Origin of the sequence: Priestia sp. YIM B13552, assembly GCF_042787775.1 — a bacterium.
In the GTDB taxonomy this organism is placed as follows: Bacteria; Bacillota; Bacilli; order Bacillales; family Bacillaceae_H; genus Priestia; species Priestia megaterium_E.
Genome location: NZ_JBHZOU010000004.1, coordinates 1 through 57,671 on the forward strand (window position 1 = coordinate 1; position 57,671 = coordinate 57,671).

The window sequence follows — 57,671 nt, forward strand, 5'->3', positions numbered from 1 at the left end:
TTGCATGTATTAGGCACGCCGCCAGCGTTCATCCTGAGCCAGGATCAAACTCTCCGAAGAAATGTTTGACTTGCTCATTTAAAAAATAAAAATTAACGTTGACGTTTACTATTTCGTTCAGTTTTCAAAGAACTCTTGTCTTAAAGCGACTCCTATATAATAACACTTTATAAGAATCGTTGTCAACACTTTTATATAACTTTTTTAAAACTACTAAAAAACTCATATATGTTTTGCTGACTTTTTATATATTACCAAAATCAAAAGCCTATGGCAAGGTTTTTTACATAAAAAAAGCCCCTGCTTTTTCAGGGGCTTTTTTTATTCTTCTGTTTCTTCAGCTTCAATTATTATATCTGTCTCTTCATGTTCATCTAATTCGTCTAAAACTTCGTCTTCATCTTCTGAAGTTTGTACTTTTGCAACCGTTGAAACAAACTCTTCGTCTCCTAAACGGATGACTTTGACACCTTGTGTGTTACGGCCCATCTGTGAAATATCTGAAACAGAAACACGGATAAGAACGCCGCTTACTGTGATAAGCATAATATCTTCTTCTTGAGATACGCATTTCAGTGCGACAACATCACCATTTTTATCAGTGATATTACATGTTCTTAAACCTTTACCGCCTCTTGTTTGTACACGATATTCTTCAATCGGCGTACGTTTTCCGTAACCATTTTTCGTAATGATCAAGACATCTGATTGTTCTTCGAGAATCTCCATACCGATTACTTCATCTTCTGAATCGAGAGTGATCCCTTTAACTCCAGTAGCTGTACGTCCCATTGAACGAACATCATTTTCATTAAAACGAATTAACATACCCTTTTTCGTTCCAATAACCATATCGCGCTTACCATCTGTCAATTTAACAGAAATCAATTCATCTTCTTCTCTTAAATTCAAGGCGATAAGTCCGCTATTTCGAATGTTTTCAAAAGAAGATAAAGGTGTACGCTTAGAAATTCCTTGTTTTGTAGTAAAGAATAGATACCAATCGTCTACAAATTCATCGACGCGAATGATGGCATTTACCCACTCACCTTTGTCTACTTCTAACAAGTTAATAATAGGTATCCCTTTAGCCGTTCTTCCGTACTCTGGAATTTCGTATCCTTTTGTCCGATAGACTTTTCCCTTATTTGTAAAGAAGAGAATCGTATCATGAGTAGAAGTTGTTAGAAGATGTTCAACGAAATCATCTTCGTTTGTATTCATTCCTTGAATACCTCTTCCGCCTCTTCGCTGACTCTTATACGTAGAAACAGGCAAACGTTTAATATAGCCGTTGTGCGTTAAGCTAATAACAATATCTTGGCGAGGAATCAGATCCTCGTCTTCAATAATTTCCGCTCCTCCGCTTACGATTTCTGTTCGACGTCCGTCATTGAATCTTTCTTTTACTTCTATTAGTTCTTCTCTAATAATTTCTAATACTTTTTCTTCATCTGCTAAAATAGCTTTTAATTCAGCAATTAGCGCTAATAGAGATTGATATTCCGCTTCAATCTTCTCTCGCTCTAATCCTGTTAAACGCTGTAGGCGCATATCCAAAATAGCTTGCGCTTGTTTTTCAGATAACGAAAACTGAGTCATTAATCCTTCACGTGCAATATCTGTTGTTTGAGAACCTCTAATTAAAGCAATAACAGCATCTAAATTATCAAGAGCAATCTTTAAACCTTCTAAAATATGCGCACGTGCTTCTGCTTTTCGAAGCTCAAATTCAGTACGACGACGAATAACCACTACCTGATGGTCTAAGTAGTACTGTAGACATTGCTTCAAGTTCAATACTTTTGGCTGTCCATCTACTAATGCAAGGGTGTTAATACCAAAACTTGTTTGAAGAGATGTCTGCTTATATAAGTTGTTTAATAAAACATTTGCATTTGCATCACGTCTTACTTCAATAACAATACGCATACCCGAACGGTCAGACTCATCTCGTAAATCCGTAATCCCATCAATCTTCTTATCACGAGCTAGCTCGGCAATTTTTTCAATTAGCTTTGCTTTATTTACTTGGTATGGTAGTTCATGAACAATAATAGTTTGTTTGCCATTGCTCTGTTCTTCAATTTCTACTTTTGCGCGAACAATAATAGAACCTTTTCCAGTTTCATAAGCTTTACGAATTCCGCTGCGGCCAAGAATTTGTCCTGCAGTTGGGAAATCCGGTCCTGGAATAATCTCCATTAACTCTGCAATTGTGATATCAGGGTCTTGGCTTACTGCTAAAACGCCGTCAATGACTTCGCCTAACTGATGCGGTGGAATATTTGTCGCCATACCTACCGCAATTCCGGCTGAACCGTTTACAAGTAAATTGGGAAATCTAGCAGGTAATACAATTGGTTCACGTTCAGAACCGTCATAGTTATCTTGGTAATCAATTGTGTCTTTATTGATGTCACGTAACAGTTCCATCGAAACTTTTGACATTCTTGCTTCTGTATAACGCATAGCTGCTGCTGCATCTCCATCAACAGATCCAAAGTTTCCATGACCATCAATTAGCATATAGCGATAGCTAAAATCTTGTGCCATACGAACCATTGTTTCATATACAGCTGAGTCACCGTGTGGGTGATACTTACCAATTACTTCTCCTACGATACGAGCTGATTTTTTATATGGCTTATCCGATCCCATACCTAAATCATTCATTGCATATAAAATACGACGGTGCACAGGCTTAAGTCCGTCTCTTACATCTGGTAAAGCACGCGATACAATTACGCTCATTGCATAATCTAAAAAAGATGCGCGCATTTCTTGACTAATATTTACTTCTCTTATTTGAGAGTTTGGTTTATCTGACATCGATAAGAACCTCCTTCGCGAAGTTCAGTATAGTAATTCATATATATGTAAACGCAGGATAGAACCTATCTCTATCCTGACGTTTATATACCCTTTATAAAAAATATAAAGGGTATTACCGTTCATTTAAATATCGAGATTTTTTACGTACTGAGCATTTTCTTCAATGAAATTACGGCGTGGTTCTACTTTGTCGCCCATTAAAATTTCAAATGTCTCATCAGCTTCAATTGCATCTTGCAAGTTTACTTGAAGAAGGGTACGGAACTCTGGATCCATTGTTGTTTCCCATAATTGTTCAGGATTCATCTCTCCTAAACCTTTGTAACGCTGAAGGTTTGGTTTTGCGCCTTCAGGGAAAGAAGCTAATACCTCGTCTAATTGACGATCGTTGTACGCGTACTCCACTTTTTTACCTTGTGAAACTTTGTAAAGAGGCGGCTGGGCAATGTAGACATATCCATGCTCAATAATCTGTCTCATGTAGCGATAGAAGAACGTTAGAAGAAGCGTACGAATATGCGCACCGTCTACGTCTGCATCTGTCATAATCACAATTTTATGGTAGCGTGCTTTCGAGATATCAAAATCGTCACCAATACCCGTTCCTAGAGCGGTAATGATTGTACGAATTTCATTATTAGATAAAATTTTATCTAAACGCGCTTTCTCTACGTTGATAATTTTACCACGTAAAGGCAAAATAGCTTGGAAATGACGGCTTCTTCCCTGCTTAGCTGAACCCCCGGCAGAGTCACCCTCTACTACATAGAGTTCGCTAATAGAAGGATCTTTTGATGAACAATCTGCTAATTTACCCGGTAAGTTTGAGATTTCAAGCGCGCTTTTACGTCTTGTAAGCTCACGAGCTTTTTTAGCTGCCATTCTTGCTCTTGCAGCCATTAAACCTTTTTCAATTACCTTTTTCGCCACAATAGGGTTCTCTAACAAGTACGTTTCTAAGTGTTCTGCAAACACAGAGTCAGTAATTGTTCTTGCTTCACTATTTCCCAGCTTTGTTTTTGTTTGTCCTTCGAACTGCGGATCTGGGTGCTTAATAGAGATGATAGCTGTAATTCCTTCACGAACATCTTCACCCGTTAGATTGGCGTCACTGTCTTTAAATACGCTGTTTTTACGTGCATAGTCGTTAATTACACGCGTTAACGCTGTTTTAAATCCTGCTTCGTGTGTTCCACCTTCATATGTGTGAATATTGTTTGCAAAAGAATATAAATTACTTGTATAGCTATCGTTATATTGAATAGCAATCTCTACAGAAATGTTGTCTCGATTACCTTCAATATAGATCGGCTCTTCGTGAATCACTTCTTTTGCACGGTTTAAGTGCTCAACGTAAGACTTAATTCCGCCTTCATAGTGATATTCACGTCTTTTATCTTCTTCACGTTTGTCTTCAATCGTAATTTTAATGCCGCGATTTAAGAAAGCTAACTCACGCAGACGATTAGCTAACGTATCAAAATCGTATTCAAGCGTTTCTGTGAAAATTTCACCGTCTGGACGGAATTGAATAACAGTACCTGTTTTATCTGTTTCTCCAACTACTTTTAAGTCAGCAGCCGGTACACCTCGTTCATATTTTTGATAATGAACTTTACCGTCACGATGTACGTGTACTTCCAAAGAAGTAGAAAGTGCGTTAACAACTGAGGCACCTACACCGTGTAATCCACCAGATACTTTATAGCCGCCGCCGCCAAATTTACCTCCGGCATGAAGAACCGTTAAGATAACTTCAACGGCAGGTCTGCCCATTTTTTCTTGAATACCAACTGGAATTCCACGACCGTTATCTTTGACTGTAATACTATTATCCTTTTCGATAATAACATTAATTTCATCGCAATAGCCGGCCAGCGCTTCATCAATACTATTATCTACAATTTCCCATACAAGATGATGTAAACCCTTTGCGCTCGTCGATCCAATATACATCCCCGGACGTTTACGAACAGCTTCTAATCCTTCTAATACTTGTATCTGATCAGCTTCATATGCTTGTACTTCTTTTTGTTCCATCGTCAAATGTATCACCTACACTTTTTTTTAACAGCAAACTGCTGTATTTATCATTTTGTATTATGTTTTTCGAATATTATGTGGAAATAATACGGAGCCTTTAATGTATTTGCAATTTGTTTACTTATGCACAAAATTTTCATAATCGAGGGTACGAGTTGAACTATATAGACTTAAAACTATAATGATATCATATTTCAGTTAGATTGCCTTGCGAAAAGTTTTTAGACAGATCAATTGCTATTTGACCTTTTGAATTTGGCCAGCTTCTACGTGATATGTAGCGGCTTTTTCTAAGGTCTCGTGATGAATTCCTTCAATGCTCGTTGTCGTTACAAACGTCTGAACTTTTCCTTGAATGGTATTTAGCAAGTGTGATTGACGAAAATCATCTAATTCAGACAATACGTCGTCTAAAAGCAAGATTGGATATTCACCTACTTCTTGATGAATTAACTCAATTTCAGCAAGCTTTAACGATAAAGCAGTCGTCCGCTGTTGCCCTTGTGAACCAAATGTTTGAACGTCTTTTTCATTAACGTAGAAAAGAAGATCATCACGGTGTGGTCCTGCTAAGGTGACACCTCTATCAATTTCTCTACTTTTTATTTTATCAAACTTTTGATGATATGCTTCTAACATTTTCGACAAATCTGCATCTTCTGATACATCAATTGAATTCTTATACTCAATTTTTAATGTTTCTAAGCCTCGACTGATCCCTTTATGAATAGGCTCTGCCCACTGTTGGAGTAACTGTAAAAACTCAAAACGTTTTTTTAAGATTTTCGCCGCCATTTCACTTAACTGTAACGTAAGTACGTCTAAAAGTGAAAGATCCGTTTGTTTTTTTGTCTGCAGCTGCTTCAAATATTGATTTCTTTGCTGCAAAATCTTTTGATACCTGCTTAAATCATGCATGTACACAGGCGAAACTTGACCAATTTCCATATCGATAAATTTGCGCCTTACTTGCGGACTCCCTTTAACTAGGTTCAAATCCTCCGGAGCAAACATGACAGTGTTAATTGATCCTATATATTGACTGAGTTTTTTCTGCTCAATGTGATTATATTTTGCTTTTTTCCCTTTTGTTGAGATGACTAAATCCAGCGTAACAGGCCCTCTATGCTTTTCTACAATGCCCGATAGCTTTGCATACTCACAGTCCCATTTAATTAATTCTTTATCGTTGGATGTACGATGAGATTTAGCCATAGATAATACGAAGATCGATTCCATCACGTTTGTTTTACCCTGTGCGTTTTCACCCAAAATGACGTTTACTTTATTTTCAAAAGGAATCGTTGTCTTCGTATAGTTTCGGTAATTTGTTAAAGTAATTTCTTTAATATACAAACGTTTCACCAACTTTAAGTAATAACAACAAATGATCCTGCAGCCGGTATATCCACTTCGTCATTTGCATATAATTTACGTCCGCGGCGCTCTTCTAGCTCCCCGTTCACATATACTTCGTGCTCACTTAAAAACCATTTTACCATTCCACCTGTTTGAATGACGTCTGCTAGTTTTAAAAACTGGCCAAGCGTAATGTATTCAGTTGAAATTTTAACTTCTGTTTTCATGCGACTCTCTCACTTTCTAATGATGTATCTCTATTTTACTAAATAATTCTCCTTGAGAAAAGAAAGCTACTAGTACGGCATGCTAGTAGCTTTCTGAGATTTAATATGTTCGCACTGGTAAAATCAGCTGCAGCATTGAATCATCCTCTAATGTTCGAATGACAAATGGACGCATCGCACCAGTGAAGTTAATTTTGATATCTGTTCCTTCGAGCGCTTTTAATGCGTCTAACATATATTTTGCGCTAAAAGAAATTTTTAATTCTTCTCCTGAGATAGACTGACTTTGTACCTCTTCAATTACTTTTCCGATTTCAGGAGAGTTAGAAGAAATTTCAACAATCCCTTCATCCAGCGTAGATAGTTTTACTACGTTGTTTCTTCCTTCACGAGCTAATAAAGAAGCGCGGTCAATCGATTGTAAGAATTCTTTTACGTTCAATATAACATCCGTTTTACTATCGGCTGGGATCAACCTTGAAGTATCAGGATAATTTCCGTCCAATAATCTTGAGAAGAACAGTAAGTGTTTTGTTTTGAATAATACTTGATTTTCCGTGATAACAATGTCTACTAATTCATGAGAATCATCAAGGATCTTACTGAATTCACTTAAACTTTTACCTGGAATAACCACATTATACGTTGCTTCATTTCCAGTTTCAATGGTCGCTTTTCGCAAAGCTAGACGGTGACTGTCAGTGGCAATACACGTTAATTCTTTGCCATCGACTTTCCAGTTTACACCTGTCAAGATAGGTCGTGTTTCTGAGGTGGACACTGCAAAGACAGTTTGTCGAATCATGTTTTTTAATAAGTCCGTCGGTAATCTAAACATGTTGTTTTCTTCGATCTGTGGCAAATGAGGATACTCTTCTGCATCTAAACCATTTAAGTTAAATTCAGCTTTTCCTGAACGAATGATTGTTAAAAAGTGACTTTGGACGTCTAATTCTACAATGTCTTTAGGAAGCTTTTTGACGATTTCACTAAAGAAACGAGCTGGGAGAACAACGCTTCCAGGTTTGTGGATATCAACAATCTCTTTTCCTTCTTCTTCGTTTGGAATAAACGATTCAATTGAAATATCCGAATCACTTCCGGTTAGGGTAACACCTTCTTCAGTCGCTACAATTTTAATCCCCGTTAAAATTGGAATTGTTGTTCTAGAAGATACAGCTTTCATAACATCTTGAACGCTTTGAACTAGATAGTCTTTCTGTATGATGAATTTCATAATAATTAATCCTCCTTAAAAGTAGGTTTAAAAGCTTATTATTTATTATATTTTAAGATAGTAGTAGTAATAGGGGCTGTGGAAATGTGGATAACCCCCAAAAACGTGAGAACACAGCCTATCCACATGTGGATAGACTGTGTACAATCCTAACTCACTTATACACAAAATACAAGTAAAAAAAGCCTATATTTTTAGTGATTCACTTATTTCTTTAATTTGTTTTTGTAGGTCAGTATCTGTTTGAACAAGTTTTGAGATTTTTTCATGAGCATGGATGACAGTAGTATGGTCTCGCCCGCCAAACTCTTCTCCAATTTTAGGCAGCGAAAAATCCGTTAATTCGCGAGAGAGGTACATGGCAATTTGTCTAGGAAACGCTACTGACTTTGTACGTTTCTTCGCTTTGAAATCATCTAATTTTATATTAAATTCTTGTCCAACAATCTGTTGGATGTCTTGAATCGTAATAACCCTAGGTTTTGAACTAGGAATGATATCTTTTAATGCTTCTGCTGCTAAATCAGCGTTTATATCTTTATTAATTAGTGAAGAATAAGCTACTACACGAATAAGTGCTCCTTCTAATTCTCTAATATTTGAATCAATCTGATTGGCGATATAAAGCATAACTTCATTTGGAATAACTAAGCCGTCCGCTTTGGCTTTTTTTCGTAAAATAGCAATTCGTGTTTCCAAATCTGGTGGTGTGATGTCTGTAATAAGGCCCCATTCAAAGCGAGAGCGAAGTCGGTCTTCAAGTGTAGGAATTTCTTTCGGCGGTCGGTCACTTGAGATGACAATCTGCTTGCTTTCTTCGTGAAGCGTATTAAACGTATGGAAAAATTCTTCTTGTGTTTGCTCTTTACCTGCTAAGAATTGAATATCATCAATTAGTAAAACATCTACATTACGGTATTTGTTACGGAATTCTACTGCTTTATTATCACGAATAGAGTTAATAAACTCATTTGTGAATTTTTCAGATGATAAGTACACGACTTTAGCGGCAGGATTATGATCTAACACATAGTGGCCTATGGCGTGCATTAAGTGTGTTTTGCCTAATCCTACTCCCCCGTAAATAAAAAGCGGATTATAGGCTTTAGCCGGCGCTTCTGCTACTGCTAAAGAAGCTGCATGCGCAAATCGATTTCCAGATCCGATAACAAATGTATCAAAGGTATACTTCGAATTTAGCATGCTTTGAGGAAATTCTGATCCTTCGTCTTTATTGACTTTCTTTTTAGGAGTTTGAATATCAAATTCTTCCTCGGCCTGGTTAGGAGGAATAATAAATTTCACATCTAACTCTTCCCCCGTAAGATCGTAAAGTGTTTCAGCAATTAAATTAGAATACCTAGATTCTAACCAGTCCCGTGCAAAATCATTAGGCGCAGTAATAATGAGCGTGTCTCCTTGTAAAGCATGAGCTTTTGTCGATTTGAGCCAGGTTTCAAAACTAGGTTTGCTTAATTTTTTTTCAATTTGATCTAAAGCTCTATTCCATAAATCATGAATGTTTTCCAACGAGCAATCCCTCCTTTTTCTAGCTTTTATGCGCTTTGTACAACTCTTGTACAACCTGTACAAAACCTTATGCATAAAAAATTTATATTTATACAATTGCTATTATGTGGGTAAATATATATTATAGAAGAAAGCCGACTATTCGACAGATTCCACATGGTGTGGATAACTTTATACAGTGATAGTGGAAATGATGTCCACAAGTTGTCCACAGTTTGTGGATAAGAACCAACTGTGGAAAAGTAATTAAGAGTGAAAACAAAAATATAATATCAAAGAATTCGGCATGATGCAATGAATTTTCGAAACTTATCCACAATCACTACACCTTGTGGAGAAAAGTTTTCCACAACACAAGATAGTGTGCATGAGTTGTCGATAAGGAATGGAAAAGTAGAAAAATGTCGAAAAAACTTATCCACAAAGGTTTAAGAGCAGAATTTGAATAAAAAAGAGGCTTTTTATAACATTTATTGTTGTAGTTTTGTTCAGTAACGATACGATCGCAGCTGCTAGAGAAAGAAAAAGTGATGAAAAGGAAAAATTTTTTCTTTAATAAATCAATGAATTTTATTGATTAGGTATAGACAATTGGGTTATAAAGATATTAGAATGAAGAAGATTGAGTAAAACAGATAATGAAACCAAGAGATTGAAAATTTTATTTTTTAAATAACATTGACATCTTCTTAGTCTTTTCATTATAATTGCAAGGACTGTCTTTTTCAGTTATTCCTCGAGGAGGTGTTTATAGATGAAAAGAACTTACCAACCAAACAAACGTAAGCACAGTAAAGTACACGGTTTCCGCGCTCGTATGAGCTCAGCGAATGGACGTAAAGTTTTAGCTCGTCGTCGTCGTAAAGGAAGAAAAGTATTATCAGCATAATAGACCACTGACGCCAGTGGTCTTTTTTCGCTTTATAAGACTAAAATCACCTCTGTTCCTGTAGGGACTACATAAGAGCATGACCTGAAAAAGGGCAGGAGTTGTTAAAAATGAAAAAAAGATACCGTATAAAAAAGAATGATGAATTTCAAACAGTTTTTAAAAAGGGCAAGTCCGTAGCGAATCGCCAATTTGTCTTGTATGTTCTAGACAAACCGGATCAAGAACATTTCCGCGTAGGATTCTCTGTGGGCAAAAAGATTGGAAATGCCGTGACTCGTAATCGAGTTAAGCGCCTTGCTAAACAAATTATGTTTGAATTCACACCGTATTTAAAGCAAGACAAAGATTATATTGTAATTGCAAGGCAGCCTGCTGCAACAATGAGCTATGAAGAAATTAAAAGCAGCTTGCAGCATGTCTTTAAGCGTGGCAAATTACTTACACATAGACAAAACGATTAATAAACAATAGAAGAAAACCCTTTAATAGCTGTTGTTTTTCTACCGCATCCTTATATAATGGATTTTGACGCACTTTCAGAATTGAAAGGTGAACATGTAGAAGGAGGAAAAACAGGTGAAGAAGAAGTTGTTTTTAGGAATAACGCTTATCTTTCTATTAACTGTTTTAGCGGGTTGTACGGAAATTAACCAACCTATTACAGATGATAGTAAAGGTTTTTGGAATGAGTATGTTGTGTATCCGCTGTCATTAGTCATTACGTATCTGGCGGAGGTATTTAAAAGCTATGGAGTTGCGATTATCGTTGTCACAATCCTGATTCGCTTACTTATTCTACCGCTTATGATTAAACAGATGAGAAACACGAAAGCAATGCAGACGCTTCAGCCCGAAATGCAGAAGTTAAAGGAGAAGTACAGTTCAAAAGATGCCCAGACGCAGCAGCAATTGCAGAAAGAAACGATGGCATTATTTCAAACTTACGGAGTAAATCCTTTAGCTGGGTGCTTTCCAATTCTAATTCAAATGCCCATTCTTATTGGGATTTTCCACGCGATTACACGAACGTCGGAAATCGCAAACAACAGCTTTTTATGGTTTGATTTAGGTGCGCGTGACCCGCTATTTATCTTACCAATTGTCGCAGGAATCACAACGTTTATTCAGCAAAAGATGATGATGGCCGGGAATGCAAGTCAAAATCCTCAAATGGCTATGATGCTTTGGGTTATGCCGATCATGATTGTAGTTTTTGCAATCAATTTTCCAGCCGCCTTATCTCTTTATTGGGTAGTGGGAAATCTATTTATGATTATTCAAACCTACTTCATTAAAGGGCCAGACTTAAAACAAGCGAATATTGAAGGGGTTAAAAAATGAACGAAATCACAATTACGGCCCAGACGATTGAAGCTGCTGTTCAAGAAGCATTAGATGCTTTAGAAGTAGAGCGAAATCAAACAAATGTAGAAATAATTGAACCAGGCAAAAAAGGATTTTTAGGAATCTTTAAGGGAAAACCTGCAGTTGTAAAAGTTACAAAAATAGTTGACCCTGTAGAGGAAGCGGTTCATTTTATTACAAATGTTAGCCGTGAAATGGGGATTTCGATTCATACGAACGTCAAAAAAACCTCGAGAAACTGCATAATTGAGATTAGTAGCGATTCTGCGGGAATGTTGATTGGAAAACATGGACAAACCCTTAATGCGCTCCAGCTTCTCACACAACTGGTAGCTAATCGATACAGTCAGCAATTTTTAAATGTTGTATTAAACCCAGAAGGCTACCGAGAAAAACGAAAAGAAATGGTCGAAAAACTGGCATTAAAAATAGCGAATCAGGCGATTAAAACGAATCGATCTGTTCAACTAGAACCAATGCCTTCGCATGAAAGAAAAATGATTCACCAAGTGTTAGCTAAAAATTCTTTAGTTGAGACACACTCTGTCGGAAAAGAACCGAAAAGAAGTATTTTGGTTCAGCCCGTCGGAAAAAAGCACTAGCAAAATGCGCTAGTGCTTTTTTATGTTTACTTTTATCAAGCTAGCGTTCAAAAAATCAAGTTACATACGTTGTTATTCACATGTGGATAAGTTAAAATAGTACATACTGCCTGTTTTCCTTACTGTGTATAACAGAAGAACGTTAGAGATGTTCCAAATCGGTGAATTGTGGTATTCTATTTATTTGGTTCATACAAATTACGGGCTTTAAAATAGATGTTTTTGTTCGTGGAAAATTGTTAACGATGATAGTATATAACATCGTTTAAAATAAAAGGTTTATAAAATGAAATGAGGTGAAGTTGGTGTTAGATTTTGATACAATTGCGGCCATTTCTACACCAATGGGAGAGGGAGCTATTGCCATCGTCCGCCTGAGTGGTGAAGAAGCCATTACGATTGCAGATCGTATCTTTAAAAGCGTTTCGAACAAACGATTAACAGACGTAGCTTCTCATACTATTCACTACGGTCATATCGTAGATCCCAAGACAGAGCAAGTCGTCGAAGAAGTGATGCTTTCCATTATGAAAGGTCCCAAGACATTTACTAGAGAAGACATTATTGAAATTAACTGTCACGGAGGAATCGTATCCGTTAATCGTGTGCTGCAGTTAGTTATTGCAAATGGTGCCCGTTTAGCTGAGCCGGGTGAGTTTACAAAACGAGCATTTTTAAATGGTCGAGTAGACTTATCACAAGCAGAAGCTGTCATGGATTTAATTCGTGCCAAAACAGATAAAGCGATGAATATGGCGATTGGCCAAATGGAAGGGCGTTTGTCCAAACTAGTACGTCATTTACGACAGGAAATTCTGGAAACACTTGCCCACGTAGAAGTAAACATTGACTACCCAGAATATGACGATGTAGAGGAAATGACTCACCAAGTATTGATTGAAAAAGCTTCAAATGTACGCCAAGAAATTGATAAGCTTCTTCAAACCTCTCATCAAGGGAAAATTTTAAGAGAAGGATTGGCTACGGTTATTATTGGACGTCCTAATGTAGGGAAATCTTCTCTTCTAAATAGTTTAGTGCAAGATGCAAAGGCCATTGTCACAGACATTCCCGGAACGACGCGAGATGTAATCGAAGAGTACGTCAATGTGCGAGGAGTTCCTCTGCGATTAGTTGATACAGCTGGAATTCGTGAAACAGAAGATATTGTAGAACGAATTGGTGTGGAACGCTCTCGTCAGTATTTGAAAGAAGCAGATTTAATTTTGCTTGTGTTGAATTTTAATGAAGAACTAACGGACGAAGATAAAAAGCTATTTGAAGCTGTAAAAGGCATGGACGTTATCGTGATTGTGAATAAAACAGATCTTGAGCAAAAAATTAATCTAGAGGAAGTGCAGCAATTTGCTGGTGATCATCCAATAGTGACGACTTCGCTTCTTCAAGAACAAGGAGTAGATCAGCTTGAAGAAGCAATCGCAGCTCTTTTCTTTGGAGGGACAATTGAATCTCAAGATTTAACATATTTATCTAATACGAGACATATTGCGCTTTTAACGCAAGCAAGAGGAGCTATCGATGAGGCCATCACAGGCATTGAAAGTGGTGTTCCAATCGATATCGTCCAAATTGATTTAACAAGAACGTGGGAACTATTAGGTGAAATTATTGGTGATGCTGTTCACGAAAGCTTAATTGATCAGTTGTTCTCTCAATTCTGTTTAGGAAAATAGATTATTAAAGGAGGCTACTATTATGCAATATGAAGGTGGACAATATGATGTTATTGTCATTGGAGCAGGTCATGCAGGTTGTGAAGCGGCACTTGCTTCTGCGCGTATGGGTGCTAAAACGTTAACCTTGACCATTAACTTAGACATGGTGGCGTTTATGCCCTGCAACCCTTCTGTAGGCGGTCCTGCAAAAGGTATTGTAGTACGTGAAATTGATGCTCTTGGCGGAGAAATGGGTAGAAATATCGATAAAACTCATATTCAAATGAGAATGTTAAACACAGGAAAAGGTCCAGCCGTTCGAGCACTTAGAGCTCAAGCAGATAAATTTGCTTATCAGCATGAAATGAAAAAAACATTAGAAAATGAAGAAAATCTAACGCTTATGCAAGGCATGGTAGAACAGTTAATCGTAGAAGACGGTGTATGTACGGGCGTTGTCACTCAAACGGGAGCTGTGTATAAAGCTAAAACAGTTGTTATTACGACAGGGACATTCTTACGCGGGGAAATTATTTTAGGTGAACTAAAATATTCAAGCGGTCCTAATAATCAACAACCAGCTATTAAGCTTTCTGAACACTTAGAGGAGTTAGGACTGGATATGGTCCGTTTTAAAACAGGAACTCCACCTCGTGTTAATAGCTCAACTATTGATTACAGCAAAACGGAGATTCAGCCTGGGGATGATGTGCCCCGTGCTTTCTCATACGAAACAACACAGTACATTACAGATCAACTGCCTTGCTGGTTAACATATACAAGTGAACAAACTCATCAAATTATTGATGACAACCTCCACTTATCTCCTATGTATTCTGGGATGATCAAAGGTACTGGACCACGCTACTGTCCATCTATTGAAGATAAGGTTGTGCGATTTAATGATAAACCGCGTCACCAAATTTTCTTAGAGCCAGAAGGACGAAATACGCAAGAAGTATATGTTCAAGGACTATCAACGAGTCTTCCTGAGCATGTACAGCGTCAAATGCTTGCGACAATTCCTGGTCTTGAAAAAGTCCAAATGATGCGTGCGGGCTATGCTATTGAATATGATGCAATTGTTCCGACTCAGTTATGGCCAACGCTTGAAACGAAAAAAATTAAAAATCTTTATACGGCTGGACAAATTAACGGAACATCTGGTTATGAAGAAGCTGCAGGCCAAGGTCTTCTTGCTGGAATTAACGCGGGAAGAAGAGCGCTGGAACAAGAAGAAGTCATCTTAGGACGTTCTGATGCTTATATCGGTGTATTGGTGGATGATTTAGTAACAAAAGGAACAAATGAACCGTATCGTCTACTAACGTCTCGTGCAGAATATCGTTTATTGCTTCGTCACGATAACGCTGATTTACGCCTTACTGAAATTGGTCGTGAACTAGGATTAATCAGCGATGAGCGCTATGCTAAATTTGAACAAAAGAAAGCGGAAATCGAGCAAGAGAAAAAACGTCTTTTCTCCTTTATTATTAAACCGAATGAAGCTGTTCAACAACTGATTAAAGAAGCTGGCGGAAGTGAATTAAAAGATGGCATTCGTGCGACAGATTTACTTCGCCGCCCTGAAATGACATATACTCATATTCATCAATTAGCACCAGCTGACGAGACGGTAGATCCTGAAGTAGCTGAACAAGTAGAAATTCAGGTGAAATACGAAGGGTATATTCAGAAATCACTTCAGCAAGTTGAACGCTTGAAGAAGTTAGAAAACAAAAAGATTCCTGATTATATCGATTATGATGCAATTAACGGTTTAGCTACAGAAGCACGTCAAAAATTAAACCAAGTGCGTCCACTAACGGTAGCGCAAGCTTCACGTATTTCTGGAGTCAACCCAGCTGATATTTCAATCTTGCTTGTTTATATTGAACAAGGGCGCATCGCTAAAGTATCAAATGATTAAAACTCTTAGGCGCGAAGAAAGGGAAACTCAATGAATATTCAACAGTTTCAACAGCTATTAGAAGAAAAGGGAATTTCTCTTTCTTCTAAACAGCTGAATCAATTTGAAAAGTATTATCAAGTTTTAGTGGAATGGAACGAAAAAATGAATTTAACTGCTATTACTGATCACGGTGAAGTGTATGAAAAGCATTTTTACGATTCTATTTCAGCTGCTTTTTTTCAAGACTTTACAGAAATTGAATCCATGTGTGATGTAGGTGCAGGAGCAGGATTTCCAAGTATTCCGATCAAAATTTGCTTCCCGCATTTGCATGTAACAATCGTTGATTCGTTACAAAAGCGCATTACGTTTTTAACGCATCTTGTAAATGAGCTTGAACTAGACAATGTCACACTATGTCATGATCGAGCTGAAACATTTGGTAAAAAAGAAAGTATTCGCGAGTCATTCGATCTTGTAACGGCAAGAGCCGTGGCACGTATTTCGGTTCTTAATGAATTTTGCTTGCCGCTTGTTAAAGAACAAGGCCGCTTTTTAGCAATGAAAGGTGCTTCTGCCCCTGAAGAATTAAAAAATGGAGAAAAATCTTTCCAAGTATTAGGTGGGAAAGTGAATTCGATTGAACATTTCCAATTGCCTTTGGAGCAAAGTGAACGTTACATTATTTTAATAGACAAAATAAAGAAAACGCCTAAAAAATATCCTAGAAAACCTGGTACCCCAGTTAAGCTTCCACTAGAGTAGGCATTAAATAGATAGAGAAGAGAATGTTTCATATGAAACATTTTCTTCTCTATATTTTCTGTTTAGAAAGCAGGATATGATTAAAAAACATCGAATTAGTTTAAGGCGGGATTTTCCTGAAGGTGGTGTGGGACTATGAAATCTGCTTTTTCACGTTTCTTTAATTTAAAAGAAAAAGATGAGGATATTCATGTAGAGATTGAAACTGTCCAAGATGAAAATGTCGAAAAAGTTTTAAGAGATGAAGTAAAACAAATTAGGGTTTCAAGTATTATTCCGAATCGTTATCAGCCGCGTACTGTGTTTAATGAAGCAAAAATTGAAGAGCTAGCTCTTACTATTCATACACACGGTATTATTCAACCTATTGTGGTTCGACCGACTGAGGGCGAAGAATACGAATTAATTGCTGGAGAACGCCGGTGGAGAGCTGTACAAAGCTTAGGATGGGATACGGTTCCTGCAATTGTGAAACATTTTAACGATACAGAAACGGCCTCTGTGGCTTTAATAGAAAACTTACAACGTGAAGAGCTAACGGCTGTCGAAGAAGCACTAGCCTACGCAAAGTTAATTGAGTTACATAATCTTACCCAAGAGGCATTAGCTCAACGTTTAGGAAAAGGCCAATCCACAATTGCAAACAAGCTTCGTTTGTTAAAGCTTCCTGTTGAAATACAAGAAGCAATCAAACAAAAATTGATTACAGAGCGACATGCAAGAGCGCTCATTCCCCTCAAAAATCAAGAAAAACAACTTCAAGTATTAGCTGAGATTATTGAAAAACAATTAAATGTAAAACAAACGGAAGATCGAGTAGTGAAATTGTTAGAAACGCAGGTTAAAAAGCCAAAAGCAAAAAGAAAAGCGTTTAGTAAAGATACGCGTATCGCAATGAATACAATTCGTCAATCCTTGACAATGGTTAGTGACAGCGGTATTTCATTAAACACAGAAGAAGAAGAGTTTGATGAATATTTTCAGTTTACTATTAAGATTCCGAAAAAATAAAGAAATAGCCCTCATCTTTTTTTGATGAGGCTTTTTTATCAAAGTTTTTCGTCAGAAAATTCAATGAACAATTAAACTGTCTGGACAAATGGGATGGAAATGAAAGTAGGTGACAACATGGGGAAAATTGTGGCAGTTGCGAATCAAAAAGGCGGAGTTGGAAAAACAACAACCGCTGTTAATTTAGGAGCTTGTTTAGCTGAACAAGGAAAAAAGGTTCTACTTGTAGACGGAGACCCCCAGGGTAACGCTACGAGTGGAGTTGGCATAGATAAAGCAGATGTAGATGAATGTATTTATAATGTAATCGTGGAAGATATGGAAGCTAAGAACGTTGTTCGTTCAACAGCCGTCGAAAATTTATCAATCATTCCCGCGACCATTCAATTAGCTGGTGCAGAAATTGAATTAGTGTCGACTATTTCACGTGAAGTTCGACTTAAGAGAGCTTTAGAAACGGTGAAAGATCACTTTGATTATGTTATTATTGATTGTCCCCCTTCTCTTGGTTTACTGACATTAAATGCGTTAACGGCGGCTGATTCTGTTTTAATACCTGTACAGTGTGAATATTATGCGCTTGAAGGATTAAGTCAATTGCTAAATACCGTTAGATTAGTCCAAAAACATTTGAATAATCAACTGCGTATCGAAGGTGTATTGCTGACTATGCTTGACGCACGCACAAATTTAGGACTGCAGGTAACAGCAGAAGTGAAGAAGTACTTTCAGGATCGCGTTTATCAAACGATTATTCCTCGAAATGTTCGTTTGAGCGAAGCACCTAGTCATGGTGAACCAATTATCTTATATGATGCAAGATCTAGAGGGGCCGCAGTTTATACGGAACTTGCAAAGGAAGTGATTTATAATGGCGAAAGGATTAGGGAAAGGAATTAATGCCTTATTTTCAGGCTTAGATGCACAGGCTGATGATTCAATTCAGGAAGTTGCTATTCACGAACTCAGACCCAACCCCTATCAACCACGTAAAACGTTTAATAAAGAAGCAATTAATGAGTTAAAGCAGTCCATTTTACATCATGGCATCTTACAGCCTATTGTAGCTCGCAAAAGCATTAAAGGCTATGAAATCTTAGCGGGTGAAAGACGATTTAGAGCTGCTAAAGAAGCCGACCTTGCTACTGTTCCTGTCATTATAAAAGACTTTTCAGAAAAGCAAATGATGGAACTAGCTTTGTTAGAGAATTTACAGCGTGAAGATTTGACGCCAATTGAAGAAGCAACTGCTTATCAATTGCTTATGGATAAGCTCGATATGACACAGGAGCAACTTGCTACACGACTGGGAAAAAGCCGACCTCATATTGCTAACTATGTTCGCCTCTTGCAACTGCCTGAGGAAATTCAAACCCTCATTTCTACTAATGAATTGTCTATGGGCCATGGGCGTACGCTAGTCGGTTTGAAAAATAAAGCGCTTCTACCTAAAGTCGTTGAAAAAATACGCAAGGAACAATTAAATGTCAGACAGTTAGAGGCTTATATTGCCCACTTAAATAAAGCCGTTCCACGTGAAACATCAAAAACTAAAAAAGATAAAGATTTATTTATAAAACAAAGTGAAACACAGCTTCGTGAACGTTTTGGTACCTCCGTTCACATTACACAAAGTAAGAAAAAAGGAAAAATTGAAATCGAATTTTTCTCTAAAGAAGATTTAAACCGTCTTCTTGAATTATTTAACGATCTTTCTCAGACTAATAAATCTTCTGTATAAAAAAGGTTGTCCTAGTTTTAGGACAACCTTTTTTATTGTTTATATTGTCTTACCGTTTGGTAAACCGAAGAATTATTAAACTCTTTCTCTCGTTCATTGTGCGCAGTCTCAATACTTTTCGCAATTAAATCGGCAATGCACATAACGAGGTGAAGCCTCGTATTTTGCAAGACGAAAAATTCCATAAATCCGCTCACGTTGACAACCCCTGTTATATGAATATCTCCGACTGGCGGCAATTCTTTATTAACACCTGCTCCAGGCTTGACGGGCCCAACGCCAAGTGATGCAGAGCCTACACTTTTCATACGGCCTAAGCAAGCATCAATTCCAATAATAAAAGGATTTGGAAAAAGCTTTTGAATATGTTTTAACGTTTCTTTCAAATTAACCGCATGAACAGGCTCTTCTAACGTTCCAAAAATATGAAAAGATGAAACCTTTTTTTCATTCAGTTTTGTTCCGACTAATGGACCCAATGAGTCCCCAGTTGAACGGTCCGTTCCAATACATACAAAAACAATTGGTCTGTCTTTCTGTGCTGGAAGTAAAGATAGTAACTGTGTACTCAGCTTCTTTGTAGCAGATTCCTCATCATGAAATACGCGGGTTGAATGTTGTGTCTTCTCAAAGAAGGGAGATTTTAAATTCATAGGGTCCACTCCTTATACATAATAGTAACAGTATACGAAGATTTTGAAGATTCTATACATATATTTCGTGGATTGGGGGAAAATCGATGTGGAGAGCCGGGTGTAAATGGATATTCTTAATTATGGGAACGATGATAGGTGCTGGATATGCTTCTGGAAGAGAACTATGGCAGTTCTTTGGTGAAGAAAGCGGACTTGCTATTTTTCTATTTTCTATTATTTTTGCGATTTCTTGCAATGTGATTATGCAAATCAGCTATCGCTATCGAACCAATCAATTTTACCCAGTACTAATTGAATTAATAGGAAAGAGATGGGCTGCAGCCTACGACGTTTTAATCGTTTTTTATTTGTTTACGACGACGGTGATTATGATCGCGGGCGGCGGGGCGACATTGGAAATGTGGCATGTTCCTTACTGGTGGGGAATTGGTGGTCTTAGTGTGTTTATCGTCTTTGTTTTTTCAAGAGGATTAAGTGGACTGCTTTCTATCAATTCTTTCGTTATGCCAATCTTAATGATTGGACTAGCTGGTGTACTTCTTACATTTGTTTTACGTCATCCTGGAGTAACTAATTGGCATCTTCAGCATAATTGGCCTGCTGCTTTTACCTTTACGGCTTTAAATATTCTTCCTCTTGTCGCGGTATTATCTACAATTGGAAAGGAAATTAAAAGCAAAAAAGAGATTTATATTGCAAGTGTTGGCAGTGGTTTTTTATTAGGAGGCCTCTCTTTTATTTATAATGAATCACTTATTCAAGTTTCAGGGCTTCTTTCCTCTTATGAAATTCCATTATTCGCTATTCTTAAAGATTTTCCTTATATGATGACGTTTTTAATGAGCATTGTTTTGCTTATCGCAATTTATACGACAGCCGTTTCGGGAATTTTAGGATTGACCGCTCGTTTTCATACTGAAAAGGTGCAATCTCTTTGGAAACTGGCAGCCTGCTGGCTACTTTTAATGATTCCCTTTACAAAGGTAGGGTTTTCTACTTTAATTGCTATTTTGTATCCAATGTATGGAATCGTCAATTTATTTCTAGTAACAGCCGTTTTGTTGTATCCATTTCGAAATCGCTACAAAAGTTCGTAGAAACTTGCTACAATAGGTTAAAACTTTCTCGTATGCAGATTATGTTACGTTAGGAGCTACATGTAGTATGAATTCGTTGAAGTCAGTTTTTAAGAACGTGTTTGAGCCATTTTTTCAAGAAGAAACGTGGGCACATATTGGAGAGGGATTTATAAAAATTCTATTGATTCTACTCATTTCCATGTTTTTAATTCGAATTGGAAAGAAAGCGTTAAATAAATTCGTAGAGGTTCGCACAAATAGCCCTCTGCGTATTTCTGAGCGACGAGAAGCTACGATGGTCCGTTTGCTTCAAAATATTTTTTCTTATGCCATTTATTTCGTTGCGGGAGTTATGATTTTAGAAACGTTATCGGTAGATGTCCGTGGATTGCTAGCGGGGGCTGGAATCGTAGGGCTCGCGGTAGGGTTTGGTGCTCAAAACTTAGTGAAAGACATCATCACGGGGTTTTTTATTATCTTTGAAGATCAGTTCTCCGTTGGGGATTATGTTCGAGTAGGAACATTTGAGGGAACTGTAGAGGAAATTGGTTTGAGAACTACAAAGATTAAGAGTTGGACAGGCGAAATTAATATTTTGCCTAATGGCAGTATTGTGGAGGTCACTAATTTTTCGTTACATAACAGCGTAGCTTTCGTTGATGTAAGCATTTCTTATGAAGAAAACATACAAAAAGCAGAACAAGTGATTTTAGACCTGTTAGAAGAATTGCCAAGTCGCTATGAAGATATGGTTAAAACGCCTGAATTGCTGGGGGTTCAAAATATCCATGCAACTGAAGTCACAATGAGGATTACAAGTGAAGTAAAACCAATGAGACATTTCCATATTTCTCGTATGATTCGTAAAGAAGTGCGTACAAGGCTAAATGAACATGGTATTGAAGTTCCATTTCCTCGTATGGTTATGTATAATCGTACAGAAGAAGCACAGCATTCGTCGACGTTGAAAGGGACATAAGGAGGAGAGAGCTGATGACGGAAAAAGAATTTGGTTTAAATGACGTTGTGGAAATGAAAAAACCTCATCCTTGCGGTACAAATGAATGGAAAATCATTCGAATGGGAATGGATATCCGTATCAAATGTGAAGGCTGCGGCCATAGCGTAATGATTCCAAGACGTGATTTTGCACGTAAAATGAAAAAAATTCTTGTAAAGCATGAGGAATAACCTCATGCATTTTCTATGTTTATGCCTTATACTGTAAGGTGGGACAAAATGAAGCACCTTAACCCCATGCGGTTAAAGGTTCTTTATCAAACTTGTATTTCAAAAGTTGACTCACTATAATTGTGACAGGTTAACTTGTTTCGGATATATAAAGAGGAGTGAATAAATATATGGCTTTAACAGCTGGAATTGTTGGTCTTCCTAACGTTGGAAAATCAACATTATTTAATGCAATTACACAAGCGGGCGCAGAATCTGCGAACTACCCTTTCTGTACGATTGATCCTAACGTAGGTATTGTAGAAGTACCTGATCATCGTCTTCAAAAACTTACAGAGCTTGTAAAACCTAAAAAAACAATTCCAACAGCATTTGAATTCACAGATATCGCTGGAATCGTAAAAGGTGCTAGTAAAGGTGAAGGATTGGGAAATAAATTCTTATCTCATATTCGAGAAGTAGATGCGATTTGTCACGTTGTACGTTGTTTTGAAGATGAAAACATCACGCACGTTTCAGGAAAAGTAGATCCTATCTCAGATATTGAAACAATTAATTTAGAGTTGATTTTAGCAGATTTAGAAACGGTAGAGAAACGTATTGGCCGTGTTCAAAAAATGGCTAAACAAAAAGACAAAGAAGCAATGTACGAATACGAAATTCTAGAGAAACTAAAGAATGCATTTGAAAGTGATCAGCCAGCTCGTGCTGTATCGTTTACAGAAGAACAAATGAAATTAGTAAAACAATTTCATTTGCTAACGATCAAACCTATTCTTTATGTAGCAAACGTTTCTGAAGATGAAGTAGCCGATGCATCTGCTAACGAATATGTAGCAAAAGTGCGCGAGTATGCGGCAAGTGAAGGTGCAGAAGTAATTGTTGTTTGCGCACGCATTGAATCTGAAATTGCTGAACTTGAAGGAGAAGAAAAAGCAATGTTCCTTGAAGAACTAGGCATTGAACAGTCAGGTCTAGATCAGCTTGTACGTGCAGCGTACGATTTGCTTGGATTAGCTACGTACTTTACAGCGGGTGAGCAAGAAGTACGCGCGTGGACGTTTACACAAGGTATGAAAGCTCCTGAGTGTGCAGGTATTATTCATACAGATTTTGAACGCGGATTTATTCGTGCAGAAACGGTGTCATACGAGGATTTATTGGCTGCCAAAACAATGGGAGCAGCTCGTGAAGCTGGAAAAGTACGTTTAGAAGGAAAAGAATACATCGTAAAAGACGGAGACGTTATGCATTTCCGCTTTAACGTATAAGATTAAAAGCCGAAAGAAGATATCTTCTTTCGGCTTTTGTTGTTGGCGAAAATATTAGCATATATTTACGAAACAGCCCGCAATGCGTATTGCTTTGCCTATGGTAGTGTGCTATAATTTTAATTCGTGAGTAATATTTTATTGCTCCTTGCCCGTTTCGGGCCGTTAGACCAAAAGGAGGTGACAGTGATGAGAAAGTATGAAGTAATGTACATCATCCGTCCAAGCATTGATGACGAAGCAAAGAAAGCATTAGTTGAGCGCTTTAACGGCGTATTAACTGATAATGGTGCTGAAATCGCAAATGTTAAAGAATGGGGTAAACGTCGTTTAGCATACGAAATCAATGATTTCCGTGACGGTTACTACATGATTCTTGACGTGGCGGCTACTTCAGAAGCAGTTTCTGAATTTGATCGTCTTGCGAAAATCAACGAAGACATTATCCGTCATATCGTTGTTAAACAAGAAGCATAATTAAACGTTTAAATAAATTGGGTTTTATTTCCTTAAGGAGTGGTTCTGATGATGAATCGCGTAATTCTCGTAGGACGCTTAACCAAAGATCCTGAATTACGTTATACCCCGAGTGGAGCAGCGGTTGCAACATTCACTTTAGCGGTAAACCGCACATTTACAAATCAGCAAGGTGAACGTGAAGCTGACTTCATCAACTGTGTTGTATGGCGTCGTCAGGCTGAAAATGCAGCCAATTTCCTTAAAAAAGGAAGTTTAGCTGGTGTTGATGGTCGACTACAATCTCGCAGTTACGAAGGACAAGACGGTCGTCGCGTATACGTAACGGAAGTTGTAGCGGAAAGTGTGCAATTTTTAGAGCCGAAAAGTGGCGGTGGGGATACGCAACGCAGTAACTTTGCTAACACTGGAGGATCTGGACAAGGCTCTCCATTTGGAGATAATCAGAACCGTAACTCAGGTAATCAAGGTTATACTCGCGTTGATGATGATCCATTTGCAAATAATGGCGAGACAATTGACATTTCAGATGACGATTTACCGTTTTAATTCGCAGTAGATTATCCGGAGTATAAAATTTTATAGAAACTTTTAAGCGGAAGGAGGCGTATCAAAATGGCAGGTGGACGTAAAGGTGGACGCAACAGACGTCGTAAAGTTTGTTTCTTCACAGCAAACGGCATCACTCACATCGATTACAAAGATGTAGATATGCTTAAAAAATTCGTTTCAGAGCGTGGTAAAATTTTACCTCGTCGTGTAACTGGAACAAGCGCTAAATACCAACGTAAATTAACGATCGCTATCAAACGCGCTCGTCAAATGGCATTATTACCATATGTTTCTGGTGAATAATGAACGGTATAAAAAGAGGCAGTAAGGATTCCCTTACTGCCTCTTTTTACATTACATAAGTGCTCTTTTGTCAAATAGTTGCTTCTTATGAATTGAATCGATAAAATAAATAATAGTCTATATCAACGAGGTGAAGTTGTGAAAGGAATTCGATATATTACAGAAGGAGCAGCTCTTTTAGCGCTTTTTGTGGCGCTGTTGCTTTTTTCACTATACATACCTGTTGTGGGAACCATTTTTCAACTAGCGCTTGCTGTTCCATTTATTGTGTATACCGTTCGTCATGGGTGGAAAAAGGCAATATTATTTTTAGTAGTAGGGTTGTTATTGACTTTGTTATTTGGAAATGTGTTGACTCTTCCTTTTACATTTGTATTTGGTATTGGTGGATTAGCAATAGGAATGCTTTACCGACAAAAACAAAAAAGGTATACCATTTTACTAGGCGGAACGGTTGCATTTAGTTTAGGTTTACTTTTATTGTTTGTAGGAGCAAATGTCATTTTTAATGTTAATTTAATGGAGCAAATAAATAATGCTTTAGATCAATCAATTAATCAAAGTATTGAAATGATGAAAAGTTTAGGACAAGACGTTAAGGAATCTCAAATTGACCAAATGAGAGATGCATTTGATATGTTTAAAAATCTATTGCCTCTATTAATTGTTATAGGTGGAGTTATTCTGGCCTTTTTCTCTCAGCTTATTGCTACGCCTATTCTTAAAAGAACAGGTTATGAGGTGGAAGCATTCCCGCCTTTTCGTGAATTCAAACTTCCTAAAAGTATTCTATGGTATTATTTGATTGCATTAATCTTATCCTTCCCATCTTTTAATATTGAACAAGGTACATTTATGTACGTAGCCATTATCAATATCGTGATGGGACTGCAAATGCTAGTAGTGTTACAAGGGATTTCTTTTATTTTCTATTTTTCACATCAAAAAGGGTATGCGAAAGCAATTCCAATTGTTGTAACAATTTTAGCATTAATTATTCCAATTATCCTTCAAATTGTGCGCATCTTAGGTATAATTGATTTAGGATTTAATTTAAGAAAACAATTAGACACAAAAAAGTAGATATTGTGGAACTTAAAAAAGTAGGAGCTGAAATGGATGCCTGTCTTTACAAAAAAGAACGTTATTCGCTATCCATTTTACTCATTGTATAGTATAGCTCTGATTTTAGTAGGTATCGTGACCTATCATAATTGGATCATAGGAATGATAGGCTTTATATTACTATTAGCCTGTCTTTTTCTATACATGAGAATGGAGCGAATGCTGTCCGATGAGTTTGAAACCTATATTTCAATGCTGTCTCATCGGCTGAAAAAAGTAGGCGAAGAGGCATTAATGGAAATGCCGATTGGGATTATGCTGTTTAATGATGAATATCAAATTGAATGGACCAATCCTTTTCTAGCATCTTGTCTCGGTGAAGACACACTAGTGGGAAGATCATTATACGATGTAGCCGAAAGTATTATTCCACTGATCAAACAAGAAGTGGAAACAGAAGTTGTCACGTTGCATGATCGGAAATTTAAAGTGGTGATTAAACGAGACGAGCGCTTACTGTACTTCTTTGATATTACAGAGCAAATAGAAATCGAAAAATTGTATGAAGAAGAACGAACAAGTTTAGGTATTATCTTTTTAGATAATTATGATGAACTAACGCAAGGAATGGATGATCAAGTTAAAAGTAACTTGAATAGCCAAGTAACCTCTATGTTAAATAGTTGGGCTCAAGAATACGGTATTTTTATTAAACGTACGTCTTCCGAGAAATTTATTGCGATTATGAATGAACAAATCTTAATTCATTTAGAGCGAAGCAAATTTTCTATCTTAGACCAAGTTCGAGAAGAGACGTCTAAACAAAATATACCGCTTACATTGAGCATTGGTATCGGTGCTGGTGCTGCTGATTTACCTGAGCTGGGTGCCTTAGCTCAATCTAGCTTAGATTTGGCCTTAGGTCGAGGCGGAGATCAAGTAGCGATTAAACAGCCGAATGGAAAAGTGAAATTCTTTGGGGGCAAGACAAACCCAATGGAAAAACGGACGCGCGTGCGTGCAAGAGTTATTTCTCACGCGTTAAAAGAGCTCATTACAGAGAGTGGAAAAGTGATTATCATGGGTCATAAGTATCCGGATATGGATGCTGTAGGAGCTGCTATTGGGATATTAAAAGTAGCCCAAGTAAATCAGAAAGACGGTTTTATCGTATTAGATCCTGATCATATCGATACAGGTGTTCAGCGAATGCTAGAAGAGATTAAAAAGAAAGAAGGCCTGTGGGAGCGATTTATTACGCCTGAAGAAGCCTTAAATCTTGTAAGTGATGATACTCTTTTAGTAGTAGTAGATACGCACAAGCCATCGATGGTTATTGAAGAAAGATTATTACATCGTATTGAAAATGTCGTGGTCATTGATCACCATAGACGTGGAGAAGACTTTATTGAAGATCCTCTTCTTGTCTATATGGAGCCATATGCTTCCTCGACAGCAGAGCTCGTTACTGAGCTTCTTGAATACCAGCCAAAACGATTTAAAATTGATATGCTAGAAGCAACGGCACTTTTAGCTGGTATTATTGTCGATACAAAAAGCTTTACATTACGCACGGGATCTCGTACGTTTGATGCAGCGTCCTTTTTACGTTCTCAAGGCGCAGATACGGTTCTTGTTCAAAAGTTTTTAAAAGAAGATATCACGCAATATGTACAGCGAGCACGCTTTATTGAACATGCAGAGATTTATACAGCAGGTATTGCTATTTCACGAGCTGAACCAAACAAAATGTATGATCAAGTGTTAATTGCGCAAGCTGCAGATACGCTGCTTTCAATCAGCGGAGTGGTTGCTTCGTTTGTTATTTCTAAGCGGCGGGATAATCTAATTGGCATTAGTGCTAGATCGCTTGGAGATATCAATGTACAAGTTATTATGGAAAGTCTCCAAGGCGGAGGCCACTTAACGAATGCTGCTACTCAGCTCCAAGACATTAGTTTGGATGAAGCTGAAGAACGGCTTAAACAAGCAATTGATGAGTACTTAGATGGAGGTAAAAAATCATGAAAGTAATTTTCTTAAAAGATGTAAAAGGAAAAGGCAAAAAAGGTGAAGTGAAAAATGTTTCAGATGGCTACGCACATAACTTCTTATTAAAAAATGGTTATGCTGTTGAAGCTACAGGCGGTAATGTGAAGGTATTAGAAGCACAAAAAAATAGAGAGCAAAAAGATGCAGCTGCAGAACTTCAAGCAAACAAAGAGTTAAAAGCAACTCTTGAAGAACTAACAGTTGAATTAAAAGCAAAATCTGGTGAAGGCGGCCGTTTATTCGGTTCTATCACAAGCAAACAAATTGCTGAAGAATTAAAGAAAAAACACAAAATTAAAGTAGATAAGCGTAAAATTGAATTAAATGATGCCATTCGCGCATTAGGCTACACAAATGTACCGGTTAAATTACATCCAGAAGTAACGGCTACTGTAAAGGTACACGTGACTGAACAAAAATAAACGTACGATTGAAAAATAGGTAAATAATATAAAGGGTTGGCGCGGACTTGTATTTGTTCGCGCCAACATTTATGATGAAAGAAAATACGAAAGAATATAAGAGGGGCATAGAAATATGAGTGATCTTTTTGCTGATCGTCTTCCGCCTCAGAATATTGAAGCAGAGCAAGCGCTATTAGGGGCCATTTTCTTAGAGCCTTCTTCTTTAACCTTAGCATCTGAACTGCTGATACCTGAAGATTTTTACCGGGCATCGCACCAGAAAATCTTTACATGTATGCTGAAACTTTCTGACCAAGGTGAACCGGTTGATTTGGTAACGGTAACGTCTGAATTAGCTGATCAAAAAATCTTAGAAGAAGTTGGCGGCGTATCGTATTTAAGTGATTTAGCTAACTCTGTTCCAACGGCTGCAAACGTAGAGTATTACGGTAAAATTGTAGAAGAAAAGTCGATTTTACGCCGTCTAATTCGTACTGCAACGCATATTGCTTCAGAAGGATATGCAAGGGAAGACGAAGTGGAAGTTTTATTAAATGAAGCGGAAAAAAACATTTTAGAAGTAGCACAGCGTAAAAACAGCGGTGTGTTTCAAAATATCAAAGATGTACTTGTACAAACGTACGATGATATCGAAGTTCTTCACAATCGAAAAGGTGACATTACAGGTATCCCAACCGGGTTTAGTGATTTAGATAGAATGACAGCAGGGTTCCAGCGAAATGATTTAATCATTGTAGCGGCCCGTCCATCGGTAGGTAAAACGGCTTTTGCCTTAAATATTGCGCAAAACGTTGCAACGAAAACGGATGAGAACGTAGCAATCTTCAGTTTAGAGATGGGTGCTCAGCAGCTTGTTATGAGGATGCTGTGTGCCGAAGGAAATATTGATGCACAAAGGCTGCGTACAGGCTCGCTTACAGCTGATGACTGGGGAAAGCTTACGATGGCAATGGGATCTTTGTCCAATGCAGGCATTTATATTGATGATACACCTGGTATTCGAGTAGGTGAAATTCGTTCTAAGTGTCGTCGCTTGAAACAAGAAGGCGGACTTGGGATGATTTTAATTGACTACTTACAGCTTATTCAAGGTAATGGACGAAGCGGAGAAAACCGACAGCAGGAAGTATCTGAAATTTCGCGTGCGTTAAAATCTTTAGCTCGTGAATTAGAAGTTCCTGTTATCGCCTTATCACAGCTTTCCCGTGGAGTAGAGCAGAGACAAGATAAGCGACCGATGATGTCTGATATCCGTGAATCCGGAAGTATTGAGCAGGATGCCGATATCGTAGCTTTCTTATATCGTGAAGACTATTATGAAAAAGATACAGAAAATCAAAATATTATCGAGATTATTATAGCCAAGCAGCGTAACGGTCCAGTTGGAACTGTACAGCTTGCCTTCGTAAAAGAGTACAATAAATTCGTTAATCTCGAGCGGCGCTTCGATGACGCAGGAGTGCCGCCTGGTGCATAAAACCTCTCAATATGAGAGGTTTTATTTTATTGTTATCGTATTCGTTCCGCAAAATACGATATATTTGTAATAACTTTTGTTAAATCGTTCGGATTTAATTGACTTTAGCGTGATAAATTGATACACTTATCCATGGTTAAATTATGTCGTAGTGAGCTGTTGCTTACTAAGCGGAGGTGCTTAAGATATGTCTTCAGTCGTTGTAGTAGGAACACAATGGGGAGATGAAGGAAAAGGGAAGATTACAGACTTCCTATCAGAAAATGCAGAAGTGATTGCACGTTACCAAGGTGGGAACAATGCAGGTCACACAATTAAGTTTAATGGTGAAACTTATAAGTTACATTTAATTCCTTCAGGTATTTTTTATAATGACAAAACGTGTGTAATTGGAAACGGTATGGTTGTCGATCCAAAAGCGCTTGTTCAAGAATTAAAATACTTACATGATCGCGGTGTAACAACAGAAAACTTACGTATTAGTAACCGAGCTCATGTGATTCTTCCATATCATTTAAAATTAGATGAAGTTGAAGAAGAACGTAAAGGTGAAAATAAGATTGGTACAACGAAGAAAGGTATTGGACCAGCTTATATGGATAAAGCAGCACGTGTTGGTATTCGAATTGCCGATTTACTAGACCGTGAAGTATTTGAAGCAAAATTAACACAAAACTTAGCTGAAAAGAACCGCCTTCTTGAAAAAATGTATGAAGTAGAAGGCTTTACATTAGAAGAAATTTTAGATGAGTACTATGATTATGGTCAACAAGTTGCAAAATACGTTGTTGATACATCAGTAGTATTAAATGATGCGTTAGACGAAGGACGTCGTGTACTATTTGAAGGCGCACAAGGTGTTATGTTAGATATCGACCAAGGAACATATCCATTTGTTACATCTTCAAACCCAGTAGCGGGTGGAGTAACAATTGGCTCTGGTGTAGGTCCATCTAAAATCAAACACGTTGTAGGTGTATCAAAAGCGTATACAACTCGTGTTGGTGACGGTCCTTTCCCAACTGAATTAACAAACGAAATCGGTGATCAAATCCGTGAAGTAGGACGTGAGTATGGTACAACAACTGGTCGTCCTCGCCGTGTAGGTTGGTTCGACAGTGTAGTTGTACGTCATGCTCGTCGCGTTAGCGGAATCACAGATTTATCTTTAAACTCAATTGATGTATTAACGGGAATTGAGACATTAAAGATTTGTGTAGCTTACCGTTATAAAGGGGAAGTTATGGAAGAATTCCCTGCTAGCTTAAAAACACTTGCAGAATGTGAACCTGTATACGAAGAGCTTCCAGGTTGGACAGAAGATATTACGGGTGTGAAAACATTAGATGAGTTACCTGATAACGCTCGCCACTACTTAGAGCGCGTGTCTCAATTAACAGGTATTCCTTTATCTATTTTCTCTGTAGGTCCAGATCGTACACAAACAAATGTATTACGTGGTGTATATAGCTAAATAAAAAAGGTTAGCTCCTCGTGAGCTAACCTTTTTTATTTATAATTGGTGCTTTGTTAACAAGATTTTTAAAAAAAGCTCAATAATAAAAAGAAAGTTTTAAAAAAACTATTGCATTCATATTAAATATCATGTTATTATAATAAGCGTCGCTAAGAGATATAACATGAGCCATTAGCTCAGTTGGTAGAGCATCTGACTTTTAATCAGAGGGTCGAAGGTTCGAGTCCTTCATGGCTCACTTTTGTTACAACGTGGCCCGTTGGTCAAGCGGTTAAGACACCGCCCTTTCACGGCGGTAACACGGGTTCGAATCCCGTACGGGTCATTTTTAATATTTTTAATACATAGCATATAGACTGAGGTCCCGTGGTGTAGCGGTTAACATGCCTGCCTGTCACGCAGGAGATCGCGGGTTCGATTCCCGTCGGGACCGCCATTTTGGCTCGGTAGCTCAGTTGGTAGAGCAAAGGACTGAAAATCCTTGTGTCGGCGGTTCGATTCCGTCCCGAGCCATCAAAAAGCATGACTTTATTTAAAGTCATGCTTTTTTCTTTTATTTACATTTAAAAGAAAACGTTATTTGCTTTGTATCTCTTTTGTGGTAATATATTACTTTTGTATTTAGAGATGGTTGAAAATCATATATCTTCATGTATAGTAGAGGATGAACTTGTGACGTTTCAAGGGTTATCAAGTATAATAAAACTACGGTATTCAAACAGTATGAATACTATCTTTTATATTTTGCTTCAACTAATAAAGGAGAACGATGATCATGGATAAACGTATTTTAGTCGTAGATGACGAAAAGCCGATTGCAGATATTTTAAAGTTTAATTTGCAAAAAGAAGGTTACGAAGTATTTTGTGCTTATGATGGCGTAGAAGCACTTGAAAAAGTGGAAGAAGTACAGCCTGAAATGATTTTATTAGATATTATGCTTCCTCAGAAAGATGGAATGGAAGTTTGCCGAGAAGTGCGCAAAAAATATGATATGCCAATTATCATGTTAACAGCAAAAGACTCTGAAATTGACAAAGTTTTAGGTCTAGAATTAGGTGCAGATGATTATGTAACTAAGCCATTTAGTACGCGTGAATTATTAGCACGTGTAAAAGCTAATTTACGTAGACATCAACAGGTAGCTGTTCCAACGGAAGAAAGCGAAACGAATGAAATTACGATTGGAGCACTTGTTATTCACCCAGATGCTTATATCGTGTCTAAGCGCGGAGAAACGATTGAACTGACTCACCGTGAATTTGAGCTGCTGCATTATTTAGCGAAGCACATTGGACAAGTCATGACGCGTGAACACTTGCTTCAAACTGTATGGGGTTATGACTATTTTGGTGATGTGCGTACGGTAGATGTAACAGTTCGAAGATTACGTGAAAAAATTGAAGATAATCCAAGCCATCCAATGTGGATTGTAACAAGACGTGGAGTAGGCTATTATTTACGCAGCCCAGAGCAGGAGTAATTTTAGATGAAGAAAGTAAGGCTCCTGCAATCTATTCATTTAAAGTTTGTATTGATTTATGTGCTGCTTATTTTAATTGCGATGCAAATTATTGGGGTCTATTTTGCACGACAATTAGAAAAAGAATTAGTTAACAACTTTCGAACGTCTCTTCAAGAGCGGACAGACTTGCTGACGTATAACATTGGACAAGAAATGGTGAAAAATCGTGATGATGATTCACCCACTCTTGAGGAAGACTTAAAGACTATTTTACGAGATTTTGCTTCAAGACCCAATTTAGCTTCAAATGATATGAATGACATCTCTGAAGTAAGAGTCATTGACCAAAATAGAAGAATCATTGCTACATCGAACTCAAATCCTCAACAGATCATAGGTAAAAAGACTAATGATTTAGCGATTACAAATGCGTTGTTAGCAGGAACGAACTCTGATAATGTATTTGTTGATCAAAGCGGACAGCGAATTAGAGTTATGATACAGCCTATTCGTTTACAGGATAAAGTAGGTGCCAGTCAATCAAATTCAACTAATAAAAATGGAAAAGTTCAGTCTAGCGAAGAAATCTTAGGTGCTATTTACTTAACAGCTTCCATGGAGCCTGTTTACGATCAAATGAGTAATATCAATCAGATCTTTAAGGCAGGTACAGTGATTGCTCTTTTTATTACAGCTATTTTAGGCGTGTTTTTAGCTCAGACGATTACTCGTCCAATGTCTGAAATGAGAAAACAAGCACTTGAGATGGCCAAAGGGAATTTTACGAGAAAAGCTAAGGTATACGGGTATGATGAGATTGGTCAGCTAGCTCTCACGTTCAACAACTTAACAAGAAAGCTTCAAGAAGCACAGGCAACTACAGAAGGGGAGCGCCGTAAGCTTAGCTCGGTATTAGCTCATATGACGGACGGCGTTATTGCGACGGATCGAAAAGGAAGAGTAATTTTAATTAATGATCCAGCTGCAGCTATGCTAAATGTTTCACGTGAAACGGTTTTGTCTGACCCAGTTGTTTCCCTATTAGATCTTGAAGAAACGCATACGTTTGAAAGCTTGCTCGCTAATCAAGAGTCATTAATTTTAGACTTTAGTACAAAATCGGATCCTTTTATTTTAAGAGCTACCATTTCCGCTATTCAAAAAGAGACCGGTTTTATTAACGGAATTATCATTGTCTTGCATGATATTACAGAGCAGGAGAAAATTGATCAAGATCGCCGAGAATTCGTAGCGAATGTTTCACATGAATTGCGTACGCCGTTAACAACGATGCGCAGTTATTTAGATGCGCTTGCAGAAGGAGCATGGCAAGATAAGGACTTAGCTCCAACATTTTTAAATGTAACGCAAACGGAAACAGAACGAATGATTCGTCTCGTTAACGACTTGCTTCAATTATCTAAGCTAGATAGTCAAGACTACCGATTTAGTCGTGACCCAATCAATTTTGTGAAGTTCTATCATTACATCATTGATCGCTTTGAAATGACAATTGAACAAGGTATTTCGTTCGTGCGCGACTTGCCAAATGAAGCAATCTATGTCGCTATCGATCAAGATAAAATTACACAAGTATTAGATAACATTATTTCCAATGCAATAAAATATTCACCTGAAGGCGGAACCATTACGTTTTCAATTGCTCAGCATACGCATGAAATTGTTGTGAGCATTAAAGACCAAGGTATGGGAATTCCAAAATCAAATTTAGCTAAAATTTTCGAACGCTTCTATCGTGTAGATAAAGCACGAACGCGTAAATTAGGCGGAACAGGATTAGGGCTTGCTATTGCCAAGGAAATTATTGAAGCACATGATGGACGTATTTGGGCAGATAGTCAGGAAGGAAAAGGAACAACGATTTACTTTACTCTTCCGATTGAAAGTGAGAATGATGACGAATGGGAATGAGATATGAACATATCAAAACGGCCATCTTAGTTGTTCTCGTCGCTTCCAGTTTAATTATGACGTATCATATATGGACGTATCAGCCTTCTTATAAGGTCATTTCAAAAAATCAACATTTGCAGGAAGTTGAAGTGAGTTCAAAAAGTAAAATAGAAGATCATATTCTTCCAACAGAAGTTCTCTATCATCGAAACGATAATCACTACATGTCTCACGACGAAGATGATGTAAACAAATGGGTAAATGAAATGAAAAAGTGGAAATTTTCGAATGTGACGGACGTGTCGGATGCTATTTCTCCTGATGGATTTTTAAATTATGTCCATGGAAGTAATTCTATTGAAGTGCTGTATCCAGACGCGCTACCTTTGAAAACGTTTCAACAGCTTTTTTCATTTTCTCAAACGTCTTTGCCTAATCAAACATTTGACCGTGTACTCATTAAAATTAAGCGTACACCTTCCTTTTTCGTGAGCGTGTATCTTGTGAATTATGAGCAAAAAAAGATTTATTCGGTTACAGTCAAGAATTTGGCCAAAGATGATATCAAAGAATTAGAAGATAAAATGAAACGTACGTATGCCCCGAGCTTTGTATATAAAGAAAACAAAAATCGGTATATTTTCCTTCCGGAAAATAATATCACGATGAATAGTGAAGTCTACTATACGAGCATGAGGCATTTAGATATTGAAAAATATAAAGAAGCGCTTTTTAACAACCCAGACTATGCACGGAAAGAAACGTCTACAAACCGAGATGTCTACACCGAAGGTACAAAGGTGATTAATGTTAATACGAAGACAGATGTGATGGAATATGTGAATCTTGTAAATTCCACGACCGAAGTAATGGAAGATTATAATTTAATAAATCGCAGCTTTAGCTTCGTTAATGACCACGGCGGCTGGACGGAATCTAATTACAGGTTCAACAGCTGGAATCGTATTACAAAAGAAATTAGCTACCGTTATTATAAAGATAACTATCCAGTGTACAGCAATCAGGGAATGACTGAAATATATCAGAGATGGGGAAATGCGGAGATTTTAAATTACCGTCGTCCTCTTTATCGTTTTGTGAGAGTACAGGATTCGAGTGTAGAAAAGCTGCAGTCATCTCAAAAGGTGATTCAATTAATTGAAAAACACCAAAACTTTGACCCGAATCTGTTAAAAGATATTTCAATAGGCTATCAGCTAGAAGAAGTGTCACAGCAGCCAAAAACCGGTGAAAAGACGGTTGAGTTTAATTCTAATTCTGTCAAACTCGTTCCTTCTTGGTTCTATTATTATAATAGCAAGTGGTATCGAATTGCACCGCCGACCGAAGGAGGCGATAACGATGGATTGGAATAGAACAAAAACCATCTTTATTTTCACTTTCTTGATTCTTAATATTTACTTAGGCTATCAGATTTTTAAAACCCATCAAGAAGATCAGTACTCTCTATTTGTAGAGTCGAGCGTTGAAGAACAATTAACGAGTGAAGGCATTGAATATAAACATTTACCTGTAGATGTGAAGGAAGCTTCGTCGTTAAATGCTAAAAGCAAACTGTTTAAAGATGAAGATTTAAAAAAGCTTAAAGAACAAAAAGCAGCGCTGCTTGAGGAAAAAACAATTCGAAGCGTATTAGACAAACCTTTTTCAGTGCCTGAAAAAAATACAAAAGCAAAGCTAAGTCAATTTCTAAAAAGATATGTGCTCTCGGGTGAAGATTATGAGCTATGGAACGTTAATAAAGAGAAAAAAACAGTTACATTCTTTCAACGATATAATAAGCACAAAATCTATGACAATGAAAATGGCATGATTATTGCTCATTTAAATGATAAAGGTGAAATTGTTTCATATGAACAAACGATGCTAGGTTCTGTGAAAACGTTGGATGATGAGCAGGATGTTTTGTCTCCTTTAAAAGCATTAGAAAATTTGTTTTTGAAGGATGAATTGAAAAAGAAAGATAAAGTGACAGACGTAGAGTTTGGATACTATACGTTTGATCTGCCATTATTAAATTCTCAAGTTTTAGCACCAACTTGGCACATTGTTGTAAATGGAGATACGAGTTATTTTGTAAATGCCTTTGAAGGGCAGATTATTAAAAAAGGAAATAAATAAGTATTTGGAGTGAGATAAATGAGCCTGCATTTCAGCGTGCTAGCGAGTGGGAGCACAGGAAATGCGATTTTAGTAAGTGATGGAGAACATTCCTTACTAGTTGATGCAGGGCTGAGCGGAAAACAAATGGAAGCTCTATTTCAACAAGTAAATCGCAATATCCCCGATTTATCAGGAATTTTAGTGACTCATGAACATAGTGACCATATTAAAGGACTAGGTGTTCTGGCACGTAAATATAAGCTCCCTATTTTCGCAAATGAAAAAACGTGGAACGCAATGGATGGCTTGATTGGCAACATTGATACAGAACAGAAGTTTCACTTTGAAATTGGCCAAACGAAATCGTTTGGTCAATTGGAAGTGGAGTCTTTTGGCGTTTCGCATGATGCTGCAGAGCCTATGTTTTATGTCTTTCATCAAGGATCTAAAAAATTAACCCTTATTACGGATACCGGCTATGTAAGTGACCGCATGAAAGGTACGATTAAAAATAGCGATATGTACGTATTTGAAAGCAATCATGATGTCGAAATGCTGAGAATGGGGCGCTACCCTTGGAGCATTAAAAGACGAATTCTAAGCGACGTGGGACATGTATCAAATGAAGACGCGGCGCTTGCAATGGCAGATGTGATTGGAGATCAAACCAAACGCATTTACTTAGCGCATTTGAGTCAAGACAATAACATGAAGGAAATTGCCCGCATGTCGGTTGCACAAGTGTTACAACAGAAAGACATCAATGTAGAGGACAATATTCTCCTATGTGATACTGATCCAAAAAGACCAACTGATATTGTTTATGTATAGTCTCTAGAAAGGAAGCGAAAAATAACTTCATTTAGTACGTGAATGCAGACATTCACGATGATAAATGAAGGGTTCGGTGATAGTGTGGAACATTATGATGAAGGCCAAGAGCCAAATAGTCGGCCGCCTAAACGCCGCAGAGGATATTTCGCTTCTGCTCTGATTGGAGCTATTATAGGTGCACTTATTGTACTGCTTCTTATGCCAGCCTTGGTGAGGAACGGGATTTTGCCATACGGATGGATGGATGATGAAAATGGAGATGAACAAACAGGGTCTACCATTCAAAAATCAGTATCTCTTGACGTCACCACGGCCGTCACAAAAGCTGTTTCTGAAGCCAATGCAGCAGTTGTAGGAGTTGTAAACATTCAGAACTCTGAAAGCTTTTGGAATGATGAACGAACTGATGCCGGGACGGGCTCAGGTGTTATTTACAAAAAACAAGGCAACAAAGCTTATATTGTGACAAACTATCATGTCATTAAAGGCGCTAACGAAATTGAAGTGAGCTTCAGTAACGGTACAAGAGTATCGGCTAAAATTCTTGGCAGCGATGATTTAATGGACTTAGCAGTTCTTGAAATTGACGCAGGCCACGTGACAAAAGTCGCTACCTTCGGAAATTCTGATAAGCTTAAAGCTGGTGAACCAGTGATTGCGATCGGAAACCCGCTAGGCCTTCAATTTTCTGGCTCCGTTACACAAGGAGTTGTCTCAGGGGTTAACCGTGTCATTCCTCAAGATTTGAATGGCGATGGAAATCCTGATTGGCAATCAGAAGTTATTCAAACAGATGCCGCCATTAATCCTGGTAATAGCGGGGGTGCTCTTGTTAATATTGATGGTGAATTAATCGGTATTAATTCCATGAAAATTGCCCAAGAAGCAGTAGAAGGCATTGGTCTTGCGATTCCAATCAACATGGCTAGACCCATTATTAATGACTTAGAACGATATGGTGAAGTCAGACGTCCGTATCTTGGAGTTAGTACACTATCATTAAGTGAGGTATCAGGGTATCATTTAAAAGAAACCCTTAAGTTACCCCATGATGTAGTAAACGGAGTCGCTGTTCTAAAAGTCGAGCCAGGTTCGCCAGCCGCTAAAGCCGGATTAAAGGAATATGATGTGATTGTTGAGTTAGATCACAGCAAAGTAAGGGACATTGCGACACTTCGCAAACACCTCTACATTGAAAAAGAAATTGGCGATAAAATGAACGTAACGTTCTATCGCGATGGCAAAAAGAAATCCACAGAAGTAAAATTAACGCGTCAAATGAAGTAAAAGAAAAGTTATCCACAGGGGATAAACTCCTGTGGTTTTTTAATGAAAAGAATAGAGAAAGGAAGATAAATACATGAAGATATATTGCTGTTTAGAACATACAGAACTAGCGCTGGATGTAATGGTAGATGAGATTGAGCTAGCACCGGTTTTTGAAAAAATAGAAAATTCTACTGACAAAAAAAGCTGTGAATATTGTGACAGTGAAGCTGTATATGTAGTAGGGAACTAATATTCTTATACAAAATGTGGATATAGCATGTGGATATGTGGATAATATCTGTGGATAAGAGATAAAGGAGAGGAGAATAGCCTGTGAATATCTCTATTATAACCATTGGAAAGCTAAAAGAAAAATACTTAAAACAAGGCATTCAAGAATATTTAAAGCGTTTATCAAGCTATGCAAAAGTAGAAATTATTGAGCTTGCAGATGAAAAAGCGCCAGAAAACTTAAGTGAATCTGAAATGGAACAGGTGAAACAAAAAGAAGGAGAGCGCATCTTAGCGAAAATCTCAGACGATACTCACGTGATCGCATTAGCTATTAACGGAAAACAAAAATCTTCCGAGGAACTCGCAAAAGAAATTGATTCATTAGCTACCTACGGAAAAAGCAAAATAGCGTTTGTCATTGGCGGGTCGCTTGGTTTAAGCAGCGAAGTAATGAAACGCTCAAACGCAGCCCTTTCTTTTTCAAAGATGACGTTTCCTCATCAGCTTATGCGCCTAGTATTAGTAGAACAGATTTACCGAGCTTTTCGTATTATTCGAAATGAACCTTATCATAAATAGATCGTGTGGATATTTTTTCATTAAAAGCTGAGGCAGAAGGAAATGTAAAACCTTCTGCCTCAGCTTTTATCATATGTGGATAAATAGCATACGTCTATAAAAAAGAACAAGAGGTTCTTCTCTCCGATAAAATGTTAGAACAATTGAGTTTAAGCAAACGAGATCTTATTTAAGAAACAGAAAAACCTTCGTCTTCTTTCACTCCAGCTCTGTCTTTAAACTCATCAAGCAACGCACGCACTTCGTCAGTTGTTTCCGTGCTCATGAGTAGATTTCTTAATTCACTTGCACCGCGGAATCCGCGAACGTAAATTTTGAAAAAGCGTCGAAGCGGTTTGAAAGGGCGCGGCTCTAATTCTTCAGAATACTTATCATGAAGATCTAGCTGCAGGCGAAGAAGTTCTAATAGCTCTTCGCTTGTGTGCTCTTTCTTTTCTTTTTCAAACGCAAAGGGATTATGGAAAATTCCGCGTCCAATCATGATTCCATCAATGCCGTACTTCTCCGCAAGTTCAAGACCTTTCTGGCGGTCAGGAATATCACCGTTAATTGTTAGTAGCGTATGAGGCGCAATTTCGTCACGAAGCTTCTTGATCTCCGGAATTAACTCCCAGTGCGCGTCAACATCGCTCATTTCTTTTTTTGTACGAAGGTGAATAGAAAGGTTCACGATATCCTGCTCTAAAATGTGCTTCAGCCAGTCGTACCACTCATCAACTTGCGTATAGCCAAGACGAGTCTTTACGCTTACTGGAAGTCCTCCAGCTTTAGCTGCCTGGATAATCTCAGCCGCAGTATCTGGACGGCGAATCAGACCAGAACCTTTTCCGTTTCCTGCAACATTCTGTACAGGACAGCCCATATTAATATCAATGCCGCGAAAGCCCATTTCGGCCATGCCGATACTCATTTGACGGAAGTATTCAGGCTTGTCTCCCCAAATGTGCGCAACGATTGGCTGTTCATCATCTGTAAACGTCAAACGTCCTTTTACGCTATCTTTTCCTTTCGGATGGCAGTAGCTTTCCGTATTCGTAAACTCTGTAAAAAATACGTCAGGTCGTGCTGCTTCGGTCACGACATGGCGAAAAACGACATCCGTCACAGCTTCCATCGGTGCCAAAATAAAAAACGGACGCGGCAACTCATGCCAAAAATTATCTTTCATCTTATATCTAAACCCTTTCTTTTAGGGAAAACATATTCCCAAAATTAAAAAGTGTAATTTCTTTTATCAGGTTGAATGTCAGTATAAACTTCAACCAATATATACTTTAATGGTATGGAACGAAAAGTGCAAGGGAACGAGTGGTTTTGTTTTGCTGGAAATACTTATTGAAACAAATTTTATATCTAATATTAGTGGAGTGTAAGCAATTAAAAGGGAGCCTGAAGGCATGGAACGGATATCTGCGAATAAATATCCTAAAGCATTTGGTTTGTGTGTAGGCACTTTCTCCAAGGATATTATAAAGTATTCACCATAATTATGATTACGATAAACGATTTTATAAATAACTTCGACTATATAAAAAACCACGTCTGTCATTGCACAACAGACGTGGCTTCATCACGTATTAATGCTTTTTGTAAGGTGCGCCGTCCTTAGAAGGCAGTCCAGAAATGTATCCTACACCACCTGTTTCTTGAATGCCAATGCTTTCTTTCATTGCATTAGCTAGCTCTTCTTTATCAACAGCGGTAATATTTTTGTCGCTGATGTCCTCGCCCGGGTGCTGATAGTTGCTTAATACGTAGCGAGAGTTTTTAATGTTTTCTACTGCACGAAGTCCTGTTGCTTCTGCTCCCACTGGAACTGAAAGGATGCGTGATAATTTTTTAGTTTTTACATTATAAGCCCATACGAAGTTGTTTGTATGCAGTGAGCTGTCTTCTCCGATAAACAGTGTATTTAAGTCATTTGAATACGTAAGGTTATCAGGGTTGGCAATTTTATTTGGGTCGGCTGTATTACCGTATGCATCTGCTTTTTCTAGGTCTTGTCCAATCAGTAGCCCTTCCATGCTTGCGGGAACGTAGCGACTGTTAATATTGCCGTTTGCTTGGTCTTTTTGATGAGATCCTAAGTTCAGCTGGTAGGTCACACCAGACTCTAATTTTGGAAGCTTGATATCATCTTGTACAGCACCAGATTCTTTTAGCATGGCACTATTTTGGTAAGAAATAGCCATATACGCTTTTTTGTCTTTTTTGTTAACCGTTAGTCCTTCCATCTTGTTGAATTCAGATGTTGCACCTAAAATTGCACCGTATCGGCGTGATTCTAAAAAGGCAGCTGCTTTTTCCATGCCAGTCTTTACTTTTAAATATTCAACTTTTTTACTTGCAGCGGTTTTCACAGCTGTAAATCCTTTTGTAGGCTGGTCAGCTGTTTCAAAAATATCACTAAATTTTGTGCCTTTGTCGATTATTGTTTTCACTTCATTGTCTGTTGCATGGCCAAGCTTAATCCACTGAAGGTCGCCTTTACCTCCATTTTCTGTGTTCGTTTGTTTAAACTTTGCCGCATAAAGAGTTCCTGCTGAGAAGTCTTTCTCCTTATCGGCTACATACATAAACATCATGGTATTAGACCCATCGTCTCCAAAAAGAGCGGTTTTGTTATCTGGAAGTACCTGCATCATTTCATGTGAAAAACGGCCTGTGCTGTAATGTTTTACGACGGATGCATTGCCGCTTTCATCCACTGAAATTTCTGGAATCCAGCCGTAGTAGTAAGGATTTGCTTTTGACGTGTCGCCGAAATAAAGCTTAGCGAAGTTCGTGACGTCTTTATAAGAGCTGGATGAAGGATCTTCAAAAGCACGTGCATCAGGCTCGTATTCTTCTGACCCAAGGTGAGTACCCCAATCCGTTGTAGAGCCATTACACGGCGTCCACAAACCATCTACATTAGAAAAATCAATTTTTTTAGCATGGTTGACAGTTAGTTTTCCTGTTTTATCATCTTGGTCAACTTGTGTAAGCGTCATTGAAGCAGGAAGACCGGAAATCTCTTTTCCAGCATTATTAACAGATTCATATTCATAATGTGAAATAATATAAGACTTACCGTTGATGGTGATAAAGCTGTTTGAATCCGGTGCATCTGATACGTACGGTGATGGCTTATCAGGAACACTTCGGTCAATAATCGGATCCCCGTTTGCATCGATCGGTGTACCTGCGGCGATTAATTCTCCTTTATTATCGACAATTTTATCTTTTGAAAGAAAGAGCTGGTTATAGTTAAGCGGCGTTTCTTCAACGCTTCCATCTTTATATGTTACTTTTACAGATGCCTCTGTATACGTTTTAATCATATTTTCAATCGTAGTAGGTGCTTTCATTGGCTGAAACTCGACGCTTTTGATTTGTTTTGGATGTTGAACTGGATGATGCTCTGCTGCAAAAGCAGAAGCCGCGCTAGAAGCTAAGAGAGTGAGAGATAGTCCAAGAGATACTCGTTTTTTCATGGTTGATAACCTCCAAATCGTATTCATACACTTATTAAATCATTTGATTGTTGAGGAAATATAAAGAGAAGCGCTGGATTTGTTGAGCTGTTGTTAAGAACGTTGAACATTTATATGACAAGTTTAACTAGAAGTTATTCAGCTATCTTTCAGAATTTGTTCAGATAGCATTCAGCTGGGCTTCACAGTGAATTCATGTTCCGCTCTTACAATAAACACATAGCTAAAGGCGACAAAAAGCGCTTTGGCTCGTACAGCAAAAGTGAAAGGTATTTTAGCAGAAAAAAACGTTACTCCAATAGCGCTATTTTGATAAATGACCGCTGCTAAAACATTTGACTCGTGCTGTAAATACATTAGAAATTACGCGGAGGTATAATCATGATTGGAAAAGTATTAGCAGGAAAGGCAGTAGTAGCAAAAGCCGTGGGAGGTGCCACAATTGGAACAGCTATCGCTCTCGGTTCAATGACAAGTGCATTTGCTTCAGACGGCCAGCACATTACTTCAACAAAAGCGTCGGCTCATACCGAAGCGGCAACATATACACAAGCTCAAGCAAAAGCAATTGCCTTAAAGAACTGTGGAGGAACGGTTCAATCAGTTTCTTTTGAAAATAACGCCTATACGTTTTTAATTCACGGACAAGATAATCAAGACCATCATGTGAAAGTAAATGCACACAGCGGAAAAGTGGTAAAGGTTGAAAAACTATCTTTTTCTCGAAGTGAGGCACAAGCAGTAGCGTTGAAAAACTGTGGAGGAACGGTTAAGTCGGTAGGCTTCAACGATGGAGTATACACGTTCTTAATTCACGGAAAAGATAGCCGCGATCACCACGTGAAAGTCAATGCACAAAGTGGAAAAGTGATTCAAATTCAAAGCGCTGCATTTGCAAAAGCACAGGTCCAATCGATTGCATTAAAAAATTGCAGCGGAACGATTCAATCAAGCTCATATGCAAATGAGGTATACACATTTTTAATCCACGGAAAAGATAACAAAGATCACCATGTGAAAGTGAACGCTGAAACAGGAAAGGTAATCAAAGCCGAAGTTGTAAAGTTTACACAAGAACAAGCTAAACAAGCTGCTCTTCAACAGCACAAAGGAACAGTTCAATCTGTCTCATTCAGTGAACAAGCATACACGTTTGTCATTAAAGGAACAGACAACGTACAACATACTGTGAAAATCAGTCCTCAAACAGGAAAAGTATGCTGATTTGATAAAAAAAAACGATTGCTGTAAAGCAATCGTCTTTTTTACGTTAAGGGCAATACAATTTCAAAATCAGTTCCTACATCCAATTTGCTTTTTACACGTATTTTTCCCCCGTGCAATTCTATAATAGATGCGCTGATAGCCAAACCTAAACCTGCTCCTCCATATGCCCGAGAGCGTGAAGCATCAGCTTTGTAAAATCGCTCAAATAAATGAGGAAGGTGTTCTTGAGGAATACCATGACCGTTATCTTGTATTATTAACGAAAGTTCTTTCTCATTTATTTTTCCTATCACTTGAATAACTCCCGTAGTTGGATTTGTATGCTGTACGGCGTTGGAAAATAAGTTTAAAACAACTTGTTTAAATTGATCTTTGTTAATGTCTGATGGTAAACGGCTTGGAAAGTCGAATAAAACCTTTCTGTTCCCCGCCAATAGTATGAGTTGAGGTTTCATATCTAAAATCAACTCATCTATAAAACAGTACTCTTTTTGAAACGGTGGAAGTTGATCAAGCTGAGCAAGAAGCAGAAGATCCTGAATAAGTTTGCGGAGTCTTTTGGACTCTCCATACATGCTTTTTAATGCGTCGTTTAACTGCTCGGGATTGCTGCTAGCCCCTCTTAATAAAACTTCTAAAAAGCCGTGAATAGATGTAAGCGGCGTTCGCAGTTCATGCGAAGCATCCGCAACAAAACGCCGCATTTGTTCTTTGGCTTCTGTTTCTGCTTTAAATGCTTTTTCAAGACGTTCAAGCATTTCATTAATAGAAAGAGAAAGGCGATCCATTTCGATTTGTCCTTGATTAACAGGCAAGCGGTCATGTAAGCTTCCGGCATTAATATGCTCTACTTTTTTAGTAGTAGTAAACAAAGGGACTAACGTCTGTTTTAAAACAGAAGAAAAAACAAAAAAAGCAATGGTCATTGCGGTAAGTGAAAGCATTAAAAAGATGAGCATTTGTCTGATTAAGAGGTCTCTTAATGATTCTGTGGGAGTATTAATTTGAATAACTCCCTGTATTTCTCCATCAAAGATAATGGGTTTTAAAACAATGACTTGCTCTTGATGACCATCCATTTTTTTTATGAGGCTCGTCGTATTGTCCGGCTGGTTGCTGTTTTTCATTACTTGTTTGTATGCAGATGCAGAAAGCTTAGGGAAGTAAGAATGATGTGGATCCTTAGCCAGCCGTAAAAAGGTGCTTTTTTGATTGATAAAGGTAATATTAACGCCCGGGAAATAAACCATTGGTCTTGATGATTGTTTTACGTTCTGGCTTGTTTCAATATCGTGCTTCCAGACATCATCGGGAATCAAGTGAATTTGGTCTTCGATGCTTCTAATTTTATTTGTATAAATAAATTGCTTCATAAATACGTATTGAAAAACGCCTATCAGCATCAGTAAACTCAAAATAACGAGTAAACTTCTAGATAAAAGCTGAAGGCGAAGAGAGTTCAAATGAAAGAAACGTTCGTGCTTCATGAAATATCAATCCGGTAACCTACACCGCGAAGCGTTCGAATAACGGTTCGGCTATGGTCCTGTAATTTTTCTCTCAGTGATCGAATGTATACTTCAACAATGTTTTCTTCTCCTCCAAAATCATATCCCCACACTCGATCTAAAATGGTGGATTTACTTAGTACGAGACCGTGATTAATAACTAAGAATTTTAAGAGTGCATATTCAGTAGGGGATAAATCAAGTATGTGATTAAGGTATTTAATTTCTTTGCGGCGGTCATCAATTTTAAATGGACCGATGGATACTTCGTCTAATAAGTTGGGAAATTGATTACGGATTCTAGCTTGAATGCGCGCAAGAAGTTCTTCAAAACTGAAAGGTTTGACCATATAATCATCTGCTCCAATAGTCAGTCCCTTTACTCGATCGTCCACTTGATCTTTTGCTGTTAGCATGATGACAGCTATATTCCCCATTTTCTTTAACAAGCGGCATACTTCAAATCCATCCATTCCCGGAAGCATAACATCTACAATAGCAATATGAGGCTTGAATTCTTTGGCTATATTAATTCCTTCCATTCCGTCTTGGGCAGCTTTGATATCAAATCCTTCATTCGTTAAACCTAAAGATAAAAACTGTAAAATAGTTGGTTCGTCATCTATAAGCAAGACTTTAATTCCTTTTAGTTGATCCATCATGGTGAAAACTCCTTTGCTCCTCTACTTTCTATTATGCTTTTTTATCTGAAACAGCCCTGAATAATAGCTGAAAGCAAGCTGAAAAATAGTAGCTATTCTTATATCTTCAGCTAACTTTAAGCTTCTATTCGTCTTATTCTCAGAAATCTTTTGCATAATGAACGGCGTACTAGATAAAACGCCATAGACGGAAAGTCTAATGGTGAAGGAGGAGGAAATGTAAGGATGATTAAATGGGCAAAAGTATTGTCTACATCTGCTTTAGGAGCTGCAGTTGCATTTAGCTCTATTACAACGAGTCACGCTGCAGAGATGAAGACAGCGAAAGCAGAGACAACTGAACATGTGAGTATCTCGCAAGCTCAGGCAAATGGTATTGCTCTGCAAGATTGTAAAGGGACGGTCACATCTACGGAATTTAAGCAAGAATCAAGTGTGTATGTGATTACAATTGCAACGAATAACCTTGAGCAAAGAATCGTAGAAGTAAGCGCAAGGACTGGAAAAGTAGTGAAGAAACAAGAAGTGAAGTTATGGACACAAAATCAAGTGAAAGAATCCATTTCTAAGCAGTATACAGGAGCGATTCAATCTATTACATTTAACAAAGAAACGAATGAATATACGTTAACTGTAGTAGATGGCAAAGTAGAATATACGCTAACCGTGGATGGTCTAACGGGGAAAGTCATTCATGAGAATAAAAAAGAGCTGCAGCTAATATCAGAGCAAAAAATAAAAGAAACAATTGTTAAACAATATAGTGGTTACGTATATAGTCTAGAGTTTAAAGAATCCGCTAGTCAGTATGTCGCAGTGATTCTTAAAGATAGCACTCAATATACGGTAACGTTAGATGCTTTCACAGGAAAAGTAGTTAATACTTCTCAGCAAGCAGTGAAGCTATTAACGAGACAAGATGCAAAAGATCTTGCATTGGCTACATATGCAGGTAAGGTGAAAATGGTAGAATATGATCAAAACGCAGCGATTTTCACAGTAAAAATAATCAAAGATAATACGGAATACACCGTTACAATCGATGCGGTTTCGGGTGAAATCACACATGTAAAACATGATAAGCTTCAGCCGTTAACGGAGACCGCTGTAAAAGTTCTTGCTTTAAAACATCAAGAAGGAAAAGTAGAGCATATTGAGCTTATAACAGAAAACTCAATAACTGTATACGTGGTGACTTTAGTGAGCGGAAGCAAGCAGCAGACGCTTAAGTTCGATGCTTATACGGGACAAGAGTGCTCATAATTTTTTATCTTAAAACATCAAACATACATTTCATTTTTCATTCATATCAAGCAGAGGGTGCTTCAAGGCATCTTCTGCTTTTCTATTTATAACTAGAAACGGGGCTGTTTATCTATGTTAAGATAAATGTAGATTATTGTTGTAAAATGGATAGAACTAGAATGAAATAAATTAAATAGATAGGGTGTACACATGAGAAAAGAAGTACAAGTTATAGCCAAAGAAGCTTTTATTAAAAAAGTGAACAAGGGTTATCCACTCATTGAAAAAGATGCGCTTGTTGATGGTCATAAACTGCAAGAAGAAGGCGTTATTATTAACTTAGTCACTCCCAAGAATCAATTTTTAGCCAAAGGCTATTATGGAAAACAAAACAAAGGCTACGGATGGATTCTTTCGAAAAAGAAAAATGAGCAAATTGACGCGGCGTTTTTTGCTAGAAAAATTCAGCAAGCTATTTCATCACGTCATGATTTTTATGCGTCTGAAGACACAACTGCTTTTCGCGTATTTAATAGTGAAGGTGACGGAATCGGCGGCTTAATTATTGATTATTATGACGGATATTACGTCATGAGTTGGTATAGTGAAGGAATTTATCGATTTAAAGAATACGTCATTGAAGCCTTAAAGTCTGCGCCTAATTTTAAAGGGCTGTACCAGAAAAAACGTTTTAACGTAAAAGGTCAGTATATTGAAGAAGATGATTTTGTAGCAGGGGATAAAGGTGAGTTCCCTCTTATTGTAAAAGAAAATGGTATTCGTTTTGCCGTTTACTTAAATGACGGAGCGATGGTGGGAGTCTTTTTAGATCAGCGAGACGTCCGTAAAACGATTCGAGATAAATATGCAAAAGGAAAGACCGTTCTAAACATGTTTTCGTATACAGGCGCATTTTCAGTGGCGGCCGCTCTTGGAGGAGCCGCGAAAACAACAAGTGTTGATTTAGCCAATCGCAGCTTGGCAAAAACAATTGAGCAATTTAGTGTAAATGGAATTGATCACGAAGCACAGGACATTATTGTAGAAGATGTTTTCAAGTATTTTAAATATGCGGTCAAGAAGAACATGACGTTTGATCTTGTGGTGCTAGATCCGCCGAGCTTTGCTAAGTCGAAAAAGCATACGTTCAGTGCAGCAAAAGACTACAAAGATTTATTAAAAGAAGCCATTGCTCTTACAAAGCCAAATGGTGTCATCGTAGCATCTACGAATGCAAGTAACTTTGATATGAAAAAATTCCATTCGTTTATTGAAAAAGCTTTTAATGAAAAAGGGGAACGCTACAAAATGATGGAGCAGTTCTCTCTTCCAGCTGATTTTAAAACAATAAAAGAATTTAAGTCAGGTGATTATCTCAAAGTCGTGTTTATTCAAAAAATAAATCGCTAAATACAAGGCTGCATGATGAACTCATGCAGCTTATTTATTGTGATGAAATAACGCTTACAAGCTATTTTGAAGGGAATAAAATGAAGGGAAAAGATAAATATTGTCAGTATGTATGATAAAATAATAAAGGAATTATGCTCAATACTTCACAAATTTACAATATCATCCTTACGAAACGTATTTTTACAATTATTTTATTTTAAATGGGATAAGTATTGGGTGTGAAGTAGAAAGAGCATACTACTATTATTAAAAAACATGAAAGGAGAAAGATTATGGCTGAAACAACAAAAAAGCCTGCCGGCGAAGTGAAATTTATTCCTTTATTAATTTGTCTGGCAATCGGACTTGTTTTATGGTTTATTACACCTCCGTCCGGACTTGATGTGAAGGCTTGGCACTTATTCGCTATTTTTGTGGCTACTATCGTAGGGCTTATCATTAAACCATTGCCATTGGGCAGTGTAGCTATTTTATCTTTAACCATTATTGTATTAACTAATACATTAACACTTGAACAATCGCTCAGCGGTTTTCAAAATACGACGATTTGGTTAATCGTTATTGCATTCTTTATTTCTAGAGGTTTTATTAAGACTGGTCTAGGAACAAGGGTTGCCTATATCTTCGTTCGTTTGTTCGGTAAAAAGACGTTGGGATTATCGTATTCTCTTATCGTAAGTGACTTGCTTTTATCACCTGCAATGCCGTCTAATACAGCACGAGCTGGAGGAATTATTCTTCCAATCATTCGTTCTTTATCCGAAACATACGGATCGAGAACTGGAGACGGTACGGAGCGCAGAGTCGGCGCTTTCTTAACAAAAGTATCGTTTCAAGGAGATATGATCACATCCGCTATGTTCGTAACAGCAATGGCGGCCAATCCTCTTGCGGTTAAAATGACGGAACAAATTACAGGCAAGACTATTTCATGGGTTGGCTGGGCAGCGGCTGCAATCGTACCTGGAATTATTAGTTTAATTGTTATTCCGCTTGTTATTTATAAGCTGTATCCGCCAGAATTAAAAGAAACGCCGGAAGCATCTGAAATTGCAGCAAAAAAATTAAATGAAATGGGTCCGCTAAAGAAAGAAGAATGGTACATGATTGGCGTATTTTTACTTCTTCTTGTGCTATGGATTTTTGGAGCTAATTTAAATATTAATGCAACAACAACTGCTTTTATTGGTCTATGTGCGCTGCTTTTAACGCAAGTGTTAAGCTGGTCAGACATCAAAAAAGAACAGGGAGCATGGGATACATTAGTCTGGTTTGCTGTTTTGGTTATGATGGCAACTTTCTTAAATGATCTAGGCATGATTCCTTGGTTCAGTGATCTGATGAAAGGCACTGTTAGCCATATGTCTTGGATGACGGCCTTGATTGTACTAGCTATTGCGTATTTTTATTCTCACTACTTTTTTGCAAGTAACACGGCTCACGTCAGCGCTATGTACGCAGCATTTTTATCTGTCATCGTGGCCGCTGGTGCGCCTCCGTTACTGTCAGCATTAATTTTAGCGTTCTTTAGCAATTTATTTGGCTGTTTAACTCACTACGGCAGTGGACCGGCCCCGGTGTTCTTCGGTAGTGGATATGTAACGCAGCAAAAATGGTGGTCGCTCGGCTTTTTAATTTCAATTATTCATATTATCATTTGGATTGGAATTGGCGGCTTGTGGTGGAAACTGCTAGGTCTATGGTAAAAAAACAGTGGCGCAGGCCACTGTTTTTTTTATGCTTCAGCCCAAACGGATACAGAGCCGCCATTTACAGGGAACTGTCCGTAGCCATCTTCTTCAATCACAACTTGGTCCTCTCGGTTGTTTGTGAAGTCAATCCACGTTTGTCCACTTCGGTGTTCGCCGACGAACATTCTCTTTTCGCCATCTTCACCGTTTGACATCACCACAGCGCATCCAGACTTCTCAAATTCCTCTACACCATGCCTTACCCATCCAATAGTATTCGGGTGATCAAAATAATCGTCTTGCTGGCCGTATGCTTTGTCATAGCGTACATGCAAGAGAGCGGAAATATCTTTTTCTTTTCCTTCAATTGGGTGCTCTCCGCCTATCCCAAAATAGTCTCCGTAAAACACACAAGGATAGCCGTCTTCACGAAGTAAAATTAGAGCGTAAGCACTCTGTTTGAACCAATCTTCTACCCAAGATTCTAAAGATTCATTTGGCTGAGAGTCATGGTTATCTACAAATGTGACAACATTCAACGGGTGAGTCTTGACTAATGTATCATCAAAAATCGTGGTTAAATCAAAATCTCTTCCTTGCTGAGAGGCTTCATGCAGTTTATAGTGCAGCGATACGTCAAACAAATCGATTTGATAATCAATCACGTCTAGGAATTCCTGACAGGCTGTTAACTCTGGATTCCAAAACTCTCCCACAAAATAAAAGGGCTTTTCTTGAGAAGAGGACAATTCGTGGGCAAACTCTTTAATAAAATCGTGGTTAATATGTTTAATGGCGTCTAATCGATAACCGTCGCACTGCAGAGTGTCTGCTAACCATTTTCCCCATTTGATCATTTCTTCTCGAACTTCAGGATGATCGTAATCAATATTCGCAAACATTAAATAATCGTAGTTGCCAAACTCTTGATCCACATTTTCGTTCCAGCTTTTGTTTTCTCCGGCAATACGAAAAACGCCTTCTTTTCCATTTTTATCATCGTAATCAGTGCCGTTAAAATGATTAAAGTTCCATTTGAAAGAAGAATATTGATCGCCGCGCCCTTCAAATGTAAACTTTGTCCACCCTTCAATTTCAAAAGGTTCAGAAATTTCTTCTGTTCGGTTCATGGGGTCCACTTCAATGACGTGGAACGTTTCTTTTTCATCTGCTGCAGCTTTATGGTTCATTACAATATCCACATAGACATTAATTCCATGATTATGACAGGCATCAATCGCTTCATGCAGCTCTTGCTTGGTTCCATACTTTGTACGAACGGTTCCTTTTTGATCAAATTCGCCAAGATCGTATAAGTCATAAACGCCGTAGCCATTATCCTCTGATGAAACACCTTTTGTAACCGGGGGAATCCACACGGAATCAATTCCTTGTTCTTTTAGTTGAGGAGCGAGCTCTTTAAGGCGTTGCCAATGCTCGCCATCAGCTGGCACATGCCATTCGAAAAATTGCATAATTGTATGATTCCGTTCCAAGTTAAATCATCCTCCTTTTAAATAAAAAGATATAATCGCTCACGGATAGTTCTTTAGAATCAAATGAGGAATTGATTATATTTTTTCTTTTAACGTTCCTGTTATCCCTATTCTTTAAACCTTTTTCAACATATGAAGCTTAAGAAAATCTTAAGATTTCCCCTTCCTTTTTCTTAAGAAATGCAGTTTACAATAAAATCCATAGACGAAATGACCCATGATATACTTTTGAAAGGAGTGTGAGAAATCAATGAACGAATATGTGGTTTTAGTCGTAGACGATGAGCAAGAAATCCGCAATGGCATTGCTATTTATTTGAAAAATGAAGGCATTAAAGTCTTTACGGCCAAAGATGGAATCGAAGCCATAGAGATACTAAATAAAGAAAAAGTTCACTTAATTATTCTTGATATTATGATGCCAAGGCAAGACGGCATTTCAACGACGTTTAAAATCCGAGAACAAAAAAATATCCCGATTATTATGCTGAGCGCTAAAAGCGAAGATGCAGATAAAGTGCTCGGTCTGCAGGTAGGAGCAGATGATTATGTGACAAAACCTTTTAATCCATTAGAACTGATAGCGAGAGTTAAATCACAGTTAAGAAGATATGTAACATTAGGTACATATGAGGAAACAAAGACGATTGATATCCGAGGTCTCGTACTTGATATTGAAGCTAAGTCCGTCACTCTTGACGGGGTGTTCATTAAGCTGACTCCCATTGAGTATAAAATTGTAGAGTTATTAATGAAAAATGCAGGGAGAGTTTTTTCCATACATGATATTTATGAACGCGTATGGAATGAACCCGGCTACAACGCAGAAAATACAGTGGCGGTGCACATTCGAAAAATAAGAGAGAAAATTGAAATTGAACCAAAAAATCCGAGATATGTAAAGGTTGTGTGGGGACTTGGATACAAAATGGAAAAGTAGCGTCATTTCAACTATAGGGATTATCTTATTTTTATTTGGTTTAGGAGCAACTATTTCTTCTATTGGCAGCATGCATAATCTAGTAAAAGCAAACTACTTACAAAAAAGTACCTATGTAAAATCAGAAGACTTCCAAAAAGAAATAGATCGTTTTACAAATGATCTTTACCTTTTAGAATTGACATCCAAAAACAAGAATAACGTTAATACAAGTACGATAACAGAAGAAGAAATCGAGTCGTATCGGTATGCAGAAGGGAACTTAACGGAACAAATACAAAACGTACAAGATAAATATGAAGAAAAAATAGAAGACGCTAAACAGGCAAAGAGCAAAAACGTTGAAGCTGTCTATGTAAAGCAGCAGGATCTAGAAGTTAAAAATATTCAAAAAAAGTTTCAAGATGATCAATTCGTTCGAGAAGAAATAATGAAAAACAAAAAACTCGAAATGAAGAAACTATATGATGAAGCTTTTAATCGACAAAAAATATTATCTCAATATAAAAAAGACATCATGTATTATTTAAAAGATAGGAACACAAACAAAATATATACGAACATCCAAAACGCAGGCAAAGAAGATGTTAATCAATTAGTAAAACAGAAACATATATTGTATAAACATACATATTCAGCTCAATCACCACTTGTGTTTCAACCGAATGCATATGAAAATTCATCGTTAAGCAGTGAGGCAGACTCAGAGATTCCAATCCGGTATTTAAAGGAGAAGTTTACGGGTATAATTGCTGTTCCTGAAAAAGAAGCTTTCAGTAGTTTTTTATTTGATGAGTATAACTATTATCATCATCAAAATGTAGTATTTCTCGTTTATGCATTGTCAGGGATAATAGCTCTGTTAATAGTTTACTTTATTTATAAAAAAACAATAACCGGACGTTTAAAAGAAATAGCAAGACAAACTGCAGTACAAAAGGTTTATAAAAAAATACCTTTAGATATTTGTATAATGGTTTTTCTTTTATACTCATTTTTTACATTAAGTCTAGTTCTGAACGGCTATCCTGCTTCTTTATTAGAATCATATAAGCATGTTGCTACGTTCTTCTTTTATATGATAGCAATATCTATAGCTATTTCCCTATGGGCACTTCAAGTATTTCTACTGTTTCAGCGTATGCGCACAATAGATGATATAAAAGAAGAATATAAAAGAGCGTGTGTTTACCAAGTAATTTATTTTCTTCAATCTATTTTTATTATCAGACATATTGGCATGCATATAATGGTTGTAGTGTTGCTTTTAGTGTTTGCCGTGTTTGCTGTTGCAACTCTATTGACTAGTGGATCTATGTTTGCAGAACAAGTATCCATACTGTACTTAGCTATAGGCAGTGTTGTAGGAGTGGTTACTTTGATACTGCTTATGCTACGAGTTAATTATTTAAATAAAATTATTATCTCAATTGATCAAATTGCCACAGCCGAGTGGAAAGAGCCGTTACCTATCAAAGGAAAATCAGCTTTGACTCAAGCAGCGCTAAACATAAATCATATCCAGCAGCAGATTCAAACATCTCAGCATGTTCAAGTTAAAAGTGAACGCTTGAAAACAGAGTTAATTACCAACGTCAGTCACGATTTAAGAACACCATTGACTTCTATTATGACATATACAGCGTTGCTAAAGTCGCAAGATCTTACTTCGGACGAACAACATGCTTACGTTGAAATTATTGACCGTAAATCAAAGCGTTTACAGACACTTATTGATGATTTATTTGAAGTGTCAAAAATGGCAAGTGGAAATGTAGAATTGCATAAAGACAAAATTGATATTAACCAGCTTCTTCATCAGGCTTTAGCTGAATATAATGAAGCAATTGAAGATTCAACTCTGCAATTTCGTATTCAATCTCTCGAAAAGCCGATATTTGCTACTGTAGATGGTCAAAAACTATGGAGAGTATTTGACAATTTGATAGAGAATATATTGAAATATTCACTTGAACAAACGCGTGTCTATATTTCTGTTCAAGAAATAAACGAACAAGTGAAACTAACATTTAAAAATGTAAGTAAATATGAATTAAATGAGCAGGCAGATGAGCTGTTTGAACGATTTAAAAGAGGGGATACTTCAAGACAAACCGATGGCTCCGGACTTGGGTTAGCTATTGCTAAGTCAATTATTGATTTGCACGGAGGAGAACTGAATATTGAAATTGACGGAGATTTATTTAAAGTAACGATTATTCTTTAATGTGAGTGAATATAAACAGCATATCTAGTAAAAAAAGAGAAGCAACCTCATTATGCTGGTTGCTTCTCTTTTTTTAGCGTTCGTAATTTTATTCCGCAACCGCAAAGCGTACTGTGCTTTAGTACTTTTATTTCTCTATCACACTGATTACATCTTATTTCTTGTCCAATCATTTCTTCATCCCTTCCTCTTTTTACAAGAATTTAAATAAGTATCCATAAAATATGGATACTTATTTAGTGATAAAATGTTAAACTAATTGAGAATAAATGAGAATCTACAATGATAAAAACACCTTTATTTTTTCATTTAGAAAACTGATAAATTTATTTTACTTGCTGCGGAACAGATAATCCTAAACCATCTGCAACGCGAGTTCCATACTCTGGATCCGCTTTGTAGAAGTGTTGAATTTGACGCAGTTTAATCTCTTCTTTTTCTACAGGCTTCATAGCTTCAACGATGTTTGCAACTAGTCGCGTACGCTCGTCTTTGCTTAGAAGGCGGTATAAGTCACCTGCTTGCGTGTAATGATCGTTATGATCATATGCAACACTATCAGCAACGCCTGAAACAGGGTATGCCGCTTGTTTGTTTTCATGAGATTCTGTCGGGCCGCCAAAGCTGTTTGGCTCATAATAAACAGAACGGCCGCCGTTATCGTCAAAGCGCATTTGACCGTCACGCTGATAGTTATTTACTTCATTGCGCGGACGGTTAATCGGTAGCGCCTGATGGTTAGCACCCACGCGGTAGCGATGTGCATCGCTGTATGCGAATAGTCGACCTTGCAGCATTTTATCAGGTGATACGTCAATTCCCGGCACAAGCGTTCCAGGTGAGAATGTAGCTTGCTCCACTTCGGCAAAATAATTTTCTGGATTGCGGTCCAAGACCATGCGACCTACTTCAATTAACGGGTAGTCTTTTTGTGACCAAACCTTTGTTACATCAAACGGATCAAAGCGATACGTATCAGCGTCTTCTAATGGCATAATCTGAACGTACAGCTTCCATGAAGGGAAATCGCCTTTTTCAATGGCATTAAATAAATCTTCAGTGTGATAATCTGGGTTTTCACCAGCTAGCTTTGCAGCTACGTCTGGAGACAGATTTTTTACGCTTTGCTCTGTTTTAAAGTGATATTTTACCCAAACGCCATCTCCTTCGGCATTAACCCATTTAAATGTGTGGCTGCCAAATCCATGCATATGGCGTAAAGTTGCCGGGATACCGCGGTCAGACATTAAAATAGAAACTTGATGCAAAGATTCAGGAGATAAAGACCAGAAATCCCAAACGGCCGTCGGGTTTTTTAAATGTGTGCGTGGATCGCGTTTTTGTGTATGAATAAAGTCAGGAAATTTAATCGCATCTCGGATGAAAAATACAGGTGTATTATTTCCGACTAAGTCGTAGTTTCCTTCTTCTGTATAAAATTTAACAGCAAATCCGCGAGGGTCGCGAACGGTATCTGCTGAGCCGTTTTCACCAGCTACTGTTGAAAAGCGAGCAAATAGAGGTGTTCGTTTTCCTACTTCAGAAAGGAAAGCTGCTTTTGTATAGGCTGAAACATCATTTGTCACTTCAAAATAGCCGTGGGCACCGGCGCCTTTTGCGTGTACGACGCGTTCAGGAACTCGCTCTCGGTTAAAATGGGCTAATTTCTCTAAAAGGTGAACATCTTGAATTAAAGTAGGTCCGCGTGAACCAGCGGTCATTGAATTTTGATTATCTCCAACCGGAGCTCCCCAACTAGTCGTTAGGTTATTCTTGTTTGTTGTCATCTTAGAACCACCTCTTATTTGAATTTTATTATGTTAGAAATAATAATAACATTTTTAAATAAAAAATCAATACTAAATTATAATTATTATAATTTAAAGTGTTAATTTTGAGATGTAGTCAGTGGGGGATACGCATGTGGAATGTACGAACTATTTTAAAAATTTTCTGTATAGTATATTTAGTTTAATAATAAAAATGCCTGGTGTGCAATTATTTTGACCGGCTATTACCATATCAAAAACACGCTTGCTTATATAAGCAAGCGTGTTCGTTTTATATATTTTGTGATAAGTTTGCTTTTGCTGCCAGTTCAGCCTGAGGCGTGCGCCAAAGCTGCATCCATTTTTGAATCGCAGCAA

50 protein-coding genes, 4 tRNA genes and 1 rRNA gene (1 of these 55 running past the window's edge) are annotated in these 57,671 nt (G+C 37.7%); 40 read left to right on the forward strand and 15 right to left on the reverse strand.

Translation table 11 applies throughout. The annotated features are described in order from the left end of the window. The 7 genes from ACFX40_RS17090 to dnaA all read right to left on the reverse strand — a co-directional run. Positions 1–60 (reverse strand): 16S ribosomal RNA (locus ACFX40_RS17090); the annotation flags it as partial. A 261-nt stretch (positions 61–321) separates the two neighbouring features. Then, the gene (gene gyrA, locus ACFX40_RS17095) at positions 322–2,832 is read right to left on the reverse strand and encodes a DNA gyrase subunit A (RefSeq protein WP_013054825.1); all 2,511 of its coding nucleotides are present in this window, start codon (positions 2,830–2,832) and stop codon (positions 322–324) included. 126 nt (positions 2,833–2,958) lie between these two features. Further along, positions 2,959–4,875 carry a DNA topoisomerase (ATP-hydrolyzing) subunit B gene (gene gyrB, locus ACFX40_RS17100; protein ID WP_028409771.1) on the reverse strand — a complete coding sequence of 639 codons (1,917 nt, stop codon included), beginning with the start codon at positions 4,873–4,875 and terminating at the stop codon, positions 2,959–2,961. Between the two features lie 240 nt (positions 4,876–5,115). After that, positions 5,116–6,234 (reverse strand): DNA replication/repair protein RecF, encoded by a 1,119-nt coding sequence (gene recF / locus ACFX40_RS17105; RefSeq protein WP_028409770.1) that lies wholly within the window; start codon positions 6,232–6,234, stop codon positions 5,116–5,118. A gap of 14 nt (positions 6,235–6,248) precedes the next feature. Next, positions 6,249–6,464 (reverse strand): S4 domain-containing protein YaaA, encoded by a 216-nt coding sequence (gene yaaA / locus ACFX40_RS17110; protein ID WP_013054822.1) that lies wholly within the window; start codon positions 6,462–6,464, stop codon positions 6,249–6,251. 100 nt (positions 6,465–6,564) lie between these two features. Further along, positions 6,565–7,701: a DNA polymerase III subunit beta gene (dnaN, locus tag ACFX40_RS17115; protein ID WP_028409769.1), complete on the reverse strand. Its 1,137-nt coding sequence runs from the start codon at positions 7,699–7,701 to the stop codon at positions 6,565–6,567. A 186-nt stretch (positions 7,702–7,887) separates the two neighbouring features. Beyond that, complete coding sequence (gene dnaA, locus ACFX40_RS17120) at positions 7,888–9,231, reverse strand: chromosomal replication initiator protein DnaA (RefSeq protein WP_028409768.1); 1,344 nt, start codon at positions 9,229–9,231, stop codon at positions 7,888–7,890. A gap of 754 nt (positions 9,232–9,985) precedes the next feature. On the opposite strand from dnaA, the gene rpmH reads away from it, so the two are divergent. The 10 genes from rpmH (at position 9,986) to ACFX40_RS17170 (ending at position 19,195) form a co-directional block, all read left to right on the forward strand. Then, positions 9,986–10,120: a 50S ribosomal protein L34 gene (gene rpmH, locus ACFX40_RS17125; RefSeq protein ID WP_013059930.1), complete on the forward strand. Its 135-nt coding sequence runs from the start codon at positions 9,986–9,988 to the stop codon at positions 10,118–10,120. 110 nt (positions 10,121–10,230) lie between these two features. Beyond that, complete coding sequence (rnpA, locus tag ACFX40_RS17130) at positions 10,231–10,584, forward strand: ribonuclease P protein component (RefSeq protein WP_013059929.1); 354 nt, start codon at positions 10,231–10,233, stop codon at positions 10,582–10,584. Between the two features lie 115 nt (positions 10,585–10,699). Beyond that, complete coding sequence (gene spoIIIJ / locus ACFX40_RS17135) at positions 10,700–11,464, forward strand: YidC family membrane integrase SpoIIIJ (RefSeq protein ID WP_028409767.1); 765 nt, start codon at positions 10,700–10,702, stop codon at positions 11,462–11,464. Beyond that, positions 11,461–12,090, forward strand: coding sequence for an RNA-binding cell elongation regulator Jag/EloR (gene jag / locus ACFX40_RS17140; protein WP_050691086.1), 630 nt, complete (start codon positions 11,461–11,463; stop codon positions 12,088–12,090). The genes spoIIIJ and jag overlap by 4 nt, the downstream gene beginning before the upstream one ends. A 305-nt stretch (positions 12,091–12,395) precedes the next feature. Further along, a complete protein-coding gene (gene mnmE / locus ACFX40_RS17145) occupies positions 12,396–13,784 on the forward strand; it encodes a tRNA uridine-5-carboxymethylaminomethyl(34) synthesis GTPase MnmE (protein WP_013085566.1) in 1,389 nt (462 codons plus the stop codon). A 22-nt stretch (positions 13,785–13,806) separates the two neighbouring features. Next, positions 13,807–15,696, forward strand: a complete 1,890-nt coding sequence (mnmG, locus tag ACFX40_RS17150) for a tRNA uridine-5-carboxymethylaminomethyl(34) synthesis enzyme MnmG (protein WP_013059925.1) — start codon at positions 13,807–13,809, stop codon at positions 15,694–15,696. Positions 15,697–15,726: 30 nt separating this feature from the next. Next, positions 15,727–16,443, forward strand: coding sequence for a 16S rRNA (guanine(527)-N(7))-methyltransferase RsmG (gene rsmG / locus ACFX40_RS17155; protein ID WP_028409765.1), 717 nt, complete (start codon positions 15,727–15,729; stop codon positions 16,441–16,443). A gap of 135 nt (positions 16,444–16,578) precedes the next feature. Further along, positions 16,579–17,454: a nucleoid occlusion protein gene (gene noc / locus ACFX40_RS17160; RefSeq protein WP_013059923.1), complete on the forward strand. Its 876-nt coding sequence runs from the start codon at positions 16,579–16,581 to the stop codon at positions 17,452–17,454. Between the two features lie 117 nt (positions 17,455–17,571). Then, on the forward strand, positions 17,572–18,354 hold the full coding sequence (locus tag ACFX40_RS17165; RefSeq protein ID WP_028409764.1) for a ParA family protein: 783 nt from the start codon (positions 17,572–17,574) through the stop codon (positions 18,352–18,354). Then, positions 18,326–19,195: a ParB/RepB/Spo0J family partition protein gene (locus ACFX40_RS17170; protein ID WP_013059921.1), complete on the forward strand. Its 870-nt coding sequence runs from the start codon at positions 18,326–18,328 to the stop codon at positions 19,193–19,195. The genes ACFX40_RS17165 and ACFX40_RS17170 overlap by 29 nt, the downstream gene beginning before the upstream one ends. Positions 19,196–19,227: 32 nt before the next feature. Here ACFX40_RS17170 and yyaC read toward each other — a convergent pair whose 3' ends face one another. Next, positions 19,228–19,848: a spore protease YyaC gene (gene yyaC / locus ACFX40_RS17175; protein WP_028409763.1), complete on the reverse strand. Its 621-nt coding sequence runs from the start codon at positions 19,846–19,848 to the stop codon at positions 19,228–19,230. A gap of 86 nt (positions 19,849–19,934) precedes the next feature. Here yyaC and ACFX40_RS17180 point away from each other — a divergent pair, with 86 nt between their 5' ends. From ACFX40_RS17180 to rlmH, 24 genes are all read left to right on the forward strand, one after another. Next, a complete protein-coding gene (locus ACFX40_RS17180) occupies positions 19,935–20,948 on the forward strand; it encodes a YkvI family membrane protein (RefSeq protein WP_028409762.1) in 1,014 nt (337 codons plus the stop codon). A 67-nt stretch (positions 20,949–21,015) separates the two neighbouring features. Then, on the forward strand, positions 21,016–21,909 hold the full coding sequence (locus tag ACFX40_RS17185; RefSeq protein ID WP_028409761.1) for a mechanosensitive ion channel family protein: 894 nt from the start codon (positions 21,016–21,018) through the stop codon (positions 21,907–21,909). A 14-nt stretch (positions 21,910–21,923) separates the two neighbouring features. After that, positions 21,924–22,121 carry a DUF951 domain-containing protein gene (locus tag ACFX40_RS17190; protein ID WP_013059917.1) on the forward strand — a complete coding sequence of 66 codons (198 nt, stop codon included), beginning with the start codon at positions 21,924–21,926 and terminating at the stop codon, positions 22,119–22,121. Positions 22,122–22,291: 170 nt separating this feature from the next. Next, positions 22,292–23,392: a redox-regulated ATPase YchF gene (ychF, locus tag ACFX40_RS17195; RefSeq protein ID WP_013059916.1), complete on the forward strand. Its 1,101-nt coding sequence runs from the start codon at positions 22,292–22,294 to the stop codon at positions 23,390–23,392. Between the two features lie 189 nt (positions 23,393–23,581). Next, complete coding sequence (gene rpsF, locus ACFX40_RS17200; protein WP_013059915.1) at positions 23,582–23,869, forward strand: 30S ribosomal protein S6; 288 nt, start codon at positions 23,582–23,584, stop codon at positions 23,867–23,869. A gap of 48 nt (positions 23,870–23,917) precedes the next feature. After that, a complete protein-coding gene (ssb, locus tag ACFX40_RS17205) occupies positions 23,918–24,418 on the forward strand; it encodes a single-stranded DNA-binding protein (RefSeq protein ID WP_013059914.1) in 501 nt (166 codons plus the stop codon). Positions 24,419–24,484: 66 nt separating this feature from the next. Then, positions 24,485–24,724: a 30S ribosomal protein S18 gene (rpsR, locus tag ACFX40_RS17210; protein ID WP_013059913.1), complete on the forward strand. Its 240-nt coding sequence runs from the start codon at positions 24,485–24,487 to the stop codon at positions 24,722–24,724. 138 nt (positions 24,725–24,862) lie between these two features. After that, entirely contained in the window at positions 24,863–25,807 is a 945-nt protein-coding gene (locus ACFX40_RS17215) for a YybS family protein (RefSeq protein WP_028409760.1), read from the forward strand. 36 nt (positions 25,808–25,843) lie between these two features. Beyond that, on the forward strand, positions 25,844–27,817 hold the full coding sequence (locus tag ACFX40_RS17220; RefSeq protein ID WP_028409759.1) for a DHH family phosphoesterase: 1,974 nt from the start codon (positions 25,844–25,846) through the stop codon (positions 27,815–27,817). Next, positions 27,814–28,263, forward strand: coding sequence for a 50S ribosomal protein L9 (gene rplI / locus ACFX40_RS17225; RefSeq protein ID WP_016765987.1), 450 nt, complete (start codon positions 27,814–27,816; stop codon positions 28,261–28,263). The genes ACFX40_RS17220 and rplI overlap by 4 nt, the downstream gene beginning before the upstream one ends. Before the next feature lie 115 nt (positions 28,264–28,378). Further along, positions 28,379–29,743 (forward strand): replicative DNA helicase, encoded by a 1,365-nt coding sequence (gene dnaB, locus ACFX40_RS17230; RefSeq protein WP_028409758.1) that lies wholly within the window; start codon positions 28,379–28,381, stop codon positions 29,741–29,743. 187 nt (positions 29,744–29,930) lie between these two features. Beyond that, complete coding sequence (locus tag ACFX40_RS17235; RefSeq protein ID WP_028409757.1) at positions 29,931–31,217, forward strand: adenylosuccinate synthase; 1,287 nt, start codon at positions 29,931–29,933, stop codon at positions 31,215–31,217. A gap of 168 nt (positions 31,218–31,385) precedes the next feature. Next, a tRNA-Lys gene (locus ACFX40_RS17240) sits at positions 31,386–31,458 on the forward strand. Between the two features lie 15 nt (positions 31,459–31,473). Further along, positions 31,474–31,545: transfer RNA gene (locus ACFX40_RS17245), tRNA-Glu, on the forward strand. A gap of 35 nt (positions 31,546–31,580) precedes the next feature. Beyond that, a tRNA-Asp gene (locus ACFX40_RS17250) sits at positions 31,581–31,656 on the forward strand. Positions 31,657–31,660: 4 nt separating this feature from the next. After that, positions 31,661–31,733, forward strand: a tRNA-Phe gene (locus ACFX40_RS17255). Between the two features lie 262 nt (positions 31,734–31,995). Continuing rightward, the gene (gene yycF / locus ACFX40_RS17260; RefSeq protein ID WP_013085552.1) at positions 31,996–32,703 is read left to right on the forward strand and encodes a response regulator YycF; all 708 of its coding nucleotides are present in this window, start codon (positions 31,996–31,998) and stop codon (positions 32,701–32,703) included. 6 nt (positions 32,704–32,709) lie between these two features. Next, positions 32,710–34,617, forward strand: a complete 1,908-nt coding sequence (walK, locus tag ACFX40_RS17265) for a cell wall metabolism sensor histidine kinase WalK (RefSeq protein ID WP_013059906.1) — start codon at positions 32,710–32,712, stop codon at positions 34,615–34,617. After that, positions 34,608–35,975, forward strand: coding sequence for a YycH family regulatory protein (locus ACFX40_RS17270; RefSeq protein ID WP_028409756.1), 1,368 nt, complete (start codon positions 34,608–34,610; stop codon positions 35,973–35,975). Before walK ends, ACFX40_RS17270 begins: the two co-directional genes overlap by 10 nt. Further along, on the forward strand, positions 35,962–36,741 hold the full coding sequence (locus tag ACFX40_RS17275; protein WP_098333880.1) for a two-component system regulatory protein YycI: 780 nt from the start codon (positions 35,962–35,964) through the stop codon (positions 36,739–36,741). The genes ACFX40_RS17270 and ACFX40_RS17275 overlap by 14 nt, the downstream gene beginning before the upstream one ends. Before the next feature lie 18 nt (positions 36,742–36,759). Beyond that, entirely contained in the window at positions 36,760–37,554 is a 795-nt protein-coding gene (locus ACFX40_RS17280) for an MBL fold metallo-hydrolase (protein ID WP_014457688.1), read from the forward strand. A gap of 57 nt (positions 37,555–37,611) precedes the next feature. Next, positions 37,612–38,844 carry a S1C family serine protease gene (locus ACFX40_RS17285; RefSeq protein WP_035335787.1) on the forward strand — a complete coding sequence of 411 codons (1,233 nt, stop codon included), beginning with the start codon at positions 37,612–37,614 and terminating at the stop codon, positions 38,842–38,844. A 73-nt stretch (positions 38,845–38,917) separates the two neighbouring features. Beyond that, positions 38,918–39,076, forward strand: coding sequence for a CxxH/CxxC protein (locus tag ACFX40_RS17290; protein WP_377255732.1), 159 nt, complete (start codon positions 38,918–38,920; stop codon positions 39,074–39,076). Positions 39,077–39,159: 83 nt separating this feature from the next. Then, entirely contained in the window at positions 39,160–39,639 is a 480-nt protein-coding gene (gene rlmH, locus ACFX40_RS17295; protein WP_013085547.1) for a 23S rRNA (pseudouridine(1915)-N(3))-methyltransferase RlmH, read from the forward strand. 169 nt (positions 39,640–39,808) lie between these two features. On the opposite strand, the gene ACFX40_RS17300 is transcribed toward rlmH, so the two are convergent. Continuing rightward, positions 39,809–40,807 (reverse strand): tRNA dihydrouridine synthase, encoded by a 999-nt coding sequence (locus tag ACFX40_RS17300; protein WP_028409752.1) that lies wholly within the window; start codon positions 40,805–40,807, stop codon positions 39,809–39,811. 409 nt (positions 40,808–41,216) lie between these two features. Next, positions 41,217–43,115, reverse strand: coding sequence for a PhoX family protein (locus ACFX40_RS17305; RefSeq protein ID WP_377255735.1), 1,899 nt, complete (start codon positions 43,113–43,115; stop codon positions 41,217–41,219). A gap of 381 nt (positions 43,116–43,496) precedes the next feature. On the opposite strand from ACFX40_RS17305, the gene ACFX40_RS17310 reads away from it, so the two are divergent. Then, positions 43,497–44,339, forward strand: a complete 843-nt coding sequence (locus ACFX40_RS17310; protein WP_098333882.1) for a PepSY domain-containing protein — start codon at positions 43,497–43,499, stop codon at positions 44,337–44,339. A 41-nt stretch (positions 44,340–44,380) separates the two neighbouring features. On the opposite strand, the gene ACFX40_RS17315 is transcribed toward ACFX40_RS17310, so the two are convergent. Next, on the reverse strand, positions 44,381–45,829 hold the full coding sequence (locus tag ACFX40_RS17315) for an ATP-binding protein (protein ID WP_028409749.1): 1,449 nt from the start codon (positions 45,827–45,829) through the stop codon (positions 44,381–44,383). Further along, on the reverse strand, positions 45,826–46,509 hold the full coding sequence (locus tag ACFX40_RS17320; protein ID WP_028409748.1) for a response regulator transcription factor: 684 nt from the start codon (positions 46,507–46,509) through the stop codon (positions 45,826–45,828). Before ACFX40_RS17320 ends, ACFX40_RS17315 begins: the two co-directional genes overlap by 4 nt. A gap of 228 nt (positions 46,510–46,737) precedes the next feature. Here ACFX40_RS17320 and ACFX40_RS17325 point away from each other — a divergent pair, with 228 nt between their 5' ends. From ACFX40_RS17325 to ACFX40_RS17335, 3 genes are all read left to right on the forward strand, one after another. Then, entirely contained in the window at positions 46,738–47,775 is a 1,038-nt protein-coding gene (locus ACFX40_RS17325; protein ID WP_028409747.1) for a PepSY domain-containing protein, read from the forward strand. A 192-nt stretch (positions 47,776–47,967) separates the two neighbouring features. Next, on the forward strand, positions 47,968–49,167 hold the full coding sequence (locus tag ACFX40_RS17330) for a class I SAM-dependent rRNA methyltransferase (protein WP_060745905.1): 1,200 nt from the start codon (positions 47,968–47,970) through the stop codon (positions 49,165–49,167). Between the two features lie 275 nt (positions 49,168–49,442). After that, positions 49,443–50,876 carry an anion permease gene (locus ACFX40_RS17335; RefSeq protein ID WP_028411930.1) on the forward strand — a complete coding sequence of 478 codons (1,434 nt, stop codon included), beginning with the start codon at positions 49,443–49,445 and terminating at the stop codon, positions 50,874–50,876. A gap of 29 nt (positions 50,877–50,905) precedes the next feature. Here ACFX40_RS17335 and ACFX40_RS17340 read toward each other — a convergent pair whose 3' ends face one another. Beyond that, the gene (locus tag ACFX40_RS17340) at positions 50,906–52,357 is read right to left on the reverse strand and encodes an alpha-amylase (RefSeq protein WP_014457695.1); all 1,452 of its coding nucleotides are present in this window, start codon (positions 52,355–52,357) and stop codon (positions 50,906–50,908) included. Positions 52,358–52,607: 250 nt separating this feature from the next. Between ACFX40_RS17340 and ACFX40_RS17345 the strand changes: the two genes are divergently transcribed. Together ACFX40_RS17345 and ACFX40_RS17350 are read left to right on the forward strand one after the other, a co-directional pair. Then, positions 52,608–53,297 (forward strand): response regulator transcription factor, encoded by a 690-nt coding sequence (locus tag ACFX40_RS17345; protein WP_025752427.1) that lies wholly within the window; start codon positions 52,608–52,610, stop codon positions 53,295–53,297. Beyond that, positions 53,275–55,524: a HAMP domain-containing sensor histidine kinase gene (locus tag ACFX40_RS17350; RefSeq protein ID WP_377255739.1), complete on the forward strand. Its 2,250-nt coding sequence runs from the start codon at positions 53,275–53,277 to the stop codon at positions 55,522–55,524. Before ACFX40_RS17345 ends, ACFX40_RS17350 begins: the two co-directional genes overlap by 23 nt. Before the next feature lie 326 nt (positions 55,525–55,850). On the opposite strand, the gene katA is transcribed toward ACFX40_RS17350, so the two are convergent. Both katA and cstA read right to left on the reverse strand, forming a co-directional pair. Beyond that, positions 55,851–57,311, reverse strand: a complete 1,461-nt coding sequence (katA, locus tag ACFX40_RS17355) for a catalase KatA (protein ID WP_377255742.1) — start codon at positions 57,309–57,311, stop codon at positions 55,851–55,853. Positions 57,312–57,585: 274 nt separating this feature from the next. Continuing rightward, positions 57,586–57,671 carry the final stretch of a carbon starvation protein CstA gene (gene cstA / locus ACFX40_RS17360; RefSeq protein ID WP_377255745.1) on the reverse strand. 1,723 nt of this gene lie beyond the right edge of the window, so only the last 86 of its 1,809 coding nucleotides appear in the window; its start codon lies beyond the right edge, outside the window; it ends in the stop codon at positions 57,586–57,588.

What these genes read in the sequence shown, in the direction of transcription:
- rnpA (WP_013059929.1), top strand. Translation starts at nt 10,231, where the DNA reads ATGAAAAAAAGATACCGTATAAAAAAGAATGATGAATTTCAAACAGTT.
- katA (WP_377255742.1), bottom strand. Translation starts at nt 57,311, where the DNA reads ATGACAACAAACAAGAATAACCTAACGACTAGTTGGGGAGCTCCGGTT.
- gyrA (WP_013054825.1), bottom strand. Translation starts at nt 2,832, where the DNA reads ATGTCAGATAAACCAAACTCTCAAATAAGAGAAGTAAATATTAGTCAA.
- ACFX40_RS17275 (WP_098333880.1), top strand. Translation starts at nt 35,962, where the DNA reads ATGGATTGGAATAGAACAAAAACCATCTTTATTTTCACTTTCTTGATT.
- ACFX40_RS17335 (WP_028411930.1), top strand. Translation starts at nt 49,443, where the DNA reads ATGGCTGAAACAACAAAAAAGCCTGCCGGCGAAGTGAAATTTATTCCT.
- rplI (WP_016765987.1), top strand. Translation starts at nt 27,814, where the DNA reads ATGAAAGTAATTTTCTTAAAAGATGTAAAAGGAAAAGGCAAAAAAGGT.
- ACFX40_RS17320 (WP_028409748.1), bottom strand. Translation starts at nt 46,509, where the DNA reads ATGGATCAACTAAAAGGAATTAAAGTCTTGCTTATAGATGACGAACCA.
- ACFX40_RS17285 (WP_035335787.1), top strand. Translation starts at nt 37,612, where the DNA reads ATGATAAATGAAGGGTTCGGTGATAGTGTGGAACATTATGATGAAGGC.
- ACFX40_RS17315 (WP_028409749.1), bottom strand. Translation starts at nt 45,829, where the DNA reads ATGAAGCACGAACGTTTCTTTCATTTGAACTCTCTTCGCCTTCAGCTT.
- walK (WP_013059906.1), top strand. Translation starts at nt 32,710, where the DNA reads ATGAAGAAAGTAAGGCTCCTGCAATCTATTCATTTAAAGTTTGTATTG.
- ACFX40_RS17345 (WP_025752427.1), top strand. Translation starts at nt 52,608, where the DNA reads ATGAACGAATATGTGGTTTTAGTCGTAGACGATGAGCAAGAAATCCGC.
- ACFX40_RS17270 (WP_028409756.1), top strand. Translation starts at nt 34,608, where the DNA reads ATGGGAATGAGATATGAACATATCAAAACGGCCATCTTAGTTGTTCTC.
- dnaN (WP_028409769.1), bottom strand. Translation starts at nt 7,701, where the DNA reads ATGAAATTCATCATACAGAAAGACTATCTAGTTCAAAGCGTTCAAGAT.
- ACFX40_RS17180 (WP_028409762.1), top strand. Translation starts at nt 19,935, where the DNA reads ATGTGGAGAGCCGGGTGTAAATGGATATTCTTAATTATGGGAACGATG.
- ychF (WP_013059916.1), top strand. Translation starts at nt 22,292, where the DNA reads ATGGCTTTAACAGCTGGAATTGTTGGTCTTCCTAACGTTGGAAAATCA.
- ACFX40_RS17300 (WP_028409752.1), bottom strand. Translation starts at nt 40,807, where the DNA reads ATGAAAGATAATTTTTGGCATGAGTTGCCGCGTCCGTTTTTTATTTTG.
- ACFX40_RS17190 (WP_013059917.1), top strand. Translation starts at nt 21,924, where the DNA reads ATGACGGAAAAAGAATTTGGTTTAAATGACGTTGTGGAAATGAAAAAA.
- ssb (WP_013059914.1), top strand. Translation starts at nt 23,918, where the DNA reads ATGATGAATCGCGTAATTCTCGTAGGACGCTTAACCAAAGATCCTGAA.
- ACFX40_RS17290 (WP_377255732.1), top strand. Translation starts at nt 38,918, where the DNA reads ATGAAGATATATTGCTGTTTAGAACATACAGAACTAGCGCTGGATGTA.
- ACFX40_RS17235 (WP_028409757.1), top strand. Translation starts at nt 29,931, where the DNA reads ATGTCTTCAGTCGTTGTAGTAGGAACACAATGGGGAGATGAAGGAAAA.
- ACFX40_RS17305 (WP_377255735.1), bottom strand. Translation starts at nt 43,115, where the DNA reads ATGAAAAAACGAGTATCTCTTGGACTATCTCTCACTCTCTTAGCTTCT.
- ACFX40_RS17280 (WP_014457688.1), top strand. Translation starts at nt 36,760, where the DNA reads ATGAGCCTGCATTTCAGCGTGCTAGCGAGTGGGAGCACAGGAAATGCG.
- rpsF (WP_013059915.1), top strand. Translation starts at nt 23,582, where the DNA reads ATGAGAAAGTATGAAGTAATGTACATCATCCGTCCAAGCATTGATGAC.
- ACFX40_RS17220 (WP_028409759.1), top strand. Translation starts at nt 25,844, where the DNA reads ATGCCTGTCTTTACAAAAAAGAACGTTATTCGCTATCCATTTTACTCA.
- ACFX40_RS17310 (WP_098333882.1), top strand. Translation starts at nt 43,497, where the DNA reads ATGATTGGAAAAGTATTAGCAGGAAAGGCAGTAGTAGCAAAAGCCGTG.
- mnmG (WP_013059925.1), top strand. Translation starts at nt 13,807, where the DNA reads ATGCAATATGAAGGTGGACAATATGATGTTATTGTCATTGGAGCAGGT.
- ACFX40_RS17325 (WP_028409747.1), top strand. Translation starts at nt 46,738, where the DNA reads ATGATTAAATGGGCAAAAGTATTGTCTACATCTGCTTTAGGAGCTGCA.
- gyrB (WP_028409771.1), bottom strand. Translation starts at nt 4,875, where the DNA reads ATGGAACAAAAAGAAGTACAAGCATATGAAGCTGATCAGATACAAGTA.
- ACFX40_RS17170 (WP_013059921.1), top strand. Translation starts at nt 18,326, where the DNA reads ATGGCGAAAGGATTAGGGAAAGGAATTAATGCCTTATTTTCAGGCTTA.
- ACFX40_RS17185 (WP_028409761.1), top strand. Translation starts at nt 21,016, where the DNA reads ATGAATTCGTTGAAGTCAGTTTTTAAGAACGTGTTTGAGCCATTTTTT.
- dnaB (WP_028409758.1), top strand. Translation starts at nt 28,379, where the DNA reads ATGAGTGATCTTTTTGCTGATCGTCTTCCGCCTCAGAATATTGAAGCA.
- ACFX40_RS17330 (WP_060745905.1), top strand. Translation starts at nt 47,968, where the DNA reads ATGAGAAAAGAAGTACAAGTTATAGCCAAAGAAGCTTTTATTAAAAAA.
- ACFX40_RS17165 (WP_028409764.1), top strand. Translation starts at nt 17,572, where the DNA reads ATGGGGAAAATTGTGGCAGTTGCGAATCAAAAAGGCGGAGTTGGAAAA.
- yaaA (WP_013054822.1), bottom strand. Translation starts at nt 6,464, where the DNA reads ATGAAAACAGAAGTTAAAATTTCAACTGAATACATTACGCTTGGCCAG.
- rpsR (WP_013059913.1), top strand. Translation starts at nt 24,485, where the DNA reads ATGGCAGGTGGACGTAAAGGTGGACGCAACAGACGTCGTAAAGTTTGT.
- yyaC (WP_028409763.1), bottom strand. Translation starts at nt 19,848, where the DNA reads ATGAATTTAAAATCTCCCTTCTTTGAGAAGACACAACATTCAACCCGC.
- rsmG (WP_028409765.1), top strand. Translation starts at nt 15,727, where the DNA reads ATGAATATTCAACAGTTTCAACAGCTATTAGAAGAAAAGGGAATTTCT.
- yycF (WP_013085552.1), top strand. Translation starts at nt 31,996, where the DNA reads ATGGATAAACGTATTTTAGTCGTAGATGACGAAAAGCCGATTGCAGAT.
- rpmH (WP_013059930.1), top strand. Translation starts at nt 9,986, where the DNA reads ATGAAAAGAACTTACCAACCAAACAAACGTAAGCACAGTAAAGTACAC.
- noc (WP_013059923.1), top strand. Translation starts at nt 16,579, where the DNA reads ATGAAATCTGCTTTTTCACGTTTCTTTAATTTAAAAGAAAAAGATGAG.
- jag (WP_050691086.1), top strand. Translation starts at nt 11,461, where the DNA reads ATGAACGAAATCACAATTACGGCCCAGACGATTGAAGCTGCTGTTCAA.